Raw genomic sequence first — 57671 nt, 5'->3', positions numbered from 1 at the left:
CCGCCTGCTCAACGCGGGGCAGGGTCAGCTTACCGTCCGGCCAGAGGAGCGCCAGACGCTCCAGCGCCTGCGCCAGCGCCAGCAGATTGCCTTCGTAACAGTAGCACAGCAGCTGGCTGGCCGCGTCGTCGAGCTGCAGCTGATGCTGTTTGGCCCGCGCGGCAAGCCAGCGCGGCAGTTGCGCGTATTCCGGCGTCTGGCAGCTGACCTGGACGGCGCGCTGAGCCAGCGCGGTGAGCCACGCGGCATTCTCCTGGGCTTTGGTCAACTTACTGCCGCGAACGATCAGCAGCAGGTCGTCGTGCAGCAGACCGACCAGCGTCGCCAGCTGTTCGTTGATCGCCGCGTTGGGGCCGTTTTCCGGTAGGATCAACAGCAGGGTTTGCCGGCTGGCAAACAGGCTCATCGCCTGGCTTAAGGCGAAAAGCGCCTGCCAGTCGGTGCTGTTATCGATAGTGAAGGTGTGGTGTTCGGTAAAGCCCTGCGCGGCAGCGGCTTCGCGAATAGCGTCCTGGCTTTCCTGCAACAGCAGAGGATCGTTGCCAAGCAGCAGATAGGCCGCGCGCAGCCCTTCAGTGAGCTGCGCGCGGAGCTGTTCCGGGTACAACCGAATCATCATTGACCCAGCGTGGTGGAGACGCGGTTACCCGAGGACGCCGGCGCGGTGCTGCCCGCGACCGGTTTTTCTTCCTGCTGGGTGGCTTCAACATCCGCTACCTGAACGCTTGGCAGTTTACGAATCAGCTGTTCCGCCGCTTTATCGTACATTTCCTGGATAATCATATCCTGCTCGGCGTCTTTGGCTAGCGCCGCCTGCGGGTTATCAAAGAACGAACGATAGACCTTGGTGGTTATCGGATAGATATCGTGACCCGGGATCAGGACGCTGGCATGAACGGTCATGACCATCTGATATTCAGCCGTACGACCGTCCTGGAACACCGATGCCGTATCTTTCTGAATCGACGATCCATCGAGGCGCAGAGAAGGGACATCTTTACGCTGCGTGCTGGCGTCGATCAGTTCCACGCCGTTAAGACGCAGCTGATTACGCACCGCGCGGCTTAACGGCCCGTTCGGATCGCTCGACTGGAAGATCATGGTTTTCATGGTGGTGGGCACCTTGGTAGTGCTACGCAGATGCCAGCCACAGCCGGCGGTGGCAAGCACCGCCAGAGATAACAACATTGTTACCAGATATCGCACGCTTCCTCCCGCGCTTAGCCAACGACCAGATTGAGCAGTTTACCCGGAACGTAAATCACTTTACGCACGGTTTTGCCGTCGAGATACTTCGCCACCAGATGCTCCTGGCCGGCGCGCTCGCGGACCTGCTCTTCAGTTGCGTCTACCGCAACGGTAATTTTACCACGAACTTTGCCGTTGACCTGGACGACGACGAGGGTGCTGTCTTCCACCATCGCGCTTTCATCTGCCACCGGCCACGGCGCGTTGTCGATATCGCCTTCACCGTTCAGCTCACGCCACAGGATGAAGCTGGCGTGCGGGGTGAACGGGTTGAGCATACGCACGACCGCCAGCAGGGCTTCCTGCATCAGAGCGCGATCCTGCTCATCTTCCTGCGGCGCTTTCGCCAGCTTGTTCATCAGCTCCATGATCGCCGCGATGGCGGTGTTGAAGGTCTGACGACGACCGATGTCATCGGTCACTTTGGCGATGGTTTTGTGGATATCGCGACGCAGCGCTTTCTGATCTTCACTCAGCGCCGCCACGTTCAGGGCCGCAACGTCCCCTTTGGTGGTGTGTTCGTAGACCAGCTTCCACACGCGTTTCAGGAAGCGGTTCGCCCCTTCGACGCCAGATTCCTGCCACTCGAGGGTCATATCCGCCGGGGAGGCGAACATCATGAACAGACGCACGGTATCCGCGCCGTAGCGCTCAACCATGACCTGCGGGTCGATGCCGTTGTTTTTCGACTTGGACATCTTGCTCATGCCGGTGTACACCAGCTCGTGGCCCGCCGCGTCTTTCGCTTTCACGATGCGGCCTTTTTCGTCACGTTCGACGATGGCGTCAACCGGGGAGACCCAGTTACGTTCGCCGTTTTCGCCTACGTAGTAGAAAGCGTCAGCCAGCACCATGCCCTGGCACAGCAGCTGTTTCGCCGGCTCATCAGAGTTGACCATGCCCGCGTCGCGCATCAGCTTGTGGAAGAAGCGGAAGTAGAGCAGATGCATGATCGCGTGTTCGATACCGCCGATGTAGATATCGACCGGCAGCCAGTAGTTGGCCGCTTGCGAATCCAGCATCCCTTCCTGATACTGCGGGCAGGTGTAGCGCGCATAGTACCAGGAGGACTCCATAAAGGTGTCAAAGGTGTCGGTTTCGCGCAGCGCCGGCTGGCCGTTAACCGTGGTCTTGGCCCATTCAGGATCGGCTTTTATCGGGCTGGTGATGCCGTCCATGACCACGTCTTCCGGCAGGATCACCGGCAGCTGATCTTCCGGGGTCGGCAGCACGGTGCCGTCTTCCAGGGTGACCATCGGGATCGGCGCGCCCCAGTAGCGCTGACGGGACACGCCCCAGTCGCGCAGGCGGTAGTTAATTTTACGCTCGCCGACGCCCATGGCTGCCAGTTTGTCGGCAATGGCGTTGAAGCCCGCTTCATAATCGAGGCCGCTGAACTCGCCGGAGTTAAACAGGACGCCTTTCTCGGTCAGCGCCTGCTCCGAGAGATCTGGCTCAGAACCGTCGGCGGCGAGGATCACCGGCTTGATGTTCAGCCCGTATTTGCTGGCGAACTCGTAGTCGCGCTGGTCGTGACCCGGAACGGCCATCACCGCGCCGGTGCCGTACTCCATCAGCACGAAGTTAGCCGCCCACACCGGAATTTCTTCGCCGGTCAGCGGGTGGATAGCTTTAAAGCCGGTATCGACGCCTTTTTTCTCCATCGTCGCCATGTCGGCTTCCGCCACTTTGGTGTTGCGGCATTCGTCGATAAAGGTGGCCAGCGCCGGATTGTTGGCCGCAGCCTGCTGCGCCAGCGGGTGACCCGCAGCGACCGCCAGGTAGGTACAGCCCATAAAGGTGTCCGGGCGAGTGGTGTAGACGGTCAGCTTGTCGGCGTAATGGTTAACGTCAAAGGAGATTTCCACCCCTTCAGAACGGCCGATCCAGTTGCGCTGCATAGTTTTCACGGTGTCCGGCCAGTGGTCCAGCTTATCCAGATCGTTCAACAGCTCATCGGCGTAGGCGGTGATTTTAATAAACCACTGCGGGATCTCTTTACGCTCGACTTTGGTGTCGCAGCGCCAGCAGCAGCCGTCGATAACCTGCTCGTTGGCCAGTACGGTCTGGTCGTTCGGGCACCAGTTCACCGCGGAGGTTTTTTTGTACACCAGGCCTTTTTTGTACAGCTCGGTGAAGAACTTCTGCTCCCAGCGGTAGTATTCCGGGGTGCAGGTCGCCAGCTCACGGCTCCAGTCATAGCCGAAGCCCAGCATTTTGAGCTGGTTTTTCATGTAGGCGATGTTGTCGTAGGTCCACGGCGCTGGCGCGGTGTTGTTTTTTACCGCCGCGCCTTCCGCAGGCAGACCGAACGCATCCCAGCCAATCGGCTGCAGGACGTTTTTACCCAGCATGCGCTGATAGCGGGCAATCACGTCGCCGATGGTGTAGTTACGCACGTGACCCATGTGTAGTCGACCAGAAGGATAAGGAAGCATCGACAGGCAGTAATACTTCTCTTTGCTCTCGTCTTCAGTTACTTCAAATGTACGATTTTCGTCCCAGTGAAGCTGGACTTTCGATTCTATCTCTTCCGGGCGGTATTGCTCTTGCATGGCAGCCAGTGGTCCTGTTTTCAATACAGCTACAAAATGTAGCCAATGGATGTGTTATTTCAGATCGGCATAGCATAGCCCAAACGCCAACGTCAAAACAGCTTTTCGCACATCAACATCGGCAAAAGCTGGGCAGATTATTTCGCGAGTCTGTGGCTTGTCAGACACAGCGGGAGAGGAATAAGGTCTATTATCAGAAGACGTTAACCACACCGGAGGCGAAATGATGAACAAGGTTGCTCAATATTACCGTGAACTGGTCTCCTCGCTCAGCGAACGGCTCCGCCATGGAGAACGCGATATTGACGCGCTGGTGACGCAGGCACGCGATAAAATTGTCCGCGCCGGCGATCTGACGCAGAGCGAGATTGAGTCGGTGATAGCCGCGGTCAAGCGCGATCTTGAGGAGTTTGCCCGCAGCTATGAAGAGAGTCATGAAGACGAGAGCGACAGCGTGTTTATGCGGGTGATCAAAGAGAGCCTGTGGCAGGAGCTGGCCGATATCACTGACAAAACCCAGCTTGAGTGGCGGGAGGTTTTTCAGGATCTGAATCACCACGGCGTATACCACAGCGGCGAAGTGGTCGGTTTAGGCAACCTGGTGTGTGAGAAGTGTCACTATCACCTGGCGGTGTATACCCCGGATGTGCTACCGCGCTGTCCGAAGTGCGGCCACGATCAGTTCCAGCGTCGCCCGTTTGAGCCCTGATCGATCGGGCCCGGTGCTGAATGATTGCGCCGGGCCGGTGAAAAAATAATTAATGATAAATCTAATGGGGCAATATAAACCTTATAGATTTATTGGTGTTATGCTCATATTTTTTACACCGCCACGGATTATCGTGGAGCATAACGCGCAGCGTATCGCAGCCAGCTCAGCGTATGATATTGACCAAATTAATTTGGAATAAGATGCGCGGTGCGCTTGCTAATGGGGCGTGGGCGCTGTCTGATAGCAAGGCTATGTCATTTGCGGAGACTCATCGGCGATGCGCTGTCGCCAGCGCATCGCTTATTGTCAACGAATAGTATTTATTTCTGCCTGTTTATACTGCTGGCGACCACCCATGTCAGAGGCGTAGTTATGGTAAGAATTGACCACTAACTTATCAGCAGAAAGAGAACCTGCATTACAAATTGAAAGGTTCAGGAAACCGCAGCGGTAGCCACCATTTTTAACATACCGGGTGGTCATCGTCAGGGAACCATTCGCCTTAATCGTTTTATAGTTGGTGATGTCAGCGGTTTGTTGCGTATACAGAGTCATGTCCCCGCTACTCATCATTTGACCCTCATTAAGTATGCCGTTATTCGCGGTGATGTTGACAGCATTCCCGTCGATCGTTGCCCTGTTCCGCAGGTAGTTACTCTCGATGCTCAGCGTGTCGCCGTAAATATAATAAGTATTATCGATCACATCGCCTTTAATCGACAGGGAATGTTGACCAACAATATTCCCCTCCTGATCCAGATTACCGTTAGTCACTATGGATACATCGTTACCTTCAATGCGACCTTTGTTATATATCTTCCCCGAAGTGATGTTGTCATCCTTTTTAGCTTGCACGGTCAGGCTGGAGTTAGCCCGGATGTTGCCGGTGACGTTAAGCGTATTGCCGCTGAAAGCAATGTTTGTGACATCGCCCAGGATTGAACCGCCGTTATCGATATTGACGGCGGACACGGCTAACTGGCCATCAGAGTCGATATAGGACCCATAGCGAGTAGTGAGATTGCCCCCGCTGGCTACGGATAGCATCTGAGTTCCCCTCAAAGTACCCGCGTTAACGAGATCGCCGGTAGCATTTACGCCAAGTGTTTTGCTGCTGGCAATAGTGCCTTCATTGTTTAATGTCCCCAAACTGGACAACGCCGTAGCGTAAGCGGTGCTATTAATGGTACCTTTATTTTTCATATCCCCTGCAGACACCATATTAGCGACAAGGCCGTCCGCGTTGATGGCGCCCTCATTAATCAGAGAACCATAGCTCGTCATCATAAGCATAGAGTTTGCGCTAATAACGCCTTTATTACGCACGCCGAGGCCTAAGGTATTCCCCACCATACTGATGCTATTGGCCTTGATACCGCCTAGATTGCTGATATCAATACTATATTCCGGTATGAGCATCTGCATGACCGTAGCCGTTTTCCCATGGTTTGCTATCTCTCCGGTAGCGTTATTATATGTGAAGTTACCCGCGCTGAGGGCGGTGCTGGCGGCGTTCAGGGTACCGTTAATCGCAATGGCATCCGCAAGCAAGATCGCATAGTTTGAGGAGGCGTTCATGCCTTTATCACCGATGGTGATTTTACCTTGCGTGACCGTATAGCTATCAATCGCACCGGTGTCGCTCAGATTGACCTGGCCTGTCGTCAGCACTGCTTTGTTAGTATTAATAAAACTGCATCCGGAGCAGGAGATGCCGTTAGGGTTGGCGATAACGACATCGGCTTTTTGTCCGTTAACCTCGATAAAACCCTGCAGGTTACTCATTTTATTGGAGGTCACTTCATTTAAAATGACGGAAGCGCTGCCGTTGGTCAGATTGTTATTCTTTGCGATATTACCGTGAGTGTCGTGATTAACGTCACTGGCACTATTGTTTAATATGGTGCCGTTAGGGCCGACGTTAAATTCGCGATATAAGTTATGCGAGACGCCAGCGGCATTTGGGGCTTCGATATCAATAACATTTGCCCCTGATTTATGCGTATAGCTTGAGGGATCGGCATAAACAACGGATGAACTTAGCGCTGCAGCCAGCGCAACATATGAAACCTTGAATCTAAACATGTAATTTATTCCTTTAAATATGAAAAAATGGATCAGTAAATTGCAGTAATGTGCTGATGAAAACTAATACCTCCACTGTAATGAAAAGCCCATATTCATGGCATCGCTATGAAAGTCGTCAGGTTTACTGATGGGCGTGCCGATAAAAAAGTCATATTGCGTAGACGCTATTTCTCCGCGGACGCCGCCGACTGCGCCAGAAAGACTTTTTCCTTGCCTGGCGCGCTCGCTACCAATGATCCGGCCGAAGTCAAGACCAAGATATACCTGCCGGTCGGAGGTGGGAATATTCCAGCTAAAATCATTGCGCCAGTACCAGCCTTGATTGGCCGAAAGCGTATTTTCACCATCAAAGCCGCGAACCGTCCAGCGATTGCCGATATTAAACTGGTTGTCCGAAGATAATCTATCCGGGCTGAACTGGGCATGGAAACGCGGCATCCAGCTAAACTTATCGCCGGTTGCGGCAAACTGCATTAAGGCCTGTATATCGGCGTGAACGATGCGCGAATGGCGACTATATAAACCGGCTTTTTCCTCCGGCGTAGGCACGGAGCTGAGCCACGGCAGGCTGCGCTGAATACCTACGCTGGCGTCGACAATTTTATTGTTAAAATAGCGCTGGTGGCGCAGGGTAAATTCCCAGACAGGATTTTGTTTACGCATCACATGCAGCTCATCGCCGCCAAAAAAGTAGTGCGAACTGCTCTTTGCTATGCGCAGATCGGCGGTCGTTTTTTGTTGTCGGGTATGCGAAAGCAGGCGGCTAAGGGTCGCGCTGTAATAACGGTTTTTACTTTTATAGTCGATGCTTGACCATCTTCCTTTAAACAGCTGGCGGTACTGGCTGTAGGAGCCGTACAGGCTCAATGACCAGTAACCAAAAGGCACGGAGTAGTAAAGGTTGCCGTTATGGTTGCCGTCGTTGTGCTGGTTGAATTCAACATCGCCGCCTGCCGAGATGGAAAGAATATCGTTCAATGAAGATAAATCGTAAAGGTATAGCGCGCCGCCGCCCTGATAGCGACCACTGGCGCGGCTGCCTGCGTCATCAAGCCAGGCGCCAACCTGCCACTGTTTATCCATTACCCGGGCGATTTCAATATCACTTTCGCCAATGTGTTCCCCGGGGCGCAGCTTCATATGGGCGCTGGTGCCAGGCAGCCGCTGCAGGTTAGCCATCCCTTGTTCAAGATCGCTGAGGCGCAGGATTTTACCGGTATGCGTGGGCATGGAGGTCCACAGGTTCGTCGTGGCGCTCTTCGGCGCAAAATCAATATGCCCCGTTTTGCCATAAGTCAGCGTTATTTTGAGAATGCCCCCTACTAGTGACTGAGAAGGGATATCGATCAGGGAAGTAATATACCCTTGCGTTATCAGTTCATTTTGTAAGGCGTTCGTCAGCAGGCGAATCCCATCTATTCCGAGGCAATGGCCGGGCGCCTGGGCTGCGATCTTCCCGAGGAGGGCGGTGGTTTTTGCGTTGTCCTCGGAGGTAATATCAACTTTCGTGATATACCGACAGGTCGCTTCTTCGGGAAATATCAAGGTTTGCTTTTTCGTATGGGTACGAGAAGATTGGTATTGCTGCTGATGGGGCATTAATGCGCTTTCACGGGCTTTATCCTGTTCAACCTGGTTTACCGTTGCGGCCTCAATACCCGCCCAGGCGGTAAAGCAGGTGAGCAAATTTAAACACAAAATAATGGCCAGTCTGTTAGTGTTAGTCCGCATGAAGCAATATCCGTTTGTTTCATTGAGTAAGATTATAATTAATGGTTGTGCGCGGCATGAAATAGCCTGCGCGACGTATAGCAAGTCAATTGAAATATTATTTTCAAGAAATTTAAACTCACGGGGATTATTACAAGATGCCGTATGCTAACGATGACGTGGCGGTTAATCTATTCTACGGCCCCTGAATTCTTTGTGAAATTTTTACTTCACGTTGTGAAGCTGTCGCTTTGAGATGAAGCGACTGAAAAGGGGAGGGGCTGACAGGCGCGCACGGTGATATCGTGCGCGCCGCAGAAGTTAGTGCAGAATTTTGGCGAGGAAGTCTTTGGCGCGATCGGATTGTGGGTTAGCGAAGAACGCTTCTTTATCGGCGTCTTCGACAATCTTTCCTTCATCCATAAAGATCACCCGGTTGGCCACCTTGCGGGCGAAGCCCATTTCGTGGGTAACCACCATCATGGTCATCCCTTCGTTGGCCAGTTCCACCATGACGTCCAGTACCTCGTTGATCATCTCCGGGTCGAGCGCGGAGGTAGGTTCATCAAACAGCATGGCGATCGGGTCCATGCACAGCGCACGGGCGATGGCCACGCGCTGCTGCTGGCCGCCGGAGAGCTGCGCCGGATATTTTTCCGCATGCGCCGCCAGGCCCACGCGCTCCAGCAGCTTGAGGCCCTTCTTGCGCGATGACGCTTTGTCACGATTGAGCACCTTAACCTGCGCCAGCGTCAGGTTGTCGATAATCGACAGGTGTGGGAATAGTTCAAAATGCTGAAACACCATTCCGACATGCGAGCGCAGTTTGGCAAGATTGGTCTTTTTATCGTTAACCACGGTGCCATCGACGATAATCTGCCCCTGCTGCACCGGCTCAAGGCCGTTCACGGTTTTAATCAGTGTGGATTTACCGGAGCCTGATGGCCCGCAGACCACCACGACTTCGCCTTTTTTCACTTCCGTGGAGCAATCGGTCAGCACCTGAAAGTGACCATACCATTTTGAAACATTTTTCAGGGTAATCATTACACAGTCCTTTTCTTCAACCAGCTGACCAACAGCGAGGCGCTGAGGCTAATCACAAAATAGACGCCGCCCGCGAACAGGATCATTTCGACCTGGGTCCCGTCACGCTCGCCAATCGTCGAGGCGGTACGGAAGAAGTCGGCGAGGCTCAATACATACACCAGCGAGGTATCCTGGAAGAGGACGATCCCCTGGGTTAACAGCAGCGGCACCATGGCGCGGAAGGCCTGCGGCAGGATCACCAGCCGCATCGACTGCCAGTGGGTCATTCCCAGCGCCAGCGCGGCGCTCGACTGGCCGCGGGAGATGCTCTGGATGCCGGCGCGGATAATCTCCGAGTAGTAGGCGGCTTCGAACATCGAAAACGCCACCATCGCCGAGATCAGGCGAATATCCGTTTTCGGCGACAGTCCCAGCACGTTCTGCAGGAAGCCCGGGACAATCAGGTAGAACCACAGCAGAACCATCACCAGCGGGATAGAACGGAACACGTTAACGTAGGATTTAGCAAACCAGGCCAGCGGCAGAAAGCTGGACAGGCGCATTACCGCCAGCAGGGTGCCCCAGACGATACCGACCACGATGGCGATCACTGTGATCTTCAGGGTGATCACCAGCCCCGCCAGCAGGTAGGGCATGGAGGGAACGATCGAACTCCAGTCAAAATCGTACATTATTTGCCTCCCATATTGCCAGGCAGGCGAACCTTACGCTCGACCACATACATAATCAGCATAATCACCGCGTTGATGAAAACATAGGCCAGGGTGATGGCGGTAAAAGACTCCCAGGCATGAGCGGAGTAGTCCAGCAGTTTGCCCGCCTGCGCGGCCATATCGGCCAGACCGATGGTGGAGGCGATGGCCGAGTTTTTCACCAGGTTCATCATCTCCGAGGTCATCGGCGGCACGATAACGCGATAGGCGTTCGGCAGCAGCACGTAGCGGTAGGTTTGCGGCAGGGTCAACCCCATCGCCAGACCGGCGTTCTTTTGCCCGCGCGGCAGCGACTGGATAGCGGCGCGTACCTGCTCGCAGACGCGAGCGGCGGTAAACAGCCCCAGGCACAGCATGGAGGAGACAAAGAACTGAATGTTTGGGTCCAGCTCCGATTTAAACCACATGCCGATATTTTCCGGCAGGAATTCCGGCACCACCAGGTACCAGGTAAAGAACTGCACGATCAGCGGCACGTTGCGAAACAGTTCGACATAGCAGGTGCCAATCCCTGAGAGCAGACGATTGGGCACCGTGCGCAAAATACCGAACAGCGAGCCGACGAGAAAAGCGATGATCCAGGCCGAGATGGAGAGGGCGACGGTGATCTGAAAACCGCTCCACAGCCAGCCCAGGTAGGTAGTGTTGCCGAAGGGGGCCTGTTGCAGGAATATCCCCCAGTTCCAGTCTATTGACATACATGACTCCTGGAAAAAAAAGGGTAGCCATTGCTACCCTCGAAGACGGTTGTCCAGCTTGTTTCGGTATTCGCGGCGGCTGGGGAACGACCAGCCGCCGTATAGTCTGTCCGTGCTGTGACAATCATCGGGAGGGCAGGATATCCCGCCCCTGGTTGTTATAATTAGTTCAGTGCTTTGTCATTAGGTGATTTGAACAGCGCTTTCATGTCGTCCGACAGCTCGAAGTTCAGGTTAAGATTTTTTGGCGGAATCGGGTTTTTGAACCATTTATCGAACCACTTCGCCGCTTCGCCAGAGGTCTGGGCCTGGGCAACAGTTTCATCGACCAGCGCCTTGAAGGCCGGATCGTCCTTACGCAGCATGCAGCCATAGGCTTCTTTCGACTGCGCGGTGCCGACGATTTCCCAGTTATCCGGTTTCTTCGCCTTGGCGCGTTCGCCGGCCAGCAGAGCGTCATCCATCATAAAGGCCACCGCGCGTCCGCTCTCCAGGGTGCGGAAAGAGTCGCCATGATCTTTGGCGCTGATGATGCGCATATTCATTTTTTTCTCATCGTTCAGCTTATGCAGCAGGATCTCTGAGGTGGTCCCGGAGGTGACAACGACCGCTTTATCCTTCAGGTCCGGGAAATCTTTGATCGGGCCGCCTTTCTTCACCAGCAGACGAGTGCCGACGACGAAGATAGTATCGGAGAAGGCCGCCTGTTTCTGGCGCTCGAGGTTGTTGGTGGTTGAGCCGCACTCGAAATCAAAGGTGCCATTCTGCAGCAGCGGGATACGATTCTGCGAGGTAACCGGGATCAGTTTGACCTGCAGATCGGGTTTGTTCAGCTTCTTCTTGATGGCATCGACGATGGCGTTGGAGTAGTCCTGAGAGTAACCCACAACCTTCTGTTGGTTATCGTAGTAAGAGAAAGGGACGGAAGATTCGCGATGGCCGACAACGATAACGCCATTTTTCGCGATCTTATCCAGAGTGCTCTGGCCAGCCGCCGGGGCAGCATCTTCCGCCTGTGCCAGACCAGCGGTCATTCCCATTACCAGCATTGCCGTGGCCAGTTTACGTAATTGCATATCCAACTCCTTATCCGCAGCGTCACCGACGCTATTGATACCCATTGTGATTGTGTGTGTTGTTATTGGGGGCACGCATCCACGTGCCGCATTTGTATGTGTTTGTTAGCATTTAGTTTGGCTTAATGTAAAGATTTTGCTGTTTTATTGTTTATTTTTGCGAAGCGCTCCGCACCAATCGGAGGCAAATATCTTCCATTGCACCAAAATAGCGCGACCGCCGATCGTTTATGGTGCAACCCGGTTGCACTGGGCCAGAGGACGGCGCTACCCGATTAAATAAAGCAATGACTGTGCCAGGGTGGCAAATGACGGGAAGAAAAAAAGCCGACGACGGGCGTCGCCGGCAGAGCATTTATCGGCGACGCTGACGCAGGCTCATCAGCAGCGCGCCGAAGCCGAGCAGCGCCGTCAGCGCCCACAGCGGCCAGTTGCCAGTGCGGGCGTAAGGGGTCAAGCCGCTGGTGGGCGTCACGGTGGTGGTCAACACCTCGCGGGTAAACTGCGGGATCATCTTCTGAATCTCGCCGCGCGGGCCGATGACGGCGGTAATGCCGTTGTTGGTGCTGCGCAGCAGCGGGCGGGCCAGCTCCAGGGCGCGCATCCGCGCCATCTGGAAGTGTTGCCATGGGCCGATGGACTTGCCGAACCAGGCGTCGTTGGAGATGGTCAGCAGGAAGTCGGTGTCCGGACGGAAGTTATCCCGCACCTGTTCCCCGAGGATGATCTCGTAGCAGATGGCCGCGGTCAGCTTTAGGTTATGCGCCATCAGCTGCGGCTGCACGTAGGGACCGCGGCTGAAGGAGGACATCGGCAGGTCGAAGAATGGCGCCAGCGGACGCAGAATCGACTCCAGCGGTACAAACTCGCCGAACGGCACCAGATGGTTCTTGTTGTAGCGGTTGGTCGAGTCGTAGCGGTACGGGTTATCTTTGCCGAGGGTAATGATGGTGTTGTAGGTGTCGTAGCGGTTCTGCTTATTGAGACGCGCGTCGACGATGCCGGTGATCAGTGAGCTGTCTTTTGCGCGCAGCAGATCGTCCATCATGCTGAGGAACTGCTGCTGGTTGATCTCGAGATCCGGGATCGCCGATTCGGGCCAGATAATCAGCTGCGAGTGGCCGATATGCGGCTGGGTCAGCGTCAGATAGGTTTTCAGAGTGTTAACCAGCTGCTTCTCGTCCCACTTCATGGCCTGCGGGATATCGCCTTGCACCAGCGAGACCTGCGTCGCACGCGCCGGCAGCAGCTGATACCACTGGATATAGCGCAGCGGGAACGGCAGGGCGAACAGCAGCGCGGCAATGACCAGCGGCTTCCCGTTGCGCTGTACGAGGGCCAGGGCCAGCAGGCCGCTTACCATCATCAGCAGGAAGTTGATCGCCTCGACGCCCATTACCGGCGCCAGGCCTTTCAGCGGGCCGTCAATCTGGCTGTAGCCGAATTGCAGCCACGGAAAACCGGTCAGCACCCAGCCGCGCAGGAACTCGGTGATCTGCCAGATGACGGGAGCGGCGATCGCCACCCGCAGCCAGCTGGTTTTGGGCCACAGACGGGCGAGCAGGCCGGCAAACAGGCCGGTGTAGAGCGAGAGATAGGCCGCCAGCAGCACGACGAGGAAGACGTTAACCGGGCCCGGCATACCGCCAAACTGCGCGATACTGACATAGACCCAGTTGATACCCGTGCCGAACAGGCCGAGCCCCCAGAAATAGCCGATGCCGGCGCTTTGCAGCGGGCGGCGGTTGAGGGTTAACGCCTGCAGACCGACCAGCGAAATAATCGCCGCGGGCCAGAAGTCATAAGGTGAAAAAGCCAGCGTTCCGCTGGCTCCGAATAGCAGCGCCAGCAGCAGACGTACGCGCTGACGTTCAAGAAGAGAGGCAAATACCATTTAGGCTAATCGTCCCGTTAATTAACGCCTGTTGCCACAGGCTATGCTGTTTGCCAGCCGGGGGAGGGGACAACCGGGGATCGCCCACGGTCTGTCTCCCGGCTGGCCGTGACCTTCAGCGCCGCCGCTTACTCTTCCAGCTTCGGCTGGGGAGCGTCATCCGGCAGCTTAACATGCACCTGAATGATACGACGACTATCTGCCATTGCTACCTTGAATTGGTAACCATCAATGTCGATAGATTCGCCGCGAGCCGGCAGGTGGCCAAAGGCCTGCATTACCAGTCCGCCAATGGTATCCACTTCTTCATCGCTGAAGTGCGTATCGAAGGCGTCATTGAAGTCTTCGATGGAGGCCAGAGCGCGCACCGTCCAGGTATGGCGGCTCAGCTGGCGGAAATCGATATCTTCTTCTTCGTCGTACTCGTCTTCAATTTCCCCGACGATGAGCTCAAGGATATCCTCGATGGTCACCAGACCGGAGACGCCGCCGAATTCGTCAATAACGATCGCCATATGGTAGCGCTGTGAGCGAAACTCTTTTAGCATGCGGTCGACCCGCTTGCTTTCCGGAACGACAACCGCCGGCCGTAACACTTTTTCCATGCTGAAAGCTTCGGCGTCGCTGCGCATAAACGGCAGCAGATCCTTGGCCATCAGAATCCCTTCGATGTGATCTTTATCTTCACTGATGACCGGGAAGCGCGAGTGGGCGGATTCGATGATGACATCAAGGCACTCGTCCAGCGTCTGATTGCGTTTCAGGGTAATCATTTGTGAACGGGGGATCATAATGTCGCGGACCCGCTGGTCGGCGATATCCATTACCCCTTCGAGCATGTCACGGGTATCTTCATCGATAAGGTCGTTCTGCCCGGAATCACGGATCAGCGCCAGCAGTTCATCGCGGTTTTTCGGTTCCCCGTGAAAGAGCTGGCTGAGTAACAGGGAGAAAAATCCCTTTTTGCTGTTTACTGTGTCACTACTGTGTGAATTGTCGTCGCTCATGGCGTCGTTTGGGTTCTCATGTTGATTTAATGTCGCTCGTCGCGCGTACACTCAGCGCCGGACGGCATGGGTTGCCTGAGGTTCAGGCGGGTAAAATGCATGAACAGCGGCCGGATGAGACGCAAGCGCCGCCATCCGGCAGGGGGCTATTCAGCAATCTTCTCGGAAATGTACGGGTCCTCATAGCCCAGAGCAAGCATTATCTCTGTTTCGAGGGCTTCCATCTCTTCCGCTTCGTCATCTTCGATGTGATCGTAGCCCAGCAGATGCAGGCTGCCGTGAACCACCATATGCGCCCAGTGCGCCTCCAGCGGCTTCCCTTGCTCGCTGGCTTCCTGCTCCACCACCTGACGGCAAATGATCAGATCGCCGAGCAGCGGCATTTCAATCCCCGGCGGCGCTTCAAACGGGAAAGAGAGGACGTTGGTCGGTTTATCCTTGCCGCGATAGGTCAGGTTCAGCTCATGGCTTTCTGCAACGTCGACCAGACGAATCGTTAACTCTGACTCCTCCTGAAACGGCGGAATGACGGCGTCGACCCAGCGTTGAAAAAGGGCTTCGTCCGGCAGGCCGCTGGTCTCTTCGCAGGCCAGCTGTAAATCGAGGATCACCTGACTCATTTTTGCTCCTGTTCCTGGGCTTCGCGTTTGCGCTCGGCGGCCAGTTCTGCTTTACGTTTCTGGTCTGCGGCTTCCCACGCATCATAGGCGTTCACGATGCGGGCAACCACCGGATGGCGGACCACGTCTTCGCTATGGAAGAAGTTGAAGCTGATCTCATCGACTTCCGCCAGCACTTCGATGGCGTGGCGCAGACCGGATTTGGTGCTGCGCGGCAGGTCAATCTGCGTGATGTCGCCGGTGATCACCGCCTTGGAGTTAAAGCCGATGCGGGTCAGGAACATCTTCATCTGCTCGATGGTGGTGTTCTGGCTTTCATCAAGAATGATAAAGGCGTCATTCAGCGTCCGTCCGCGCATATAGGCCAACGGAGCCACTTCGATGACGTTACGCTCAATCAGCTTTTCCACCTTCTCAAAGCCGAGCATCTCGAACAGCGCGTCGTACAGCGGGCGCAGATACGGGTCGACCTTCTGGCTCAGATCGCCGGGCAGGAAGCCGAGCTTTTCGCCCGCCTCGACGGCCGGACGGGTCAGCAGAATGCGGCGGATCTCCTGGCGCTCCAGCGCATCGACCGCCGCCGCCACCGCCAGATAGGTTTTCCCGGTACCTGCCGGACCCACGCCGAAGGTGATGTCGTGATCGAGGATATTGGCGATGTACTGCGCCTGGTTCGGCGTACGCGGTTTGATCACCCCGCGCTTGGTCTTGATATTGACGGCTTTTCCGTACTCCGGCACGCTCTCGGCGCTCTGCTCCAGCACGCGCGCCTCTTTGATCGCCAGATGGATCTGCTCTGGTTCAATATCCTGAATCTGACCGCGCATCGGCGCCGTGTCGACATACAGGCTGCGCAGAATATCGGCGGCGGCGTGCACGCATAGGGCGCGTCCGGTCAGTTTAAAGTGATTGTCACGGCGGTTGATCTCAATGCCTAACCGACGTTCCAGCTGTTTGATGTTGTCGTCAAACGGGCCGCACAGGGCTAACAGGCGTGCGTTATCCGCTGGCTCCAGGGTAATTTCACGAGTGTCTATGTTCAAACTGTTCCTCTTTACGCAGGTGGCCGGACGCGGCGCGTGGCCGGCTAATCAGGAAATTATTTACGTCACAGGAAAATGGCGCAAGCATTGCTGTAGATATAGGGACGGAGAGAGGAATTACAAGGCCTGCCGGAACCGACAGGCCTGAAGGGATCACGGCTGATAGATACCCACGCCAAGATCGTTCTCTTTACGGGTGCGGGCAATCACTGATTCAGGTGATTCAGCGATACGCAGACCCATCTCCGCTTCGGTGCGCACGATTTTGCCGCGCAGCGAGTTGGTGTAAACATCGACAATTTCGACATCCACAAACTTGCCGACGAGGTCCGGGGTGCCTTCAAAGTTGACCACCCGGTTGTTCTCCGTACGTCCGGAAAGCTCCATGATGTTCTTGCGCGACGTGCCTTCCACCAGGATGCGCTGTACCGTGCCGAGCATGCGACGGCTCCAGGCCATCGCCTGTTGGTTGATGCGCTCCTGCAGAATATACAGACGCTGTTTCTTATCAGCATCCGGCACGTCGTCTACCATATCGGCCGCCGGGGTGCCCGGACGGGCGGAGAAGATAAAGCTGTAGCTCATATCGAAATTGACGTCGGCGATAAGCTTCATTGTCTTTTCGAAATCTTCCGTAGTTTCGCCGGGGAAGCCGACGATAAAGTCGGAGCTTATCTGAATATCCGGACGCGCTTCACGCAGCTTGCGAATAATCGCTTTATACTCCAGCGCGGTATGGGTGCGTCCCATCAGGTTCAGCACGCGGTCGGAGCCGCTTTGCACCGGCAGGTGCAGGAAGCTCACCAGCTCCGGCGTATCGCGATAGACGTCGATGATATCGTCGGTAAATTCGATCGGGTGGCTGGTGGTGAAGCGAATGCGGTCGATGCCGTCGATAGCGGCCACCAGGCGCAGCAGATCGGCAAAGCTGCCGGTAGTGCCGTCGTAGTTCTCGCCGCGCCAGGCGTTCACGTTCTGGCCCAGCAGGTTGACTTCACGCACACCCTGCGCCGCCAGTTGGGCGATTTCAAACAGGATATCGTCGCACGGGCGGCTGACTTCTTCTCCGCGGGTGTAGGGCACCACGCAGTAGGTGCAGTATTTATTGCAGCCTTCCATAATCGAGACAAAGGCGGTCGGGCCTTCGGCGCGCGGTTCTGGCAGGCGATCGAATTTTTCAATTTCCGGGAAGCTGATATCAACCACCGGGCTGCGGTTGCCGCGCACGGAGTTAATCATCTCCGGCAGGCGGTGCAGGGTTTGCGGCCCGAAAATAATATCGACATAGTGCGCGCGCTGACGAATATGGTCGCCTTCCTGGGAAGCCACGCAGCCGCCAACGCCAATAATCAGGTCCGGGTTCTTCTCTTTCAGCAGCTTCCAGCGGCCAAGCTGATGGAAAACTTTTTCCTGGGCCTTCTCACGAATTGAGCAGGTATTGAGCAACAGCACATCTGCTTCTTCCGCCACTTCGGTCAGTTGATACCCATGTGTCGCATCCAGCAGATCGGCCATCTTTGATGAATCATACTCGTTCATCTGACAGCCCCAGGTTTTAATATGGAGTTTTTTTGTCATTGACTTGCTCATGCTCAGTAATAGATATCCAAAACGCGGGGATATATACAGGGTGAATTTCGCATTCCAGGGCGCGTATTGTAATGCTTTGGTCGCCCCCTGACCAGTGCGAGCGTTATCACCGCAAGAGGGCGAAAAATCCGGTAAACTTAACGGATTCTGCTTTAAGGATAATAGCCATGACAATTCACGCAACAGATGTCGCCATCGTGGGCGGCGGCATGGTCGGCGGCGCCCTGGCGTTGGGGCTGGCGCAACAGGGATTTACCGTGACGGTGCTTGAGAAAACGGCGCCTCCGGCTTTCGATCCGGCATCCGCCCCGGATGTGCGGATCTCGGCGATCAGCGCGGCCTCGGTCGGCCTGCTGAAAAGCCTTGGCGTCTGGGATGCCGTGCGGGCGATGCGCGTCCACGCTTACCGTCGACTGGAGACCTGGGAGTGGGAGAGCGCCCACGTCGCCTTTGACGCCGCCGAGCTTAAGCTGCCGGAGCTGGGCTATATGGTCGAGAACAAGGTCCTGCAGTGGGGCCTGTGGCAAGCGCTGACGGCGCACGAAGGGGTTACCCTGCGCGTTGGCGGCGAACTGGAGGCGATGCAGCGCGGCGAGGCGGAGACGGCGTTGCGTTTACGCGACGGGGAGACGATCCACGCCCGGCTGGTTATCGGCGCCGACGGCGCCAGCTCTCAGGTGCGGGAGATGGCCGGCATCGGCGTGCATGCCTGGCAATATCAGCAATCCTGTATGCTCATTAGCGTCCAATGCGCCGACGATCCCGGCGACAGCACCTGGCAGCAGTTTACCCCCAGCGGACCGCGCGCTTTCCTGCCGCTGTTCGACAACTGGGCCTCGCTGGTGTGGTATGACGCCCCGGCGCGGATCCGTCAGCTGCAGGGTATGTCCATGCCCCAGCTCCAGCAGGAGATCGCCCGCCATTTCCCGGCGCGTCTCGGGCGGGTGACGCCGCAGGCGGCCGGCGCCTTCCCGCTCACCCGGCGTCATGCGCTGCAGTATGTTCAGCCTGGTCTGGCGCTGGTGGGCGATGCGGCGCACACCATTCATCCGCTGGCGGGGCAGGGGGTTAACCTTGGCTATCGTGATGTCGACGCCCTGCTGGAGGTCCTGACGCAAGCGCGCGGCCGCGGCGAAGAGTGGGCCAGCCTGCCGGTGCTCAAGCGCTACCAGGGGCGGCGGCGGGCGGATAATTTTATTATGCAGTCGGGGATGGATCTGTTTTACGCCGGATTCAGCAATGACCTGGCGCCGGTGCGGATGCTGCGCAATATTGGCCTGATGGCGGCCGAACGCGCCGGGGTGCTGAAGCGTCAGGCGCTGAAGTATGCGTTAGGCTTGTAAACCGGCGTCGCGGGCAGGGGCGTCGTGGAAAGCGCCTGCCCGGCAGTCAGTGATGCGCCAGGATGGCAAAACGCCAATAACAAAAAAGCCCACCGAGGTGGGCTTTTTTGCATTGAAGTGGCTGGGGTACGAGGATTCGAACCTCGGAATGCCGGAATCAGAATCCGGTGCCTTACCGCTTGGCGATACCCCAATTGTCTGTTGCATTTAACCGTCACTATCCCGGTTTTAGCGCAACAGTGCGTTCATTGCTGAACGACTTTTTAATTTGGCTGGGGTACGAGGATTCGAACCTCGGAATGCCGGAATCAGAATCCGGTGCCTTACCGCTTGGCGATACCCCAACAAATTGTTTGCGGATTTATCGATGTGTATCGATACGTCCCGAATATGGTGGCTACGACGGGATTCGAACCTGTGACCCCATCATTATGAGTGATGTGCTCTAACCAGCTGAGCTACGTAGCCAAATTGTCTTACTGTTTCTTCGATGGCTGGGGTACCTGGATTCGAACCAGGGAATGCCGGTATCAAAAACCGGTGCCTTACCGCTTGGCGATACCCCAATACCGTCGCGGTGAACCGCAAATATCGAAGAAATATGGCTGGGGTACCTGGATTCGAACCAGGGAATGCCGGTATCAAAAACCGGTGCCTTACCGCTTGGCGATACCCCATCCGTACAACGCTGACTGGTGAATGGTGCGGGAGGCGAGACTTGAACTCGCACACCTTGCGGCGCCAGAACCTAAATCTGGTGCGTCTACCAATTTCGCCACTCCCGCAAAAAAAGATGGTGGCTACGACGGGATTCGAACCTGTGACCCCATCATTATGAGTGATGTGCTCTAACCAGCTGAGCTACGTAGCCATCTTTTTTTCGCGTAACCTTATCGGCGTTGCGGGGCGCATTATGCGTATTGGGCCTGCGAGCGTCAACCTCTTTTTCAAGGAAAATCGTTGTAATGTGACTGTTTGGTTAGGTTGCGAACAGCTCGCTGCAATAATCGGCAATTATTGGTTATTTATCGTTTTTCAGCGGCATAAATCCCGCAAAAAGAAAACGGACCCCGGAGGGTCCGTTTCGCGTTTCATCGCCTGTCAGGGCTTATTTATAGGCCGACTGGTGGACGCCCACCGCGCGGCCTGACGGATCGTTCATGGTTTTGAACGCTTCATCCCATTCAATGGCTTTGGCAGAAGAGCAGGCCACCGACGGACCGCCAGGGACACACTCCGCCGCGCTTGGCAGCGGGAACAGCTCTTCGAAGATCTCGCGGTACAGATAGCCTTCTTTGGAGGTCGGCGTGTTGTACGGGAAGCGGAAGCTTGCGGTTTCCAGCTGCTGGTCGCTGATCTGTTTCGCGGCCACTTCTTTCAGCGTATCGATCCAGCTATAGCCGACGCCGTCAGAGAATTGCTCCTTCTGACGCCACGCCACGCTGGCCGGCAGATAGGATTCAAAGCATTCGCGCAGCACGTGTTTTTCCATTTTACCGTTGCCGCACATCTTATCCTGCGGGTTGATGCGCATCGCCACGTCGAGGAACTTCTTATCGAGGAACGGCACGCGGGCTTCCACGCCCCAGGCGGACATCGCTTTGTTGGCGCGAGCGCAGTCAAACATATGCAGCGCCTGCAGCTTACGCACCGTCTCTTCGTGCAGTTCTTTGGCGTTCGGCGCCTTATGGAAGTAGAGGTAGCCGCCGAACACTTCGTCTGAGCCTTCGCCGGAAAGCACCATTTTGATGCCCATGGCTTTAATTTTACGTGACATCAGGTACATCGGCGTCGAAGCGCGAATGGTGGTCACATCGTAGGTTTCGATGTGATAGATAACGTCGCGGATCGCATCCAGCCCTTCCTGAACGGTAAAGTGAATTTCATGGTGCACGGTGCCGAGGTGGTTAGCCACTTCCTGCGCCGCTTTCAGGTCGGGAGAGCCTTCCAGACCGACCGCGAAGGAGTGCAGCTGCGGCCACCAGGCTTCGCTACGCTCCTGATCTTCGACGCGACGGGCGGCGAATTTCTTGGTGATGGCGGAGATGACCGAAGAATCAAGGCCGCCGGAGAGCAGCACGCCGTAGGGCACGTCGGACATCAGGTGGCTTTTCACCGACTCTTCCAGCGCCTGGCGCAGCTCGTTCTTATCGGTAACGTTGTCTTTTACCGCGTCGTAATCGAACCAGTCGCGCTGATAGTACTGGCGAATTTCACCGTCTTTGCTCCACAGGTAGCTGCCCGCCGGGAACTCTTTAATGGTGCGGCACACCGGCACCAGGGCTTTCATTTCTGAGGCGACGTAGAAGTTGCCGTGTTCGTCATGGCCCATATACAGCGGAATAATACCGATATGGTCGCGGCCAATTAAGTACGCGTCTTTTTCGCTGTCGTACAGGGCGAAGGCGAACATCCCCTGCAGGTCGTCGAGGAACGCCGGGCCTTTTTCCTGATACAGCGCGAGGATTACTTCGCAGTCGGAGCCGGTCTGGAACTGATAGCGATCGCCATATTCCGCGCGCAGCGCCTGATGGTTGTAGATTTCGCCGTTAACGGCCAGCGCATGGGTTTTTTCGGCGTTGTACAGCGGCTGGGCGCCGGCGTTGACGTCGACAATCGACAGGCGCTCGTGCGCCAGAATCGCTTTGTCGCTGGCATACACGCCAGACCAGTCCGGACCGCGATGGCGCATCAGGCGGGAAAGCTCCAGCGCCTTTTTACGCAGCTCGCCTGCGTCAGTTTTAATATCCAGTACGCCAAAAATAGAACACATAGCCTTCTCCATTACCCTGTCGTGTTTGATGTTGTGCTGGCTTCGTCTCGTGGCGAAGCCTGAGTGCGTGCTTAAGAAAATGCCGTAAAGGGGAAGCCGGCGCAAGGGTTTTACGGCCGGAAAAAGAAAAAACGCAACTGCGATTGTTGAATAGTAAAAAAAGAGTATCTTTTGAACGGCTTTATTGAAGAATACGCAATTATAAGCCGTTTTTATTAGATGGGGGGCTTTTAGCAGGCGTCAGAAATGAACAACCACGTCCTGAGACGTGGCTGGCATTAGAAAATATCGATTTCCGCGACGGAAGGGTAGATCCACGACGGGCGGAACGGCATGCTGTCGATGTCGTCGAGGGTCGAGACGCCGGAGAGCACCAGAATGGTCTCCAGCCCCGCCTGGAAGCCGGCCAGAATGTCGGTGCGCAGATTGTCGCCGACGATCACCGTCTGTTCGGAGTGGGCCTGCATTTTGTTCAGCGCTGAGCGGATGATCCACGGGCTGGGTTTACCGACGTAAAACGGCTTACGGCCGGAGATCTTCTCGATCCCGGCGCACAGGGCGCCGCAGGCCGGGTAGAAGCCGCGACCGTGAGTATCCGGGTTGGTGGCAATGAAGCGGGCGCCATTGGCGACAAAGAAGGCCGCCTTATGCATCATCTCCCAGTTAAAGGAGCGGGTTTCCCCGACGATGACAAAGTCCGGGTTGACATCGGTGATGGTAAAGCCGGCTTTATACAGCTCGTGGATCAGCGCCCCTTCACCCACCACATAGGCTTTCTTGCCTTCCTGGCGGCGCAGAAAATCGGCCGTCGCCATTGCCGAGGTGTAGAAGGCGCTATCCGGCACCTCAATCCCGGCGGTGGCGAAACGGTTCGCCAGATCCTGCCCGGTTTGCGACGGGTAGTTGGTCAGCATCACCAGCGGCATGCCTTTATCGAGGATGCGCTTGATAAACTCGGCAGCGCCGGGAACGGCGACGTTATCGTGCATCAGCACGCCGTCAATATCACAAATTATGTTTTGAATGGTCATGGTGGGTCCAGAATCATTAACAAAGACGAAACTATACGCGTCATCGATGCGGTTTCACACCTCTGACGGGCGATGCCCGCCAGTGACAGAGCGACGCGCTTATCTGTAGAGGGGGGCGATTAGCTCTCAAGCAAGCGCTGCAGCAGCGTGCCATTGAGCATGGCGCGTTTGACCAGCGCGAAGGCGCCAATCGCTGAGCGATGATCGAGGGTGGAGCGCACCACCGGCAGGTTCTTACGAAACGCCTTTAGCGCCTGGGCGTTAATGCAGCCCTCAATGGCCGGGAGCAGCACTTTCTCGGCTTCCACAATTTCGCCGGCGACGACGATTTTTTGCGGATTGAACAGGTTGATGGCGATGGCGATCGTTTTTCCGAGGTGACGCCCTACGTACTCGATCACCTCGCAGGCCAGGGCATCGCCCTTGTTGGCCGCTTTGCAGATGGTTTTGATCGTGCAGTCATCGAGGGTCAGGCGGCTCTGGTAGCCCTGGTCCAGCAGATGGCGAACGCGATGTTCGATGGCGGCGTTCGCCGCGACGGTCTCCAGGCAGCCGAAGTTGCCGCAGTGGCAGCGTTCGCCCAGCGGATCGACCTGAATATGGCCAATTTCGCCCACGTTGCCGTTACGGCCAATAAAAATGCGTCCGTTGGAGATGATCCCCGCCCCGGTGCCGCGGTGCACGCGCACCAGAATGGAGTCTTCGCAGTCCTGGCTTGCGCCAAAATAGTGCTCGGCCAGCGCCAGACTGCGGATATCGTGCCCGACAAAGCAGGTAACGTTGAAGCGTTTTTCCAGCGCCCCGACCAGGCCCCAGTTTTCCACCGCAATGTGCGGCATATAGCGGATCACGCCGCTTTCTGGATCCACCAGCCCCGGCAGGATCACCGAGATGGCGATCAGCTCGCGGATTTTGCGCTGACAGTTTTCGATAAAAGTGGCGATGATATTCAGCAGGGCGTGTTCCAGCGTTTCCTGGGTGCGCTCGGGCAGCGGGAAATGCTCCTCCTCCAGGGTCTTGCTGCTTAAATCATAGAGGGTCAGGGTGGCGTCATAGCGGCCAAGGCGCACGCCAATGGCGTTGAAGTTACGCGTCTCCGCAATGATGGAGATGGCGCGGCGCCCCCCGGTGGAGGCCTGCTGATCGACTTCTTTGATCAGGCCGCGCTCAATAAGCTGACGCGTGATTTTGGTCACGCTGGCAGGGGCAAGCTGGCTTTGTTCCGCGATCTGAATGCGCGAGATAGGCCCATGCTGGTCAATCAGGCGGTACACGGCCGCGCTGTTCAGTTGTTTTACGAGGTCAACGTTACCAATTTGAGCTTGTCCGCCTGCTGTCATACTTTTACTTACTCAGTGACGACCTCGTTACCATTAACGATGGTCTTGGTGATTTTATAATCGCGTGTAAAGGCGGTCAGGTTAGCGACCATACCCGGCGCAATGCTGCCGAGCTGCTTGTCCACACCAATGGCGCGCGCGGGATAGAGCGTCGCCATCCGCAATACTTCGTCCAGCGCCACACCGCAATGCTCAACCAGATTACGCACCCCTTCAATCATGGTCAGGGAAGATCCGCTGAGGGTGCCGTTTTCATCTACGCACAGCCCGTTGCGGTAGTATATTGTTTTCCCGGCAAAAATGAACTGGTCAATATTCGCCCCCGCCGGCGCGGTGGCGTCGGTGACCAGGCACAGTTTGTCGCCTTTCAGGCGCTTGGCGTTGCGCACGTTGGCGTAATCGACGTGCATCCCGTCGACAATAATACCGCAGTAGACATCCGGCTCGTCAAAAATCGCCCCGGCCAGACCCGGTTCGCGGCCGGTAATGTACGGCATTGCATTATACAGGTGGGTGGCGAAGGTAATGCCCGCGCGGAAGCCCACTTTCGCCTCTTTCAGCGTGGCGTTGGAGTGGCCCGCGGAGACGACGATCCCGGCGGCGACCAGTTTGCGGATCACTTCCGGCTCGACGCGCTCAGGGGCGAGGGTCACTTTGGTGATCACATCGGCGTTGTCGCACAGGAAATCGACCAGCGCCGCGTCCGGTTTACGCACGTAGTCGGGATTGTGGGTGCCTTTCTTAACGATATTCAGCCAGGGTCCTTCAAGATGCAGACCCAGCGCCTGGTTCGGGTGCTTTTGCAGGTATTCGCGCATCACGCGGACGCCTTGCTTCATCAGATCGTCGCTGGAGGTAATCAGCGTCGGCAGGAAGCTGGTGCAGCCTGAGCGTTCGTTGGCCTTCTGCATGATCTCCAGCGTTTCGACAGTGACCGCGTCAGGGCTGTCGTTAAACTGCACGCCGCCGCAGCCGTTGAGCTGGACGTCGATAAAACCGGGGGCGAGGATCGCGCCGTTGACTGAGCGCTGCTCGATGTCAGACGGCAAATCTGCCAGCGGACAAAGACGTTCGATAAGGCCATTAGCGATAACAACCGCATGGTCATCGAGAATTTCATGACCGGTATAAACCCGGCCCTGGGTTAATGCATACATTACGACCCCCGGTATATACGTCTCATCAGGCCCGGGAACGTTCGTTTGCCGCCGGCCTGATGATGCATACAAAGAAAAAGATGGTCCCGCGCAAAGTCGCGGGACGCGACTACATTACAGACCTTTAATATTTTCAGCTTCTAATTCGTTGAAATATTTCAGCGTCTTCACTTTCAGCTCCATGGTGGACGGTTCGTCGCAGACGATCACCGCCTTCGGATGCAGCTGCAGACAGGTAATGGTCCACATGTGGTTGACGTTACCTTCAACTGCCGCCTGCAGCGCCAGCGCTTTCTGATGGCCCAGCACCAGAATCATGACTTCTTCTGCATCCAGCAGGGTGCCCACGCCGACGGTCAGCGCATATTTCGGCACCAGATCCACGTCGCCGTCGAAGAAGCGGGAGTTCGCCACACGGGTGTCATGGGTCAGGGTCTTAATACGGGTGCGGGACGCCAGAGAAGAGGCCGGTTCGTTGAACGCGATGTGGCCATCGTTGCCCACGCCGCCCATAAACAGGTGGATTTTACCGTAGGAACGAATTTTTTCTTCATAGCGACGGCATTCCGCATCGATGTCCGGCGCGTTACCATTCAGCAGGTTGATATTTTCTGCCGGAATATCAACGTGGTCAAAGAAATTACGGTGCATGAAGCTATGATAGCTTTCCGGATGCTCTTTCGGCAGGCCAACGTATTCATCCATGTTGAAGGTGACAACGTGTTTGAAGCTAACCTGGCCTGCTTTATGCATTTCAACCAGCGCCTTGTAGGCGGTGAGCGGGGTGCCGCCGGTCGGCAGACCCAGCACGAACGGACGGTCCGCGGTTGGTTTGAATGCATTAATGCGGTTCACGATATGGCGGGCAGCCCATTTACCGACCTGCTCAGCGGTTACCAGGGGGATCAGTCTCATTCTTCACCTCTATAGTTAAAAGTAGAATCTGGCGGATTGGCGCCAGCACTCTGAGGAGAGTATTGCAGCAACTGCGCCGACCGGGGTCAATCCGTGTTGATTTTTTGAATGATAAAATAAGTTTTCGATGTTAGCCAGTCTAAGGGAGGGGTGAATACGATATTTGGTGATAATTATCACAAAAAATACCCGTTTAATTTGCGATACGAATTAATTTTTCACACACTTTGCCGGTAAGTGATAAAACCGACCTTGTTACACAATAAAAAAGTGGCTTTGAAAATGAGCCTCATCGGGGTCTCATAGGGGGAATAAGATGAATATTTTAGGTTTCTTTCAGCGACTGGGTAGGGCGTTACAGCTCCCTATCGCAGTGCTGCCGGTCGCGGCATTGCTGCTGCGTTTCGGGCAACCAGACCTGTTGAATGTACCCTTCATCGCGCAAGCGGGTGGGGCTATCTTCGACAACCTGGCGCTGATCTTTGCTATCGGTGTGGCGTCAAGCTGGTCCAAGGATAACGCCGGTTCTGCGGCGCTGGCCGGTGCAGTAGGTTATTTCGTGATGACCAAAGCGATGGTCACCATCAATCCGGAAATCAACATGGGCGTACTGGCCGGTATCATTACCGGTCTGGTAGCAGGGGCGGTGTACAATCGCTGGGCCGGCATCAAGCTGCCGGACTTCCTGAGCTTCTTCGGCGGCAAACGCTTCGTGCCGATCGCCACCGGCTTCTTCTGTTTGATCCTCGCGGCGCTCTTCGGCTACGTCTGGCCGCCGGTGCAGCACGCTATCCATGCGGGCGGCGAGTGGATCGTTTCCGCAGGGGCGCTGGGTTCCGGTATCTTCGGCTTTATCAACCGTCTGCTGATCCCGACCGGTCTGCATCAGGTGCTGAACACCATCGCCTGGTTCCAGATTGGTGAGTTCACGAACGCCGCAGGCGCCGTGTTCCACGGCGACATCAACCGCTTCTACGCCGGCGACGGCACCGCGGGGATGTTCATGTCCGGCTTCTTCCCGATCATGATGTTTGGTCTGCCGGGCGCGGCGCTGGCGATGTATCTGGCCGCTCCGAAAGCGCGTCGTCCGATGGTGGGCGGTATGCTGCTGTCTGTTGCCATAACCGCGTTCCTGACCGGGGTAACCGAGCCGCTGGAATTCCTGTTCATGTTCCTGGCTCCGCTGCTGTACCTCCTGCACGCGGTACTGACCGGTATCAGCCTGTTCATCGCAACGGCGCTGGGCATTCATGCGGGCTTCTCCTTCTCCGCAGGCGCTATTGACTACGTGCTGATGTACAGCCTGCCGGCCGCCAGCAAAAACGTCTGGATGCTGCTGGTGATGGGCGTGGTGTTCTTCTTCGTCTACTTCCTGCTGTTCAGCGCGGTGATCCGCATGTTCAACCTGAAAACGCCGGGTCGTGAAGACAAAGCCGCTGACGTGGTAACGGAAGAAGCGAACAGCAACACTGAAGAAGGCCTGACCCAGCTGGCGACCAGCTATATCGCCGCGGTGGGCGGAACGGACAACCTGAAAGCGATTGACGCCTGTATCACCCGTCTGCGCCTGACCGTGGGAGATTCGGCGAAAGTCAACGATGCCGCCTGTAAACGTCTCGGCGCGTCCGGGGTGGTGAAACTGAATAAGCAAACCATCCAGGTTATCGTCGGCGCGAAGGCAGAGTCTATCGGCGATGAGATGAAAAAAGTGGTGACCCGCGGCCCGGTAGCGGCAGCGGCAGCCGCGCCGGCTGGCAACGTCGCCACCGCAGCGCCCGCGGCTAAACCGCAGGCGGTAGCGAACGCGAAGACCGTTGAGTCGCTGGTTTCGCCGATTACCGGTGACGTGGTGGCCCTCGAACAGGTGCCGGACGAAGCCTTCGCCAGCAAAGCCGTCGGCGACGGTATCGCGGTGAAACCGACCAGCAACATCGTGGTGGCCCCGGCCGCCGGTACCGTGGTGAAAATTTTCAACACTAACCACGCGTTCTGCCTCGAAACCAACAACGGTGCGGAAATCGTTGTCCACATGGGTATCGACACCGTGGCGCTGGAAGGCAAGGGCTTCAAACGACTGGTTGAAGAGGGCGCGGACGTGAAGGCGGGCGAGCCGATTCTGGAAATGGATCTGGACTTCCTCAACGCCAACGCGCGCTCGATGATTAGCCCGGTGGTCTGCAGCAACAGCGATGACTACAGCGCGCTGGTGATACTGGCGAGCGGTAAGGTTGTTGCCGGCCAGACGCCGCTGTATGAGATTAAAGGCAAGTAAGGCTCCTGAGTTGAGTTTATGCCTCAGCGGCGAAGGGAAACCTTCGCCGCTTTTTTTTGCAGCAATCGGCCCCATAATCCTCTTCTGATACCTATTTTACGTAACTAATAGTTGTCACTACGCCCTGCTTGTAAGATCATGTGCCGTTATACGTTGTTTACGCTTTGAGGAACCCGTGATGAGTGAGGCAGAAGCCCGCCCGACTAACTTTATCCGTCAGATCATTGATGAAGATCTGGCTACCGGTAAGCACACCACCGTTCACACCCGCTTCCCGCCGGAGCCGAACGGTTATCTGCACATTGGCCATGCGAAATCCATCTGCCTGAACTTCGGCATCGCCCAGGATTATCAGGGCCAATGCAACCTGCGTTTCGATGACACCAACCCGGTGAAAGAAGATATCGAATACGTGGAGTCGATTAAAAACGACGTGCAGTGGTTAGGTTTCCACTGGTCCGGGGACGTTTGCTACTCGTCTGATTACTTTGATCAGCTGCATCAGTATGCGGTTGAGCTGATCAACAAAGGCCTGGCCTATGTTGATGAACTCTCTCCTGATGAAATTCGTGAATATCGCGGCACCCTGAAAGCGCCGGGTAAGAACAGCCCGTATCGCGACCGCAGCGTGGAAGAAAACCTGGCGCTGTTCGAAAAAATGCGCAGCGGCGGCTTCGAAGAGGGCAAGGCCTGCCTGCGCGCGAAGATCGATATGGCGTCGCCGTTCATCGTGATGCGCGATCCGGTGCTGTATCGCATTAAGTTCGCTGAGCATCATCAGACCGGCAACAAGTGGTGCATCTACCCGATGTACGACTTCACCCACTGCATCAGCGATGCGCTGGAAGGCATTACCCACTCGCTGTGTACCCTGGAGTTCCAGGACAACCGTCGTCTGTACGACTGGGTGCTGGACAACATCAGCATCCCGGTTCACCCGCGCCAGTACGAATTCTCGCGCCTGAATCTTGAATACACGGTGATGTCCAAGCGTAAGCTGAACCAGCTGGTGACCGAGAAGCACGTGGAAGGTTGGGACGATCCGCGTATGCCGACCATCTCCGGTCTGCGTCGTCGCGGCTACACCGCCGAATCCATCCGCGAATTCTGCAAGCGCATCGGCGTGACCAAGCAGGACAACACCATTGAGATGGCGTCGCTGGAGTCCTGCATTCGCGAAGATCTCAACGAAAACGCGCCGCGCGCGATGGCAGTGATCGATCCGGTGAAACTGGTTATCGAGAACTACCCGCAGGGCGAAAGCGAAATGGTGGCGATGCCGAACCATCCGAACAAGCCGGAGATGGGCAGCCGCGAAGTGCCGTTCAGTGCGGAAATCTGGATCGACCGCGCGGACTTCCGTGAAGAAGCCAACAAGCAGTACAAGCGTCTGGTGCTGGGCAAAGAAGTGCGTCTGCGCAACGCCTACGTCATCAAAGCGGAACGCGTGGAGAAAGATGCCGAAGGCAATATCACCACTATCTTCTGCACCTACGATGCCGACACCCTGAGTAAAGATCCGGCTGATGGCCGCAAGGTCAAAGGCGTGATCCACTGGGTGAGCGCGGCGCATGCGCTGCCGGTAGAGATCCGTCTCTACGATCGCCTGTTCAGCGTACCAAACCCGGGCGCAGCGGAGGATTTCCTCGCGGTGATCAATCCGGAATCGTTGGTGATCAAACAGGGTTACGCGGAGCCGAGCCTGGCGCAGGCGGAAGCGGGTAAAGCTTACCAGTTTGAACGTGAAGGTTACTTCTGCCTCGACAGCCGCTATGCAACCGCAACCAGTCTGGTGTTTAACCGCACCGTCGGTCTGCGCGATACCTGGGCGAAAGCGGGCGAATAACCGTTTCCCTACCGTCAAAGCGCCGCACTCTGCGGCGCTTTTTTTGTTTCAGAATCAGCCAATTACTCTTTTTATTTTCGCGAAGCGAATTAATTCTGTTTCAAACCGGAAATAAATAACGCTTCTGATATTTCCTGTCTCATACAAAAAACCAATGTAATCGCTTTCAGGTTTTGCGTTTTTCCCTGATTTTGCAATGACTTCCATGACAAAATCATCAGAGATAAGACTGTAACAAAACGACATAAATTATGTGCGCTTTGTCATAATCTTAAGCTTTGCCTCACGAAAAACATTGATAATTCGCGTCACGAAAAATAGTCTATCTACAGTGGTTTCGCGGCCTTTTTCACCGCCCCACATTTTGCAGTGTTATTTATTTTTTTTAGCGAATGACCCCTGGTCTTCGCCTTTTAAAACGTCAAAGAGGATATGCACATGCGTACGTTTAGTGGCAAACGTAGTACGCTGGCGCTGGCTATTGCCGCCGTCACCGCGATGTCGGGCTGGGTTGTGATTCCGCAGGCCAGCGCAGCAGGCTTTATCGATGATTCTACTTTAACCGGCGGTATCTATTACTGGCAGCGTGAGCGTGACCGTAAAGATGTGACCGACGGCGACAAATACAAAACCAACCTTTCCCACTCCACCTGGAACGCCAACCTGGACTTCCAGTCCGGCTATGCCGCCGATATGTTTGGCCTTGATATTGCGGCGTTTACCGCGATTGAAATGGCGGAGAACGGCGACAGCGGCCACCCGAACGAAATCGCCTTCTCGTCGCGTAACAAAGCCTATGACGAAGACTACTCCGGCGATAAGAGCGGCATCAGCCTGTATAAAGCCGCTGCGAAATTTAAATACGGTCCGGCATGGGCGCGCGCGGGCTACATCCAGCCAACCGGTCAGACCCTGCTGGCGCCGCACTGGAGCTTTATGCCGGGTACCTATCAGGGGGCGGAAGCCGGGGCCAACTTCGACTATGGCACCGCGGGCGCGTTAAGTTTCTCCTACATGTGGACGAACGAGTATAAAGCGCCATGGCATATCGAGATGGATGATTTCTACCAGAACGATAAGAAGACCAAAGTCGATTATCTCCACTCCGTCGGCGCCAAATATGATTTCAAAAACGACCTGGTGCTGGAGGCGGCATTTGGTCAGGCTCAGGGCTATATCGATCAGTACTTTGCTAAAGCCAGCTACAAGTTTGACGTCGCCGGCGCGCCGTTGAGCACCAGCTACCAGTTCTACGGCACTCGCGATAAGGTCAGCAACGGCGGGGTCAACGACATCTATGACGGCACCGCATGGCTGCAGGCGTTAACCTTTGGCTATAAAGTGGCGGATGTGCTGGATCTGCGTCTGGAAGGGACCTGGGTGAAGGCCGATGGCCAGCAGGGCTACTTCCTGCAGCGTATGACCCCGACCTACGCCTCCTCCAACGGTCGTCTCGATATCTGGTGGGATAACCGTTCCGACTTCAACGCCAACGGCGAAAAAGCGGTCTTCTTCGGCGCGATGTATGACATGAAAAACTGGGATATGCCGGGCTGGGCGTTTGGCGCGTCTTATGTGTACGCCTGGGATGCGAAGCCGGGCAAAATGTCCTCCCCGGACGCCTACTATGACGCTGATTACCGTCTGAAAGAGTCGGCCTACAGCCTGGATGCGCTGTATACCGTGCAGGAAGGCCGGGCGAAGGGCACGCTGTTTAAACTGCACTTTACCCAGTACGACAACCATTCCGATATTCCGAGCTGGAGCGGCGGCTACGGCAACATCTTCCAGGATGAACGCGACGTGAAGTTCATGGTTATCGCCCCGTTCACAATTTTCTGATGCCTGCGCGGCGGGCGTGAGCCTGCCGCACCTCTGGGAGAACGACAATGAAAAAAATGCTGCTTATCGCCATGATGGCATCGGCTCTGGTGGCCTGCACCACGTCGCCGGCACCGAAAGAAGACACCAAACTGAAAGATGCCTATAGCGCCTGTATTAATACGGCGGAAGGCAATCCGGACAAAATTGAAGCCTGCCAGAGCGTACTGAATGTCCTGAAAGAGGATAAACAGCACCAGCAGTTTGCTAACCAGGAGAGCGTCCGGGTGCTGGATTATCAGCAGTGTATCCAGGCTACCCGTACCGGTAACGATCAGGCGGTGAAAGCGCGCTGCGACCAGATCTGGAAAGAGATCCGCAGCAATAACACCACCCATTAAGCCAGATGGCAGCGGCAAACGGGCGGAGTCTATCTCCGCCCGTTTGTTTTTTTAGCGCTGACTCTCCGCCGGCTGATAGCCGCGACTCAGGCGCACGAACAGCAGCGCGGTGGCGATGAACCCGCACAGCGCAGCGCACATCAGCCACCATCCCGGCGCGCTTTTATCGCCGGTAAGCTCGACCAGGGCAGTGGAGATAGCCGGCGTCAGGCCGCCGAAGATGGCGGTGGCGAGGCTGAAGGCCAGCGAAAAGCCCACGGTGCGGACATAAACCGGCATCACTTCAGTGAGCGCCGCCACCATCGCGCCGTTATACATGCCAAAGAAGAAGGAAAACCACAACAGGACCAGCGTCATACGGGTGAAATCCGGCGCGGCGGTGAGCCAGTGCATCACCGGCCAGGTGGTGAGCAGCGCCAGCACGGTAATCCCCATCAGCACCGGGCGACGACCGATCCGATCAGAGATCGCGCCGCCAATCGGTAACCAGATAAAATTGGAGATGCCCACCAGCAGGGTGACCAGCAGGCTGTCGCGGGCGCTGAGGTGCAGCACTGCTCTGCCGTAGGTTGGCGTATAGACAGTAATAAAGTAGAAAGTGGTGGTGGTCATCGCTACCAGCAGCGTCCCCGCGGTAATAATGCGCCAGTTTCTGGCGATGGTGGTCAGGATCTCTTTGGTATCCGGGCGATGTTTACGCTGCAGGAATTCCTCGGTCTCCTGCAGCGAGCGGCGCAGCACGAAAATCAGCGGAATGATCATACAGCCAATAAAAAAGGGGATGCGCCAGCCCCAGGCGGCAATCTCCTCATGTTCCAGCGTGGCGTTCAGCGCATAGCCGATCAGCGCCGCCATGATGATAGCCACCTGCTGGCTGGCGGACTGCCAGCTGGTATAGAAGCCTTTATTGCCCGGCGTAGCGATTTCAGAGAGATAGACCGACACTCCGCCAAGCTCGACACCCGCCGAGAACCCCTGCAGCAGACGGCCCACTAACACGAGGATCGGCGCCAGCACGCCGATAGTCTGATAGCCAGGGACCAGGGCGATGAGTAGCGTCCCGCAGCCCATGATCGCCAGGGTGACCATCAGCCCTTTGCGGCGACCGATTCTGTCGATATAAGCGCCGAGCACCACCGCGCCGATAGGACGCATCAGGAAGCCCGAGCCAAATACCGCAAAGGTGAGCATCAGCGCCGCGAACTCGCTCTCCGCCGGAAAGAAGGTGCGGGCGATATAGGTGGCGTAAAAGCCAAACAGGAAGAAGTCGAACTGTTCGAGAAAATTACCGCTGGTCACGCGGAGGATAGCGCCGACGGTGCCGGCGCGGGTGGGTTGTTGGGTCATAGGGGGTGCTCTCCATTGTCATTATCTTGTTGTTATCGGGTGCAGAGGGGCAGGTCAGTCGCCGGCGACGCCCGCCTGTTTTCCGCGGCGTTTCTCAATCGCCCACTTGAGTAACGCCGCACAGCGATAAAATCCGTGGGCAAATTTTCCATACGGCAGGGTTAAGAACAGGGCCATCACCACCCCGAGGTGGATGGCGAGCAGGACGCCCATCCACGAAGTATCCCGCCCCGCCAGCAGCGCCAGGCCGGTGAAGCTGGTCAGCAGCAGCAGCAGAATAAATCCGCGATCCATCGGTTTCTGCCGCGCGTCGCCGTGCAGCGGCGAGCGGCGCAGGTTCAGCCACAGCAGGCCCGCCGGGCCGACCAGCAGGCCGATGCCGCCGAGGGTGCCGAGCAGCACCGGCAGGCTGAAGAACGGGTAGGGGGCTTCCTGGCCGGCGATATAGTGATAGCCCGTGGCCACCACGGTGGCGGCGAAACAGAGCATAAAGCCGTAGAAGGTGCAGTGGTGGAAACGGCGGCGCAGCAGGGTGAAGGCGTCATCGGCTTCGTTGCAGCCTTTCCCGTGCCCGCCGTCGAGATATTTCAGCGTCAGCGCATCATGGGATGCCTTCGCAATATCAATCGGTTGCGGCTGGCCCGGGGAGATCTCTCGCCAGAAGCGGATCACCCCGCTCATCAGTAAGCCAATCGCCAGCACAAAGACCGAACCAAACATCCACGCCAGCAGGTTATGGGGGAATATCTGGTAGAAGTCGCCCGCCAGCGGCGGATGGCGCAGCGAGCCTTTGAGCCCCATCGCCAGCAGCAGAAAGACAATCAGGCCGCCGACCAGCGCCAGCACGGTGGTCATGCCGGCCCGGCGGTACAGGCTGCCAAAGGCGGCGGGCTGGGCGTAGTGTTGATAGGTCTCGAGCCGGACTTCGGCCATCGCCTTCGGCACGTTAATGGCGAACTCGTGCGGCGGCGCATACTGGCAGGCATGCAGGCAAGCGCCGCAGTTATGGCACAGGTTAGCCAGATAGTTGATATCCGCCTTGCCAAAGGCCAGGCGCTGGGTCATCGCCGGGAACACGGCGCAAAACCCTTCGCAGTAGCGGCAGGCGTTACACACCTGCATCACCCGTTCGACTTCCGCCTCCGGTTCGGTGATGATCTGCGCGTCTATGATCAGCTTTTCAAGCGACTTCATGGTGTTTCTCCTGCTGCGCCGCCCGGGCGGCTTGCTGGCCGGCGATGCGGCCGAAGGTGGTGCCGATCGACATCCCGACGCCGGCGGTGTAGCCCTTGCCCAGCACGTTGCCGGCCATCATTTCCCCGGCGACGAACAGATTACGGCTGGGTTGACCGGCGAAATGGACGGCGGCGGTGTCGTCGACGTAGAGCCCGAGGTAGGTGAAGGTGATCCCCGGCCGCAGGGCGTAGCCGTAGTAAGGCGGCGTATCGATGGGGCGCGCCCAGTGGGTTTTCGCCGGCGTGAGGCCAGAGGTCGCGCAGTTATCCAGGCGGGTGTGATCGAACTGGCCCGGCGCGCAGGCGGCATTATAGTCGGCGATGGTTTGCGCTAAGCGTTCGCCGTCCAGCCCCAGCTGGCGGGCCAGTTCCGCGATGGTATTGGCCTGAGCGCCGGGAAAGACGGGGGGCATAAAGTGGCCGATGGCTTTGCTGTCGATGATCGAGTAGCCGATCTGTCCAGGCTGGTGGGCGACCAGTCGGCCCCAGATGGCGTAGCGTTTAGGCCAGAAATCTTCCCCCTCATCATAAAAGCGCACGGCATCGCGGTTGACCACCACCCCCAGCGAAACGCAGTCGACGCGGGTGCAGATCCCGCCGTCATAGAGCGGCGCCCGGGCGTCAATGGCGACGCAGTGGGACTGGGAAGGATCGCCGATGATATCGGCCCCGGCGTCGATCATAAACTTGAGCAGCACCCCCTGGTTGAAGCGCGTGCCGCGGATGAGAAAGTTATCGGCGGGCCATTCGCCGCGGTCATTTTGCCCCCAGGCCTCGCGCAGCCACTCGCGGTTGGATTCAAATCCGCCGGCGGCGAGGACGCAGCTTCTCGCGACAATCCGTTCCTCGCCCGCCAGCGCGGCGACAAATTCACCGTTGCGCAGTTCCAGAGCCTGCACCGGCGTGTTGTAGCGGATCTGCACCCCCATCCGCTCTGCGCTGCGGTAATAGGCATTGACCAGCGCTTTGCCGCCGCCCATAAAAAAGGCGTTGGTGCGGGCCACGTGCAGGGCGCCGGAGAGCGGCGGCTGAAAGTTAACCCCGTGCTGACGCATCCAGTCCCGGCACTGTGACGAGGTGCGAATCACCAGCCGGGCCAGCGCTTCGTTGGTGTTCCCTTCGGTGACGCGCAGCAGATCCTGCCAGTACTCCTCTTCCGGATAGCTGTCGACCAGCACGTCCTGCGGCGCATCGTGCATACAGCGCAGGTTACGCGTGTGCTGCGAATTGCCGCCTCGCCACTCCCGCGGCGCCGCCTCCAGCAGCAGCACCGAGGCGCCGGCTTCCCGGGCGGTTAAGGCGGCGCATAGCGCGGCATTGCCGCCGCCAATGACCAGTACATCCACCATTATCGGCTCCCTTATAATTTAATTAATTGTTAAATTTGTAATGGGAATGTAGGCGGTAACGGCGGCGGGGCGCTATGGCGTAACGCTAAAGAGGGGTTTAGTTAACGTAAAGGGTGGCGCCTGGCCAGCGATCGGACTCCACCAGCTGGCGCATGACTTTGCTTAGTATGACCCGTGCCGCAAGGCCTGCCGGGGTGAGCTCATCATCCGACAGGCTGACCAGAAAGTTGGGGCGGCTGAGGATCGGATTAGCGATGCCGATCACCCTCAGCGCCTGATGGTCGAGATGGGAAATAGCGGCCCCGGGCTGCAGAGTGGCGCCCAGTCCGCTGCGCACGGCCTGCATCAGAAGGGCCAGACCGTCAATGTCCGCCACCACCTCAACGCTGAGGCTGTGCTGCTGGCAAACCGCCTCCAGCCTGCCGCGCAGGCCGTGGCCCTGGCTTGGCATAATCAGCGGCAGGGTGGTGAGCTGGTCAGGGGAAACAGGGTCATCCGGCAGCGAGGCCAACAGCGCATGGGTGCCGATCAGGAACAGTCGCTCTTCGAGCACCGGTCTGGCGCTCCAGCGCAGGATCTTCTCCTGCTGGAAGACGATGGCTAAATCCAGCTGGCGGGTGTTGATCATCCGCTCCAGATTCCCGGAGAGGCTTTCCACCAGGTGCAGGCGGACGTCGGGGTAGCTCTCGCGCATCGCGTTGATGAACGGTACGCCAAGAACGGAGGCGGTGCTGGGGGCCATGCCGACGCTGACGTGGCCCGACAGCCGCGCCTCGCGGGCGGCGAGGATGGCATCATCGGCATGACGCAGCGCCAGCTGCGCCTGTGAGTAGAAAGCGAGGCCCGCGCTGGTGGGCGTCACGCCGCGAGAGGTTCGCTGCAGGAGGCGAATGGACAGCTCATTTTCCAGACGCGCGATCTGCTGGCTGAGCGCCGAGACGCCGATATTCAGATCGAGCGCGGCGCGGCCCATGCTGCCGGTTTCAACAATGCGCGTAAAATAGCGTAGCTGGCGAAGTTCCATATCAACTCTCCGGACAAAGCGGGGACTCGCGAGGGTCGCCGCCGGGACGTGAGCGGGAAGCGCGGCAGAAGCGCCCATAAAAAAGCCAACCGGCTGGTTGGCTTTTCAGAGCAGGCGAAGCAGGGAATTACTTTTCCACTGCGTCGTGGGCGTGTTCGTCCTCGCGGCAATCACCTTCCGCACAGTGACCGTACAGATACAAACTGTGGTTGGTCAGGCGGATGCCGTGACGGGAAGCGATTTCACGCTGGCGCGCTTCGATAGAGTCATCACTGAATTCGATCACTTTGCCGCAGTCGAGGCAGATCAGGTGATCGTGGTGATGCTGCTGGGTCAGTTCGAAAACGGATTTACCGCCTTCAAAATTATGACGAGTCACGATACCGGCGTCATCAAACTGGTTGAGGACGCGGTAAACGGTCGCCAGACCAATCTCTTCGCCCATGTCGATCAGGCGTTTATATAAGTCTTCCGCACTGACATGATGGTTATCCGGTTCCTGCAGCACTTCAAGGATTTTCAGTCGAGGAAGTGTGACTTTCAGGCCAGCCTTCTTTAATGCGGTATTGTTGTCAGTCATGCGGAATCTGTCCTGTTGCTAAACGATCTACTTCCTTCAACGGAAGTCATACAGAAATTAACCCGACGTAATGCGTCTCATTATAGAACTGCCACTGGTAAATGAAAACTGCAAGCATCGGGCCTGGTTTGCTGTCAAAAACGAGGCACCAGCTACAAACTGCGTCACGTGCCTCGTAGAATCAGAGGACATTGTACAGATATGTGATTAAAAGTTAAAAACTTGTAGCTATTAGTTTGATTGCTTTTGTCTATTAATACGACGCAACTCAATGATTGCGCCGCTTAATGATCAGGCGTTTTTGATTTCTTCGAGGTGCAGCTCTTCAGCTACCTGCTTCACCCACTTCTCAACGCGCTCGTTGGTCAGTTCCGGCTGACGGTCTTCATCAATGGCGAGGCCGACGAAGTGGTCGTCATCCGCCAGGCCTTTGGAGGCCTCGAAGTGATAGCCGGCAGTCGGCCAGTGGCCAACGATGGTCGCGCCGCGCGGCTCAATGATGTCGCGGATGGTGCCCAGCGCATCGCAGAAGTACTCTGCGTAGTCTTCCTGGTCGCCGCAGCCGAACAGCGCCACCAGCTTGCCGTTAAAGTCGATCTCTTCCAGCGTCGGGAAGAAGTCGTCCCAGTCACACTGGGCTTCACCGTAGTACCAGGTCGGGATGCCGAGCAGCAGGATGTCGTGGGCTTCCAGATCTTCTTTGCTGCTTTTGGCAATGTCGTGAACATCAGCAACATCTTTACCAAGCTGCTTTTGAATCATTTTTGCAATATTTTCGGTGTTGCCGGTGTCGCTGCCAAAAAAGATGCCGATGATTGCCATGAGTAAAATAACCTCTTGAAACTTAAATGATGTGGTAGGGACGCGATGCCCACAGATAACGGCAATCATAGCAGAACAGGCAAGGACGCGGAAACAGCAATCACGCCCGACTGCACACTCTGCTACATGAATGCGGATTTTTCGCGGAAAGTTAGACTTTTCCCTGGCTGCGCAGGGCGGTTAATTGCGTCATCAGCATCTCTTCGATGAGATCGCTGCGGCTCATATTACGCGCTTCCGCCAGTTCGTTAAGCGCATCGACCGCGTCGGCGTTGAGCTTTAGCTCCACGCGCTTCAGCCCGCGCACTTTATCGCGTTTCAGCTGATTACGTTTGTTGATGCGCAGTTGTTCATCGCGCGACAGCGGATTGGTTTTTGGTCTTCCCGGGCGACGCTCGTTTGCGAACAAATCTAATGTCGTACGGTCCGTTTGTTCTTTTGCCATGATTCTGAGTGACTTCGGGGAAACAAGCTGCCGGGCTCTAGCCGGCGCAGATAGCGCGCCATCATACATCAGGCGAACGGCTGCGCCAACGACCGCGGGCATTCTGCGGCGCGGTCGGGCATATTTTAGCCAATCAGGCGCCAATGCTCGTGAGATAGCGGCGGATCGCGCGCAACACCGCTTCGGGTTTCTCGGCATGGACCCAGTGTCCGGCGCCGGCGATGACGTGGGCCCGGGCCTGCGGGAACTGGGCCAGCAGCGCGTCGCGGTAGGCGTCGGTCACGTAGGGTGAGTTGCCGCCGGGAATAAACTGCGTCGGGTGAGGCCAGGCCGGGATGGTTTCCCAGCCGACGATATGCGGGTACTGGTCCCACAGCACCGGGACGTTGAAGCGCCAGTCGCCGTCGACGAAAGATTTCAGCAGGAACTGAATCACTCCCTCTTCCTGCAGATGCTCGCGCATCACCTGCGCCGCCTGCTGGCGGGTGCTGGCGGCGGATTCGCTGACGGCGCGGATAGCGGCGAAGATCTCATCATGGCGGCGAACATGATAATCCACTGGGGCGATATCGATCGCCACCAGACCGTTGATGCGCTCCGGCGCCAGGGCGGTCAGCGCCATCACCGCTTTGCCGCCCATCGAATGGCCGATAAAGGTGGCGCGCTCAATCTGGTGCGCGTCGAGCGTATCGAGCAGATCCTGCGCCATCGCGGGGTAGGTCATCTCTGGCGACCGCGGCGACAAACCGTGGTTGCGCATATCGACCTGCAGAATATCGTGGTCGGCGACCAGGTCGCGGGCGAGGATGCCCAGGTTGTCCAGGCTGCCAAACAGACCGTGGACCAGCACGATCGGGGAGTGGTTGTGCGGATTCTGTGCAGATTGCGCTCGGCTATTTAATTTCATGGCAAAGTTCTTTTTTTCGCTCCGTCGGGTTAGGGTATTATGTTGGACATTCTGCCATCCGGCTGCAAGACCCAGAAGTTTTCTGAGTTTTACCGCCATCCTGGTTTGACGCTATCCGCGGTTGGGATTTGTACTTATAATCCCAACGATTTGTATTCAGAAAAGATATCGCACTGGATTAAGATGAAAACAATTGAAGTTGATGATGAACTCTATCGCTATATTGCCAGCCACACTCTGCATATCGGCGAGAGCGCATCCGACATTTTACGGCGCATGCTGAAATTTTCCGCCGTTTCCCAACCGGCTACACAGGTCAGCAAAGCAGCGCCGGCGCTGGCGCCCGCGCCTGCCGTTGAGGTGAAACCCGCTAACCCGGCGAAAGATAAAGTCCGCGCCATGCGCGAGATGCTGTTATCTGATGAATACGCCGAGCAGAAGCGCGCGGTGAACCGTTTTATGCTGGTGTTGACGACCCTCTACTCCCTGGACAGTAAAGCATTTGCCGAGGCGACCGAGTCTCTGCATGGCCGCACGCGCGTCTACTTCGCGGAAGATGCGCGTACGCTGCTGAAAAGCGGTAATCAGACCAAACCGAAACAGGTTCCTGGTACACCGTGGTGGGTGATCACCAATACCAATACCGGCCGTAAATGCAGCATGATTGAGCACATCATGCAGTCGATGCAGTTCCCTGCGGAGCTGATTGAAAAGGTTTGCGGCACGATCTAGCTTTTTAACATTTGCACCAGAAGGATCAGGCAATGGCAATCGATAAACGTGCGGGGCAGCCTGCGCAACAGAGTGATTTGATTAACGTCGCCCAACTGACTGCTCAGTACTACGTGCTGAAGCCTGAAGTCGGTAATGCGGAGCATGCGGTCAAATTCGGCACCTCCGGCCATCGCGGCAGCGCGGCGCGTCACAACTTCAACGAACCGCATATCCTGGCCATCGCCCAGGCGATTGCGGAAGATCGTGCGAAGAACGGGATCACCGGTCCGTGCTATGTCGGTAAAGATACCCACGCCCTGTCCGAGCCGGCGTTTATTTCGGTGCTGGAAGTGTTAACCGCCAATGGTGTTGACGTGATCGTGCAGGAAAACAACGGCTTCACCCCGACGCCGGCGGTCTCCAACGCGATTCTGGTGCATAACAAAAAAGGCGGTCCGCTGGCGGACGGCATTGTGATCACCCCGTCACACAACCCGCCGGAAGATGGCGGTATCAAGTACAACCCGCCAAACGGCGGTCCGGCTGATACCAACGTCACCAAAGTGGTGGAAAACCGCGCCAACGAACTACTGGCCGCTGGCCTGCAGGGCGTGAAACGCCTTCCTCTGGACGCGGCGCTGGCTTCCGGCCACGTCAAAGAGCAGGATCTGGTGCAGCCGTTTATTGAAGGCCTGGCGGATATCGTCGACATGGCGGCGATCCAGAAAGCGGGCCTGACGCTGGGCGTCGATCCGCTGGGCGGTTCCGGTATCGAATACTGGAAGCGCATTGGCGAGCACTACAAGCTCAATCTGACCATTGTGAACGACCAGGTAGACCAGACCTTCCGCTTTATGCACCTCGATAAAGACGGCGCCATCCGCATGGACTGCTCCTCGGAATGTGCGATGGCGGGCCTGCTGGCGCTGCGCGATAAGTTCGATCTGGCGTTTGCCAACGACCCGGATTACGACCGTCACGGGATTGTCACCCCAGCCGGGCTGATGAACCCGAACCACTATCTGGCGGTGGCGATTAACTACCTGTTCCAGCATCGTCCGCAGTGGGGCAAAGAGGTGGCGGTCGGTAAAACCCTCGTCTCCTCGGCGATGATTGACCGCGTGGTGAACGATCTGGGCCGCAAGCTGGTGGAAGTGCCGGTGGGCTTTAAGTGGTTCGTCGACGGCCTGTTCGACGGCAGCTTCGGTTTCGGCGGCGAAGAGAGCGCCGGGGCCTCCTTCCTGCGCTTCGACGGCACGCCGTGGTCCACCGATAAAGACGGCATTATCATGTGCCTGCTGGCGGCGGAAATCACCGCAGTGACCGGCAAAAACCCGCAGGAGCACTATAACGAGCTGGCGGAGCGCTTTGGCGCGCCGAGCTACAACCGTCTGCAGGCTTCCGCGACCTCCGCGCAGAAAGCGGCGCTGTCTAAGCTGTCGCCGGAAATGGTCAGCGCTGACACCCTGGCGGGGGATCCGATCACCGCCCGTCTGACCGCAGCGCCGGGCAACGGGGCGGCGATTGGCGGCCTGAAAGTGATGACCGACAACGGCTGGTTCGCGGCGCGTCCGTCAGGCACCGAAGACGCCTACAAGATCTACTGCGAAAGCTTCCTCGGCGAAGAACATCGCAAACTGATCGAAAAAGAAGCGGTAGAGATTGTCAGTGAAGTGCTGAAGAACGCCTAAAGGCGCACGACCATCAGGCCCCTCGCGGGCCTGATTTTTTTCGCAAGGATAGCGATGAAAATACAACGGAAGTCCCTGTTTTTGTTCTGGGCGTGGATGGATCTCTTTTTCGTCCTGCAATTCTTATGGTGGAATATTGCCCACCGCCGACTCCCTTTTTACGACGACCTGCTGGCTTACCTCCAGCTGCTGCACGACTGGGGCGCTGCGGCGGTCTGGCTCTATCCGCTGAATGTGCTGCTGATTATCAGCATCCCGCTGTCGATGATCCTCTTTTTCCGTCAGAGCCGCTATGGGCTGTGGCTGGCCTGGGGGCAGGCGCCGCTCAGGCTGGTGTTTATGCAGCCCTCGCTTTCTGTGGGTCTGTGGCTGATTCAGGCCGCCGGCGTCCGGCATTTCGCGATCCTGGCAGGCTTCCTGCTGCTCTCTGAAGGGTTGAAAATCGCCAGCCTCTGGTACTGCAGAGGCGGGGCTCAGGGCATAAAGCGATAGCCAATCCCGGTTTCGGTCAGCAGATGCTGCGGGCGCGCCGGATCGGCCTCCAGCTTTTGCCGCAGGTGACCCATATAGATCCGCAGATAATGGCTGTGCTCCACGGCGTTAGGGCCCCACACCTGATTCAGCAGCTGGCGCTGGGTAAGCACTTTGCCGGGATTATTCAATAGCGCCGCCAGCAGGCGAAACTCGATGGGCGTCAGGTGGATCTCTTCGCTGCCGCGCAGGATGCGGCGGGCGGGGATATTGACCTCCAGGTCGGCGAAGCGCACCACCGGCTCGTCGGCCTGCGCCGCGCCGTGACGACGCAACGCGACGCGCAGGCGGGCCTGCAGCTCGCCGATGCCAAAGGGTTTACTTAAGTAGTCATCGGCGCCGGCATCCAGGGCGGCAATTTTGTCGTGCTCTTCGCTACGCGCTGACAGGACGATAATCGGCATCTGACTCCACTGGCGCAGGTCGCGAATAAAATCAATGCCGTCGCCATCCGGCAGGCCGAGATCGAGGATCGCGAGGTCGGGCTTACGGGTGGCGGCTTCGATCAGCCCGCGCTGCAGGGTTTCCGCTTCAAATACGCGCATGCCGTCGGCTTCCAGCGCGGTGCGCAGAAAGCGACGGATAGCGTGTTCGTCTTCGATAATCAGAACGTTAATCACAATTCCTCAGATAGCTCTTCCAGTTCAGGGGGCGTTTCTCCCGGCAGTGTAACACGGAATGAGGCGCCGCCTTCCGGCCGGTTGCTGGCGGAGATGGTCCCGCCGTGGACGTCGACGATGGCCTGACAGATGGCAAGGCCCAGCCCGACGCCGGGGATCGCCGACTCTTTGTTGCCGCGGGCGAATTTATCAAAGATAGCCTGTTCCTGACCCGCCGGGATCCCCGGACCATTATCCCATACCTCCAGCGACAGCTGCCGGGCGTCTGCTTCGGCGCGAATACCGATGTCCGCCCGGGCGCCGGCATACTTATGGGCATTCTCCAGCAGATTGATCAGCACCCGCTCGAACAGCGGCCCGTCGACATGCACCAGCTGCAGCGGGTCGGGTAAATCCAGTTGAACGTGCTGGCCGCCGAGGCTCGGCTCGAGCATACGCAGCGCGCTGCCGACCACTTCCTCCAGCGTCAGCCACTCCTTGTGCAGATTAAAGCCGCCGGACTGGATCCGCGCCATATCCAGCAGGTTGTTCACCAGCCGGGTGGTATTGAGCACATGCTGGCGGATTTCATTGGCCTGCGGGGCATGCTTCGAGCCCTCGCTGGCCAGATCGAGGGTCAGGATTTCCGCCTGGCCAAACAGCACGGTGAGCGGGGTACGCAGATCGTGGGACAGGGCGGCGAGCAGCGAGTTACGCAGGCTTTCGCGCTCGCTGGTCAGCCGGGCCTGCTCTTCGCTGGCGGTCAGGGTGAGACGCTCCAGGGCGCTGGCCACCAGCAGGGTGAAGGTCTCCAGCAGCCGCTGCTGCTCCGGGATCATCAGCTGGCGCAGATTCGCCGGCTCCACCACAAGCAGTCCCCAAGTGCGGGCGGCGCTCTTCAGGGGCAGGATCTGATACGGCACGCCGGGCAGGGTATCGGTGCCGGCGCCGGCGGGTTGCCCCTTATCAAAGCTCCAACGGGCGATGGCGTCATCCCACGGCGTCAGCCCGGGCTGGTGGGTTAAGGGCAGCAGTTTCCCCTGGGCGTCCGGGAGCAGCAGCTGGCTGCGAGCCTGAAAGGTGGAGGCGATAAACCGCTCGCTGGTGGTGGCGATATCCTGCTGGCTACGACCCACCGCCAGCGCTTTGGACATTTCATACAGGTGGCGGGTACGCCGCTCGCGATAGCGCGCCACCCGCGCCTGGTAGCGCACGCCGGCGGTGAGGTTACCGATAAGCAGGCCAACGGTGAGCATCACGCCGAAGGTGAGCAGATACTGGACATCTGACACCGCCAGCGTGCCGCGCGGGGCGACAAAAAAGAGATCGAAGCTGATAACGTTGATCACCGTCGCCAGCACCGACGGCCAGCGGCCATAGAGCAGGGCGATGATCACCACCCCCAGCAGATAGAGCATGACCAGGTTGGCGGCTTCGAAGGCCATCAGCCACTGCATGGCCACCAGAGTAATGATGGCGCACAGGGCCACCGCCAACGCGCAGCCCTGCAGCTGCAGCCGCCATTTCTCCAGCGCCGGACGAGTGTCGCTGGCGCGCGCCGGAAGGGGGAAGGGCTTTTCATCCAGGGCGATGACCACCAGATCGAGGTCCGGCGCGTGACGAGCCAGACGGTCGGCGAAGCCGCTGCGATCCCACCAGCGGCGCTTGCTCTGGCGGCCGATGACAATTTTTCCGAGGTTATGTTCGCGCGCGTAATGGAGGACCGCTTTCTCTTCAGACGGGTCGGAGAGGGTGGCGGTTTCGGCGCCCAGCTCCTGGGCCAGACGCAGCGCGGCGAGGATGGCCCGCCGCCGGGATTCCGGCAGGCGGTGCAGGGAAGGCGTTTCGACATATACCGCATGCCAGACGCTGCCCAGACGGGCAGCGAGGCGGGCGGCGGTACGCACCAGCTTTTCGCTGCCGGTGTTGTGCCCGATACAGAGCAGAATGGCGTCGCGGGTGTGCCAGACTTTCTCCTGGCCCTGGCGGTCGCGCCAGGCGCGCATCTGCTCATCGACGCGATCGGCGGTACGGCGCAGAGCCAGTTCGCGCAGCGCAATCAGGTTCCCTTTGCGGAAAAAGTTCTCGATAGCGCGCTCGGCCTGGCCGCCGATGTAGACTTTGCCCTCATTGAGCCGCTGGCGCAGATCGTCAGGGGGGAGGTCCACCAGCACCACGTCGTCCGCGGCGTCAAAAAAGGGATCGGGGACGGTCTCCCGCACCTGCACGCCGGTGATCCCGCTGACAACGTCGTTCAGGCTTTCCAGATGCTGAACGTTAACCGTGGTGAAGACGTCAATCCCGGCTTCCAGCAGTTCGTCCACATCCTGCCAGCGCTTCGGATGGCGGGAGCCGGGGGCATTACTGTGCGCCAGTTCATCCACCAGAATCAGCGCCGGGCGGCGGGCGAGGGCGGCGTCGAGGTCGAACTCATACACGTAGCGCCCGCGGTGAGCGAGCCGCCGCGGCGGCAGGGTGCTCAGGCCCTGCAGCATCGCGGCGGTCTCTTTCCGGCCGTGGGTCTCCGCCACGCCAATCAGAATATCCAGCCCCTGGGCCCGCAGCCGCTGCGCTTCCGCCAGCATCGCCCAGGTTTTCCCCACCCCGGCGCAGGCGCCGAAGAAGACTTTCAGTTTGCCGCGATGCGGGGCGGCGGTGTGCTGCAGCAGGCGGTCAGGGTCCGGACGCAGCGGCTCGTCACTCATTTACTTATCCTTCAGGGCATCCAGCGCCATATTGAGTTGCAGTATATTGACCACCGGCTGGCCAAGGAAGCTCAGCAGCGGCGTTTGTGTGGCCTGGTTAACCAGCGTGGTCACCTGGTCGACGCTCAGCTGGCGCGCTTTGGCCACCCGGGGCGCCTGCCACAGCGCGGCGGCCGGGGTCAGGTTGTTATCGAGACCGCTCGCCGAGGTGGTGACCAGTTCGACTGGTACCCGCGGGTCGGCATCCGGGTTCGCGGCGCGCAGGGCCTGCACCCGCTCGCTTACCGCCTTATCCAGCGCCGGGTTGCTGGCGGCGAGGTTGCTGCCGCCAGAGGCCATCGGGTTATCCGCTGTTTCCGCGGTGGCTGACGGGCGGCCCTGGAAATAGCCTGCGGCGGTAAAGTTCTGGCCAATCAGCGCCGAGCCGCGCACCTCGCCGTGCAGGCGGATCAGCGAGCCATTGGCCTGTGAGTTAAACCACCACTGTCCCAGGCTGGTGGTCAGCAGAGGATAAACGCCGCCGGTGAGCAGGGTTAACAGAATAAATAGCACAAGTGCTGGACGAATCAATGACATAGTTTGTTCCTCACACCAGACCGCTCAGGGTCAGCAGCAGGTCAATGGCTTTAATACCGATAAAAGGCACCAGCAGACCGCCGAGGCCGTAGATCCACAGGTTGCGGCGCAGCATCGCCGAGGCGGAGAGCGGGCGATAGCTCACCCCTTTCAGGGCCAACGGGATCAGGAAGACGATGATCAGCGCGTTGAAGATAACCGCGCTGAGGATCGCCGACGATGGCGAATGCAGGCCCATCACGTTCAGCATCGCCAGCTGGGGATAGACCGCGGCAAACGCCGCCGGAATAATGGCGAAATATTTCGCCACGTCGTTGGCAATACTGAAGGTGGTCAGCGAGCCGCGCGTCATCAGCATCTGTTTGCCGATATGGACCACCTCAATCAGTTTGGTGGGGTTGGAATCCAGGTCGACCATGTTGCCCGCCTCTTTCGCCGCCTGGGTGCCTGAGTTCATGGCCACCGCCACGTCGGCCTGGGCCAGCGCGGGCGCGTCGTTGGTGCCGTCGCCGGTCATCGCCACCAGCCGACCTTCCGACTGATACTGGCGGATCAGCGCCAGCTTGGCTTCCGGCGTCGCTTCGGCGAGGAAATCGTCGACGCCGGCCTCGGCGGCGATCGCCGCGGCGGTGAGGCGGTTATCGCCGGTGATCATCACCGTTTTAATGCCCATTTTGCGCAGCTGGGCGAAACGCTCTTTGATGCCGCCTTTGACGATATCTTTGAGCGAAATAATCCCCAGCACCTTTTCACCTTCGGCAACCACCAGCGGCGTGGCCCCCTGGCGGGCGACCTCTTCCACCTGCTTCTCGACATCGGCAGGGAAGTGGCCGCCGTTGGCCTCCACGTGACGGCGAATCGCGTCCACCGAGCCTTTACGGATCATGCGCTGATCGATATTGATGCCGCTCATCCGCGTTTGCGCGGTAAAGGGGACAAAGGTGGCGTGCAGCGACTGCAGATCGCGTTCGCGCAGGTTGAAGCGCTGCTTCGCCAGCACCACGATGCTGCGTCCCTCAGGGGTTTCGTCAGCCAGCGAGGAGAGCTGGGCGGCGTCGGCGAGGGTTCGCTCTTCCACACCGCGCGCCGGCAGGAAAGCGGAGGCCTGCCGGTTGCCAAGCGTAATGGTCCCGGTTTTATCCAGCAGCAGGACATCGACATCGCCAGCGGCCTCCACCGCGCGGCCGCTGGTGGCGATCACGTTGGCGCCCAGCATACGGCTCATCCCGGCGACGCCGATCGCCGACAGCAGACCGCCGATGGTGGTCGGGATCAGGCACACCAGCAGAGCGACCAGCACGGTGACGCTCACCGCATTGCCGCTCCAGGCCGAGAATGGCCAGATGGTGGCGGTGGCCAGCAGGAACACCAGCGTCAGGGCGATCAGCAGGATCGTCAGGGCGATTTCGTTCGGCGTTTTACGGCGCTGGGCGCCTTCCACCATGGCGATCATCCGGTCGAGGAAGGTTTCTCCCGGGTTGACGCTGCAGCGGATCACCAGCCAGTCGGAGAGGATGCGCGTCCCGCCGGTCACCGAGGCGAAATCGCCGCCGGATTCGCGGATCACCGGCGCGGACTCGCCGGTAATGGCGCTTTCGTCCACTGAGGCGCCGCCTTCGATGACTTCGCCATCGCAGGGGATAATATCCCCGGCTTCCACCAGCACCACGTCGCCTTTGCGCAGGTCTTCCGCCGGCACATGGTCGACCGTCGCGTCGTGCTGCGGGGCGCGCAGCTTACGGGCGAAGGCCGTTTTTTTCACCCCTTTCAGGCTATTGGCCTGGGCTTTGCTGCGGCCTTCCGCCATCGCTTCGGCAAAGTTGGCGAACAGCACGGTAAACCATAACCAGATACTGATGGCGGCGGTAAACGTGGCGCTGCCGGTCAGAGCGCCGCCAGCCATGGCGATGGCCAGCAGGGTGGTTAACAGGCTGCCCACCCAGACGATAAACATCACCGGATTGCGCCACTGCACCATCGGGCTGAGTTTTTTCACGGCATCCAGCAGCGCCTGGCGCACCAGCGTCGGCTCCAGCAGGGCTAATTGTTTGCGACTCATAACAGGGGGCTCCGCATCGCTCAAAGTAAGGAAAAGTGTTCGGCCAGCGGGCCAAGCGCCAGCGCAGGAATAAAGGTCAGGGCGCCCACCAGCAGCACGGTGCCGATCAGCAGACCGATAAACAGGGCGTCGTGGGTGGCCAGGGTACCGGGGCTGGCCGGTTGAATTTTCTTCGCCACCAGCGAGCCGGCGATAGCCATCACCGGAATGATGACGGCGAAGCGTCCAGCCAGCATGCAGAACGCCAGCAGCAGGTTCCAGAAGGGCGTCGCCGCGCCCAGGCCGGCGAAGGCGCTGCCGTTGTTATTGGCCGCCGAGGTGACGGCGTACAGCACCTCGCTAAAGCCGTGTGGTCCGGGGTTGAACATCCCGGCGCGGCCGGCCTCGGTCATCATCGCCAGCGCCGTGCCAAGCAGCACCAGCGTCGGGGTGACCAGAATGGCCAGGGCGATCATTTTCATTTCCCGGACATCGATTTTCTTCCCGAGGTACTCCGGGGTGCGGCCGACCATCAGCCCGGCGATAAACACTGCCAGCATAACGAACAGCAGCATGCCATAGAGACCCGAGCCGACGCCGCCGAACACCACTTCGCCAATCTGCATCAGCCACATCGGCACCATCCCGCCCAGCGCGGTGAAGGAGTCATGCATGGCGTTGACCGCGCCGCAGGAGGCGGCGGTGGTGATCACCGCGAACAGACTGCTGGCGAGAATACCGAAGCGGCTCTCTTTACCTTCCATATTCAGGCTGCTGTCGGCGCCCAGCGTCAACAGGTGCGGGTTGCCGCGGGTTTCCGCCCACATCACCACGGCGACGCAGAGGATAAAGATCAGCGTCATCGCCCACAGAATAGCGCGCCCCTGGCGGCGATCGCTCACCACCTCGCCGAAGGCGAAGCACAGCGCCGCCGGGATCAGGAAGATGGCCAGCATCTGCACGAGATTGGTCAGCGCCGTCGGGTTTTCAAACGGATGGGCGGAGTTAGCGTTAAAGAAACCGCCGCCGTTGGTGCCCAGCAGCTTAATCGCTTCCTGTGAGGCGACAGGCCCCATCGGCAGCAGCTGGTGCGCCCCTTCGAGGGTGGTAAAGGGCTGGTAAGCCTGCAGGTTCTGCGGCACGCCTTGCTGAATAAAGAACAGGGCCACCAGCAGAGAGAGCGGCAGCAGCAGCCACAGGGTAATGCGCGTCAGGTCCACCCAGGCATTGCCGAGGGTGGACATTTTCTGTCGGGCGAAGGCGCGGGTCAGGGCGAAGACCACGGCGATGCCGGTGGCGGCGGAGAGGAAATTCTGCACCGTCAGCCCCACCATCTGGCTGAGATAGCTCATGGTGCTTTCGCCGGCGTAAGCCTGCCAGTTGGTATTACTGACAAAGCTGACCGCGGTGTTGAGCGCCAGATCCCACGGCAGCCCCGGCAGGTGCTGCGGGTTAAAGGGCAGCACGCCCTGGAGCATCAGCAGGGCAAACAGCGCCAGGCCGCCGAGGGCGTTAAACAGCAGGATCGCCAGCAAATACTGCAGCCAGCCCATCTCATCGGCGCGGATCCCGGCCACGCGCCACAGGACGCGCTCGACGCCGGCCAGGCCGGGAAGCGGGATGTTGTTCACCATTCTCGCCAGACACATCCCCAGCGGGCGCGCCAGCGCCAGCAATACCAGCAGGTAGCTGGCTAATAATAAAAATCCCTGGGCAGCCATCAGAATGCCTCCGCATGTATCAAGGCATAAACCAGATAAGCCAGTAACAGGAACACCAGCCCAACGCCAGTGAGTACGCCTGCAGTCACAATCCACCTCCGGGTGTGTTTTTGATTTACCAGGAGAATAGAAATTACGGCGCAAAGATTTCGCAAAAATCCGCAGGCGCGGTGTAAAAAAAGTATAAAAATGGCAAAGGCACAATTTAACTGATGGTTAGTATTAATTTAACTTTTTCGTAACTAATTTACGGGATGAATGTAAATTAAGTATAAATACGTGCTTTTTAGTGGTCGGATGAGTAGTAAAATTACAACCAACGCGGTACTATTTTGCTCAAACAAACATGGTAATTTTTTACCGGCGCGACTTGCCGGCCTGACAAAGGGGAGAGAAATGATGGCGTTGTACAAAGCTTATCCTGCTCATATTATTTTGCTGCGTCGGGCTTTCGCCGTCGTGGCTGGCGTCGCGGCGCTGCCGGTGATGCTGTTCTGGAAAGATCGCGCCCGCTATTACAGCTGGCTGCACCGGGTGTGGTCGAAAACCAGCGAGCAGCCGGTGTGGATGGCGCAGGCGGAAAAAGCCGCTCACGACTTCTACTGATTCGCCCTGCTGCAATGAAAGCCAATAACCGCCGGTTGCCCCCGGCGGTTTTTTTTCGTCGCTTGTCTACACTCGTTGCAAGCGCCGCAGCGGAATTGGCAGGTGCTTATTTTGCCGGAGCGCGCTATTTTTTCCGGCTTAGATCATGAGATGAGTTTTGCTGACGGATAATGAGGAGTGATATGGCCACCCATCTGGTCTGGTTACGCACGGATTTACGCATTCACGATAACCTGGCGCTGGCCGCCGCCTGCCGCGATTCGCAGGCGCAGGTGCTGGCGCTCTATATTGCCACCCCGGGGCAGTGGCGCGAGCATCATATGGCGCCGCGGCAGGCCGCTTTTATCGCCAGCCATTTGCACAGTCTGCACGCCGCGCTGGCGGAGCGTGGCATACCGTTGTGGGTAGAAGAGGCGGACGATTTTAGCGCCAGCGTCGAGCGGCTGGCCCAGTTTTGCCAGCAGCACCAGGTCAGTCACCTGTTCTACAACTATCAGTACGAATTCAATGAACGCCAGCGCGATGCCGCCGTTGAGAACACCTTGAGCGAAGTGATTTGCCAGGGATTTGACGACAGCGTCCTGTTGCCGCCCGGCAGCGTACTGACCGGCGGCGGCGAAATGTATAAAGTCTTCACTCCGTTTAAGAATGCGTTTATTCGCCGGCTGCGGGAAGGGCTGCCGGCGTGCGTGGCCGCGCCAAAGCCGCGCGAGGCTCTCGCCCGCCAGGCGCCGCCGCCGCCGGAGCTCAACTATCCGCAAACGCCGTTCGATGGGCTGCTGTTTGCCGCGGATGAAAAAACGGCGCTGGCGCGGCTGCGCACGTTTTGTCAGCAACCGGCGGCGGATTATGAGGGGCAGCGCGACTTCCCGGCCGTGGAAGGGACCAGTCGCCTGTCGCCCTGCCTGGCCACCGGGGTGCTGTCGCCGCGCCAGTGCCTGCATCGGCTGCTGACGGAACACCCCGCCGCGCTGGACGGCGGGGCAGGCGCCACCTGGCTTAATGAGCTGATTTGGCGCGAGTTTTACCGCCATCTGATGGTCTACTATCCGAAACTCTGTAAAGGACGGCCGTTTGTCGCCTGGACCGATCAGGTCGCCTGGCGCGAAGAGGATGGCGCCCTGCAGGCCTGGCAGCGCGGGGAGACCGGCTATCCGATTGTCGATGCCGCCATGCGCCAGCTTAACGCCACCGGCTGGATGCATAACCGGTTGCGCATGATCGTCGCCAGCTTCCTGACTAAAGATCTGCGCCTCGACTGGCGGGCAGGGGAGCGCTATTTCATGAGCCAGCTGATTGATGGCGACCTGGCGGCGAACAACGGCGGCTGGCAGTGGGCGGCTTCGACGGGCACCGACGCCGCGCCCTATTTCCGCATATTTAATCCCACCACCCAGGGCGAGAAGTTTGATAAGCAGGGGGGGTTTATGCGTCGCTGGCTGCCGGAGCTGGCAAAGGTGCCGGAGAAGGCGCTGCATCAGCCGTGGGCGTGGGCGGATAAACAGGGGATTACGCTGGATTATCCGCGCCCGATAGTCGATCACAAGCAGGCGCGGCAGGAGACGCTGGCGGCCTGGGAGGCCGCCAGAAAGGGGATTACTCCACCGCCAGACGGCGGGTCCTGACCTTCAGCGAGTGATACAGCCAGATGACCAGCACCACGCCGACGCAGGCCAGCGCGCCCCAGGTGATCTGGCTGAAGACGTTGATGTAGGCGTCAATGGAGTAGTTCACCGCCCCGGCGGCGTCGAATGACGCCTGCGAGGTCTGGTCGGCGATAACGCCGGCCAGATAGTTGGCGATAGCCCCGGAGAGCAGCATATAGATGCCGGTCAACACCCCGGTGACCCCCGGGATCTCAATGCGGGTGATTTGCGACATCGCGACCGGGTCGATAAACAGTTCGGCAAAACCCATCACCGCCAGCCCCAGCACCATCAGCGGCATAGACGACTGACCATAGGCCGCCGACCAGCGGGCGCTGAGGGTTAGGATGCAGAACCCGGCGCTCATCAGGCCCAGACCGAGGGCAAATTTACCCCAGATGCGCACGGTGCGATTACCGCCGACGCTCTCTTTCACCAGCCACGCCAGCACCATGCCGCAGAGCATCACCGCGAAGGCGTTGATCGACTGGAACATAGCGGTAGGAACTTCGTAGCTCATGATATGGCGGTTAACGAAGCGGTCAATATACAGGCTGATGGAGCTGCCGCCCTGTTGGGCGAAGGCCCAGAACAGCAGGCTGAAAGCGGTCAGGACGACGATCAGGCGCAGATCCTTGCGCTGTTTATCGGTCTCGGCGCGCAGGTAGATCCGCGCCAGCACCGCGAGGCCAATGGCCGTGGCCACGATCAGGGCATATACCGACCACTCCTGCCAGAACAGCACGGCAATCAGCAGCGGAGCAGTGACCAGCAGCACCAGCAGCCAGCCCCAGTTCGGCAGCAGGAAGCGACGGGCGCACAGCGCCTGGCGGTTCACGCCGGCGGTATGCTGGAAGTGACGGTTGCCGCAGAGGAAAATCACCAGTCCCGCCACCATGCCGATGGCCGCCAGGGCAAAGCCCATCGCCCAGCTATACTCCTCCTGGACGTAGCCGCAGGCGATCGGCGCGATGATCGAGCCGATATTGCCCGCGGCATACATCAGCGAGAAACCGCCATCGCGACGCGGATCGGCGGGTTCGTACAGCTCGCCCAGCAGACAGCTGACGTTGGATTTAAACAACCCGTAGCCGCAGACGATGATCGCCAGCGACAGGTAGAGGAAGACCGGGGCGGTTTCGCTGGCCCCGAGCACCAGATGGCCAATGGCCATCAGCAGCGCGCCGAGCATGACCGCCATCCGGTTGCCTAACAGCTTATCGGCCAGATAGCCGCCGAGGATCGGCGTCACATAGACCAGCGAACAGTAGGCGCTGAACAGGGCGTAAGCGTGGTTATCGTCATATTTAAGCTGATTGGTGAGATAGAGGATCAGCAGGGCGCGCATGCCGTAGAAGCTAAAGTATTCCCAGATTTGCAGCGCCACGACGTAGTAAATCGCCCGCGGTTGCGATGATGTTGTCTTCATGAGAAGTGTGTTTCCTGGCGTAAAGCGAAAGTCGATCGTTCTGCATGAATAGCGTTTAATTAGTCATATTCATGGCTTGAGGGGCTTTCTGATTATTTAATATGCTTTATTAGTGCATAAATATACACGAATGCGCGGCGGGATGAATAGACAAATTGCGCTATTCGGTAAAAAGTCATCGTCAGTGTCGGAGGCGGACTATCGACGACCCGAATGGATCTGGTTATGTTATGCCTTTGTATACCCTGATTATCTGCTGGAGTGGCGATGAAAAATAGCGAACTGGAACAACTGATAAACGACAAGCTCAATAGCGCAGCCATCAGTGACTTCGCCCCTAACGGTCTGCAGGTGGAAGGGCGCGACACGGTGCACAAGATCGTCACCGGAGTCACGGCCAGCCAGGCGCTGCTGGATGAGGCCGTCCGCCTGCAGGCGGATGCGGTAATCGTCCATCACGGCTATTTCTGGAAAAACGAATCGCCAGTGATCCGCGGCATGAAGCGCCGGCGCCTGAAAACCCTGCTGGCCAACGATATCAATCTCTACGGCTGGCACCTGCCGCTGGATGCCCATCCCGAGCTGGGCAATAACGCGCAGCTGGCGCATCTGCTGGGGATTAACGTGCTGGGCGAAATCGAACCGCTGGTGCCCTGGGGCGAACTGTCGATGCCGGTGTCCGGCCTCGAGCTGGCCTCGTGGATTGAAGCGCGGCTGGGACGCAAGCCGCTGTGGTGCGGCGATACCGGGCCGGACACCGTCAGCCGCGTCGCCTGGTGTACCGGGGGCGGCCAGAGCTTTATCGACGCCGCGGCGCGCTTTGGCGTGGACGCGTTTATCACCGGCGAGGTGTCGGAACAAACCATCCACTCTGCCCGCGAGCAGGGCCTGCATTTTTATGCCGCCGGCCACCACGCCACCGAGCGGGGCGGCATTCGCGCCCTCAGCGAATGGCTGACGGAAACCACCGACCTGGATGTCACCTTTATTGATATTCCTAACCCTGCCTGACGGGAGAGAGAAAAGTGCAGCGAGCGCGTTGTTATCTGTTAGGAGAAACGGCTGTCGTGCTGGAGCTGGAGCCGCCGGTTACCCTTGAAAGCCAGCAACGGATCTGGGGATTAGCCCAGCGTCTGGCGAACCATGAAGAGGTGATTGACGCCATTCCCGGCATGAACAATATCACTGTGGTGCTCCGCCGCCCGCAGGAGGTGGCGTGGGAGGCGATAGACCGTCTGCAGCGCTGGTGGGAGGAGAGCCTCGCGATCGAGCCTGAGTCGCGCTCGCTGTCTGTTCCGGTCGTCTACGGCGGCGAGGCCGGACCGGACCTCGGGGTGGTGGCGCAGCACAGCGGCCTGAGTGAAAAACAGGTCGTGGAGCTGCACGCCTCGGTGGAATATCTGGTCTGGTTTATTGGTTTTCAGCCGGGATTTCCCTACCTGGGCGGGCTGCCTGCGGCGCTGGCGACGCCGCGTCGCGCCGAACCGCGCGTGCTCGTCCCGGCCGGGTCGGTGGGTATCGGCGGCGCGCAAACCGGTATCTATCCGCTGGCGACGCCCGGCGGCTGGCAGCTGCTGGGGCGCACCGCGCTGACGCTGTTCGACCCGGCGCGGAAGGAGCCTGCGCTACTGCGCGTGGGCGATAAAATTCGCTTTGTGCCGCAAAAGGAGGGGGTATGTTGACCTTGATCCGCGCCGGCCTGTACACCTCGGTACAGGACGGTGGACGAGAAGGCCTGCGCCAGTCTGGCATCAGCCGCTGCGGCGCCCTGGATTATCCCTCGCTGGTGATTGCCAATCTGCTGGTTGGCAACGAGGCGAATGCCGCCGGGCTGGAGATTACCCTCGGCCAGGTGGAGATCGAATTTGCCCGCAGCGGCTGGTTTGCGCTGACCGGCGCCGCCTGCGAAGCGACGCTGGACGGTAAAGCGGTCTGGGTGGGCTGGCGCACCGCCTACCGGGCCGGGCAGCGGCTGGTGCTGAAAACGCCGCAGCATGGCATCCGTAGCTATCTGGCGGTGGCGGGCGGGATTGCGGTCCCCGAGGTCCTTGGCTCGCGCTGCACGGATCTCAAGGCGGGGATTGGCGGTCTGGAAGGACGCCGCCTGCAGGATGGCGACAAGCTGAAGCTCGGGAAAGCCGCCCGCCGCTTCACCACCCCGCGCGGCGTCAAGCAGCTGCCGCTGGGCAACCGCATTCGTGCGCTGCCCGGGCCGGAGTACCATGAATTTGACGAGGCCTCGCAGGCGTCATTCTGGCGCGCCCCCTGGAAGCTCAGTCCGCAGAGTAACCGCATGGGGTACCGCCTGCAGGGGCAGCCGCTGAAACGCACCACCGATCGTGAAATGCTGTCGCACGGCCTGCTGCCGGGCGTGGTGCAGGTGCCGCACAACGGCCAGCCCATTGTGCTGATGAACGACGCGCAAACCACCGGCGGCTATCCGCGGATCGCCTGCATTATCGATGCCGATATGTACCAGCTGGCGCAGATCCCGCTGGGGCAGCCGATCCATTTCGTGGCCTGCTCGCTGGAGGAGGCGCTGAAGGCGCGGGCCGATCGCCAGCGTTATCTTGAACAACTGGCCTGGAGACTCCACGATGATGATTGATCTTAATGCCGATCTCGGGGAAGGCGGGGCGAACGATAGCGCGCTGCTCCAGCTGGTGTCATCGGCGAATATCGCCTGTGGTTTTCACGCCGGCGACGCCGGGCTGATGGTGCAGAGCGTGCGCGAGGCGCTGAAGTACGGCGTGGCGGTGGGCGCCCATCCGGGATATCCCGACCGGGAAAATTTTGGCCGCAC

General features: G+C 58.3%; 49 protein-coding genes and 7 tRNA genes (2 of these 56 cut by a window edge). 15 read left to right on the top strand and 41 right to left on the bottom strand.

All coding sequences use genetic code 11. From position 1 onward, the window contains the following. The 3 genes in view from holA to leuS are tightly spaced (at most 14 nt apart) and all read right to left on the bottom strand, a layout consistent with a single transcriptional unit that may run on beyond the window. On the bottom strand, window positions 1–616 hold the 5' portion of the coding sequence (gene holA, locus ACOI6Z_RS09990) for a DNA polymerase III subunit delta (RefSeq protein ID WP_048297049.1). Its footprint begins 416 nt before the window's first position; the window shows 616 of its 1032 coding nt (coding positions 1–616); it begins with the start codon at window positions 614–616; its stop codon lies beyond the left edge, outside the window. Next, the gene (gene lptE, locus ACOI6Z_RS09985) at window positions 616–1206 is read right to left on the bottom strand and encodes an LPS assembly lipoprotein LptE (protein ID WP_064158164.1); all 591 of its coding nucleotides are present in this window, start codon (window positions 1204–1206) and stop codon (window positions 616–618) included. The genes holA and lptE overlap by 1 nt, the downstream gene beginning before the upstream one ends. A 14-nt stretch (window positions 1207–1220) precedes the next feature. After that, window positions 1221–3803, bottom strand: a complete 2583-nt coding sequence (gene leuS / locus ACOI6Z_RS09980; protein WP_049015340.1) for a leucine--tRNA ligase — start codon at window positions 3801–3803, stop codon at window positions 1221–1223. 226 nt (window positions 3804–4029) lie between these two features. Between leuS and ACOI6Z_RS09975 the strand changes: the two genes are divergently transcribed. Next, window positions 4030–4512 carry a zinc ribbon-containing protein gene (locus ACOI6Z_RS09975; protein ID WP_025999140.1) on the top strand — a complete coding sequence of 161 codons (483 nt, stop codon included), beginning with the start codon at window positions 4030–4032 and terminating at the stop codon, window positions 4510–4512. Between the two features lie 309 nt (window positions 4513–4821). On the opposite strand, the gene ACOI6Z_RS09970 is transcribed toward ACOI6Z_RS09975, so the two are convergent. From ACOI6Z_RS09970 to miaB, 11 genes are all read right to left on the bottom strand, one after another. Continuing rightward, window positions 4822–6600: a filamentous hemagglutinin N-terminal domain-containing protein gene (locus ACOI6Z_RS09970; RefSeq protein ID WP_065812199.1), complete on the bottom strand. Its 1779-nt coding sequence runs from the start codon at window positions 6598–6600 to the stop codon at window positions 4822–4824. Between the two features lie 63 nt (window positions 6601–6663). After that, on the bottom strand, window positions 6664–8334 hold the full coding sequence (locus ACOI6Z_RS09965) for a ShlB/FhaC/HecB family hemolysin secretion/activation protein (protein ID WP_077269249.1): 1671 nt from the start codon (window positions 8332–8334) through the stop codon (window positions 6664–6666). Window positions 8335–8634: 300 nt separating this feature from the next. After that, window positions 8635–9360 carry an amino acid ABC transporter ATP-binding protein gene (locus ACOI6Z_RS09960; protein ID WP_004885898.1) on the bottom strand — a complete coding sequence of 242 codons (726 nt, stop codon included), beginning with the start codon at window positions 9358–9360 and terminating at the stop codon, window positions 8635–8637. Further along, window positions 9360–10034 carry a glutamate/aspartate ABC transporter permease GltK gene (gltK, locus tag ACOI6Z_RS09955; RefSeq protein WP_002894707.1) on the bottom strand — a complete coding sequence of 225 codons (675 nt, stop codon included), beginning with the start codon at window positions 10032–10034 and terminating at the stop codon, window positions 9360–9362. The genes ACOI6Z_RS09960 and gltK overlap by 1 nt, the downstream gene beginning before the upstream one ends. Next, window positions 10034–10774 carry an amino acid ABC transporter permease gene (locus tag ACOI6Z_RS09950; RefSeq protein ID WP_032455129.1) on the bottom strand — a complete coding sequence of 247 codons (741 nt, stop codon included), beginning with the start codon at window positions 10772–10774 and terminating at the stop codon, window positions 10034–10036. Before ACOI6Z_RS09950 ends, gltK begins: the two co-directional genes overlap by 1 nt. 164 nt (window positions 10775–10938) lie before the next feature. Continuing rightward, window positions 10939–11850, bottom strand: a complete 912-nt coding sequence (locus tag ACOI6Z_RS09945; protein WP_023288842.1) for an amino acid ABC transporter substrate-binding protein — start codon at window positions 11848–11850, stop codon at window positions 10939–10941. Between the two features lie 355 nt (window positions 11851–12205). Further along, window positions 12206–13744 (bottom strand): apolipoprotein N-acyltransferase, encoded by a 1539-nt coding sequence (lnt, locus tag ACOI6Z_RS09940; RefSeq protein WP_050532983.1) that lies wholly within the window; start codon window positions 13742–13744, stop codon window positions 12206–12208. Window positions 13745–13872: 128 nt separating this feature from the next. After that, a complete protein-coding gene (corC, locus tag ACOI6Z_RS09935; RefSeq protein WP_004197606.1) occupies window positions 13873–14751 on the bottom strand; it encodes a CNNM family magnesium/cobalt transport protein CorC in 879 nt (292 codons plus the stop codon). Between the two features lie 146 nt (window positions 14752–14897). After that, window positions 14898–15371, bottom strand: a complete 474-nt coding sequence (ybeY, locus tag ACOI6Z_RS09930; protein ID WP_023288844.1) for an rRNA maturation RNase YbeY — start codon at window positions 15369–15371, stop codon at window positions 14898–14900. Continuing rightward, complete coding sequence (locus ACOI6Z_RS09925; RefSeq protein ID WP_064081379.1) at window positions 15368–16414, bottom strand: PhoH family protein; 1047 nt, start codon at window positions 16412–16414, stop codon at window positions 15368–15370. Before ACOI6Z_RS09925 ends, ybeY begins: the two co-directional genes overlap by 4 nt. A 153-nt stretch (window positions 16415–16567) precedes the next feature. Further along, window positions 16568–17992: a tRNA (N6-isopentenyl adenosine(37)-C2)-methylthiotransferase MiaB gene (gene miaB / locus ACOI6Z_RS09920; protein ID WP_004885906.1), complete on the bottom strand. Its 1425-nt coding sequence runs from the start codon at window positions 17990–17992 to the stop codon at window positions 16568–16570. Window positions 17993–18171: 179 nt separating this feature from the next. On the opposite strand from miaB, the gene ubiF reads away from it, so the two are divergent. After that, window positions 18172–19347: a 3-demethoxyubiquinol 3-hydroxylase gene (gene ubiF, locus ACOI6Z_RS09915; protein ID WP_064158161.1), complete on the top strand. Its 1176-nt coding sequence runs from the start codon at window positions 18172–18174 to the stop codon at window positions 19345–19347. Between the two features lie 118 nt (window positions 19348–19465). Here ubiF and ACOI6Z_RS09910 read toward each other — a convergent pair. The 12 genes from ACOI6Z_RS09910 to nagB all read right to left on the bottom strand — a co-directional run bounded on the left by ACOI6Z_RS09910 (window position 19466) and on the right by nagB (window position 26563). After that, a tRNA-Gln gene (locus ACOI6Z_RS09910) sits at window positions 19466–19540 on the bottom strand. A 76-nt stretch (window positions 19541–19616) separates the two neighbouring features. Next, window positions 19617–19691, bottom strand: a tRNA-Gln gene (locus tag ACOI6Z_RS09905). A 47-nt stretch (window positions 19692–19738) separates the two neighbouring features. Continuing rightward, window positions 19739–19815 (bottom strand) — tRNA-Met (locus ACOI6Z_RS09900). A gap of 23 nt (window positions 19816–19838) precedes the next feature. Beyond that, window positions 19839–19913 (bottom strand) — tRNA-Gln (locus ACOI6Z_RS09895). A gap of 36 nt (window positions 19914–19949) precedes the next feature. Beyond that, window positions 19950–20024: transfer RNA gene (locus ACOI6Z_RS09890), tRNA-Gln, on the bottom strand. A 23-nt stretch (window positions 20025–20047) separates the two neighbouring features. Next, a tRNA-Leu gene (locus tag ACOI6Z_RS09885) sits at window positions 20048–20132 on the bottom strand. Window positions 20133–20141: 9 nt separating this feature from the next. Further along, window positions 20142–20218, bottom strand: a tRNA-Met gene (locus tag ACOI6Z_RS09880). Window positions 20219–20455: 237 nt separating this feature from the next. Further along, the gene (gene asnB / locus ACOI6Z_RS09875) at window positions 20456–22120 is read right to left on the bottom strand and encodes an asparagine synthase B (RefSeq protein ID WP_004885914.1); all 1665 of its coding nucleotides are present in this window, start codon (window positions 22118–22120) and stop codon (window positions 20456–20458) included. 278 nt (window positions 22121–22398) lie between these two features. Beyond that, window positions 22399–23151 (bottom strand): HAD-IIA family hydrolase, encoded by a 753-nt coding sequence (locus ACOI6Z_RS09870; RefSeq protein WP_023288846.1) that lies wholly within the window; start codon window positions 23149–23151, stop codon window positions 22399–22401. Between the two features lie 119 nt (window positions 23152–23270). Continuing rightward, entirely contained in the window at window positions 23271–24491 is a 1221-nt protein-coding gene (gene nagC, locus ACOI6Z_RS09865; protein WP_032455136.1) for a DNA-binding transcriptional regulator NagC, read from the bottom strand. Window positions 24492–24499: 8 nt separating this feature from the next. Beyond that, window positions 24500–25648: an N-acetylglucosamine-6-phosphate deacetylase gene (gene nagA, locus ACOI6Z_RS09860; RefSeq protein WP_032455137.1), complete on the bottom strand. Its 1149-nt coding sequence runs from the start codon at window positions 25646–25648 to the stop codon at window positions 24500–24502. A gap of 114 nt (window positions 25649–25762) precedes the next feature. After that, window positions 25763–26563 (bottom strand): glucosamine-6-phosphate deaminase, encoded by an 801-nt coding sequence (nagB, locus tag ACOI6Z_RS09855; protein WP_012542446.1) that lies wholly within the window; start codon window positions 26561–26563, stop codon window positions 25763–25765. 316 nt (window positions 26564–26879) lie between these two features. On the opposite strand from nagB, the gene nagE reads away from it, so the two are divergent. From nagE to chiQ, 4 genes are all read left to right on the top strand, one after another. Further along, the gene (gene nagE, locus ACOI6Z_RS09850) at window positions 26880–28835 is read left to right on the top strand and encodes a PTS N-acetyl glucosamine transporter subunit IIABC (RefSeq protein ID WP_023288849.1); all 1956 of its coding nucleotides are present in this window, start codon (window positions 26880–26882) and stop codon (window positions 28833–28835) included. A gap of 178 nt (window positions 28836–29013) precedes the next feature. Then, on the top strand, window positions 29014–30681 hold the full coding sequence (gene glnS / locus ACOI6Z_RS09845) for a glutamine--tRNA ligase (protein ID WP_004885933.1): 1668 nt from the start codon (window positions 29014–29016) through the stop codon (window positions 30679–30681). Window positions 30682–31119: 438 nt separating this feature from the next. Then, entirely contained in the window at window positions 31120–32523 is a 1404-nt protein-coding gene (gene chiP / locus ACOI6Z_RS09840) for a chitoporin ChiP (RefSeq protein WP_023288850.1), read from the top strand. 47 nt (window positions 32524–32570) lie between these two features. Beyond that, complete coding sequence (gene chiQ / locus ACOI6Z_RS09835) at window positions 32571–32903, top strand: ChiQ/YbfN family lipoprotein (protein WP_023288851.1); 333 nt, start codon at window positions 32571–32573, stop codon at window positions 32901–32903. Window positions 32904–32954: 51 nt separating this feature from the next. Here the strand turns inward: chiQ and ACOI6Z_RS09830 are convergent, their stop codons facing one another. From ACOI6Z_RS09830 to ybfF, 8 genes are all read right to left on the bottom strand, one after another. After that, window positions 32955–34250: an MFS transporter gene (locus tag ACOI6Z_RS09830; protein ID WP_065812198.1), complete on the bottom strand. Its 1296-nt coding sequence runs from the start codon at window positions 34248–34250 to the stop codon at window positions 32955–32957. A 54-nt stretch (window positions 34251–34304) separates the two neighbouring features. Then, the gene (tcuB, locus tag ACOI6Z_RS09825; protein WP_023288853.1) at window positions 34305–35444 is read right to left on the bottom strand and encodes a tricarballylate utilization 4Fe-4S protein TcuB; all 1140 of its coding nucleotides are present in this window, start codon (window positions 35442–35444) and stop codon (window positions 34305–34307) included. Next, window positions 35431–36834 carry an FAD-dependent tricarballylate dehydrogenase TcuA gene (gene tcuA, locus ACOI6Z_RS09820; RefSeq protein ID WP_023288854.1) on the bottom strand — a complete coding sequence of 468 codons (1404 nt, stop codon included), beginning with the start codon at window positions 36832–36834 and terminating at the stop codon, window positions 35431–35433. The genes tcuB and tcuA overlap by 14 nt, the downstream gene beginning before the upstream one ends. A gap of 97 nt (window positions 36835–36931) precedes the next feature. Continuing rightward, complete coding sequence (gene tcuR / locus ACOI6Z_RS09815; RefSeq protein ID WP_065812197.1) at window positions 36932–37858, bottom strand: tricarballylate utilization LysR family transcriptional regulator TcuR; 927 nt, start codon at window positions 37856–37858, stop codon at window positions 36932–36934. Between the two features lie 127 nt (window positions 37859–37985). Further along, window positions 37986–38438 carry a ferric iron uptake transcriptional regulator gene (fur, locus tag ACOI6Z_RS09810; RefSeq protein WP_004885952.1) on the bottom strand — a complete coding sequence of 151 codons (453 nt, stop codon included), beginning with the start codon at window positions 38436–38438 and terminating at the stop codon, window positions 37986–37988. Window positions 38439–38729: 291 nt separating this feature from the next. Further along, a complete protein-coding gene (gene fldA, locus ACOI6Z_RS09805; protein ID WP_002894765.1) occupies window positions 38730–39260 on the bottom strand; it encodes a flavodoxin FldA in 531 nt (176 codons plus the stop codon). Window positions 39261–39411: 151 nt separating this feature from the next. Next, complete coding sequence (gene ybfE / locus ACOI6Z_RS09800; protein ID WP_002894767.1) at window positions 39412–39705, bottom strand: LexA regulated protein; 294 nt, start codon at window positions 39703–39705, stop codon at window positions 39412–39414. A gap of 133 nt (window positions 39706–39838) precedes the next feature. Beyond that, window positions 39839–40612, bottom strand: coding sequence for an esterase (gene ybfF, locus ACOI6Z_RS09795; protein WP_023288857.1), 774 nt, complete (start codon window positions 40610–40612; stop codon window positions 39839–39841). 183 nt (window positions 40613–40795) lie between these two features. Between ybfF and seqA the strand changes: the two genes are divergently transcribed. The 3 genes from seqA to ACOI6Z_RS09780 are packed head-to-tail and all read left to right on the top strand — an operon-like array spanning window position 40796 to window position 43509. Next, a complete protein-coding gene (seqA, locus tag ACOI6Z_RS09790; RefSeq protein WP_032428668.1) occupies window positions 40796–41344 on the top strand; it encodes a replication initiation negative regulator SeqA in 549 nt (182 codons plus the stop codon). A gap of 32 nt (window positions 41345–41376) precedes the next feature. Further along, complete coding sequence (pgm, locus tag ACOI6Z_RS09785) at window positions 41377–43017, top strand: phosphoglucomutase (alpha-D-glucose-1,6-bisphosphate-dependent) (RefSeq protein WP_023288859.1); 1641 nt, start codon at window positions 41377–41379, stop codon at window positions 43015–43017. A gap of 54 nt (window positions 43018–43071) precedes the next feature. Continuing rightward, window positions 43072–43509, top strand: coding sequence for a hypothetical protein (locus ACOI6Z_RS09780; RefSeq protein WP_049014755.1), 438 nt, complete (start codon window positions 43072–43074; stop codon window positions 43507–43509). Here the strand turns inward: ACOI6Z_RS09780 and kdpE are convergent. The 6 genes from kdpE to kdpF are packed head-to-tail and all read right to left on the bottom strand — an operon-like array spanning window position 43491 to window position 51276. Next, complete coding sequence (gene kdpE, locus ACOI6Z_RS09775; protein ID WP_002894776.1) at window positions 43491–44168, bottom strand: two-component system response regulator KdpE; 678 nt, start codon at window positions 44166–44168, stop codon at window positions 43491–43493. The two genes, ACOI6Z_RS09780 and kdpE, sit on opposite strands and share 19 nt — an antisense overlap. Further along, a complete protein-coding gene (kdpD, locus tag ACOI6Z_RS09770; RefSeq protein WP_032455149.1) occupies window positions 44165–46852 on the bottom strand; it encodes a two-component system sensor histidine kinase KdpD in 2688 nt (895 codons plus the stop codon). The genes kdpE and kdpD overlap by 4 nt, the downstream gene beginning before the upstream one ends. Then, on the bottom strand, window positions 46853–47428 hold the full coding sequence (gene kdpC / locus ACOI6Z_RS09765; protein WP_049014758.1) for a potassium-transporting ATPase subunit KdpC: 576 nt from the start codon (window positions 47426–47428) through the stop codon (window positions 46853–46855). A gap of 10 nt (window positions 47429–47438) precedes the next feature. Next, window positions 47439–49487, bottom strand: coding sequence for a potassium-transporting ATPase subunit KdpB (gene kdpB, locus ACOI6Z_RS09760; protein WP_004885966.1), 2049 nt, complete (start codon window positions 49485–49487; stop codon window positions 47439–47441). 20 nt (window positions 49488–49507) lie between these two features. After that, complete coding sequence (gene kdpA, locus ACOI6Z_RS09755; protein WP_060589633.1) at window positions 49508–51187, bottom strand: potassium-transporting ATPase subunit KdpA; 1680 nt, start codon at window positions 51185–51187, stop codon at window positions 49508–49510. Next, window positions 51187–51276, bottom strand: a complete 90-nt coding sequence (kdpF, locus tag ACOI6Z_RS09750; RefSeq protein WP_020323459.1) for a K(+)-transporting ATPase subunit F — start codon at window positions 51274–51276, stop codon at window positions 51187–51189. Before kdpF ends, kdpA begins: the two co-directional genes overlap by 1 nt. Before the next feature lie 307 nt (window positions 51277–51583). On the opposite strand from kdpF, the gene ACOI6Z_RS09745 reads away from it, so the two are divergent. After that, complete coding sequence (locus ACOI6Z_RS09745) at window positions 51584–51793, top strand: DUF2517 family protein (RefSeq protein ID WP_004142243.1); 210 nt, start codon at window positions 51584–51586, stop codon at window positions 51791–51793. 182 nt (window positions 51794–51975) lie between these two features. After that, complete coding sequence (gene phrB / locus ACOI6Z_RS09740) at window positions 51976–53418, top strand: deoxyribodipyrimidine photo-lyase (protein WP_064158156.1); 1443 nt, start codon at window positions 51976–51978, stop codon at window positions 53416–53418. On the opposite strand, the gene ACOI6Z_RS09735 is transcribed toward phrB, so the two are convergent. Continuing rightward, on the bottom strand, window positions 53390–54868 hold the full coding sequence (locus ACOI6Z_RS09735; RefSeq protein ID WP_032455154.1) for an MFS transporter: 1479 nt from the start codon (window positions 54866–54868) through the stop codon (window positions 53390–53392). The genes phrB and ACOI6Z_RS09735 overlap by 29 nt on opposite strands. Window positions 54869–55135: 267 nt before the next feature. On the opposite strand from ACOI6Z_RS09735, the gene ACOI6Z_RS09730 reads away from it, so the two are divergent. The 4 genes in view from ACOI6Z_RS09730 to pxpA are tightly spaced (at most 14 nt apart) and all read left to right on the top strand, a layout consistent with a single transcriptional unit that may run on beyond the window. Continuing rightward, on the top strand, window positions 55136–55879 hold the full coding sequence (locus ACOI6Z_RS09730) for a type 2 GTP cyclohydrolase I (RefSeq protein ID WP_004885970.1): 744 nt from the start codon (window positions 55136–55138) through the stop codon (window positions 55877–55879). Window positions 55880–55893: 14 nt separating this feature from the next. After that, window positions 55894–56550, top strand: coding sequence for a 5-oxoprolinase subunit PxpB (gene pxpB / locus ACOI6Z_RS09725; RefSeq protein ID WP_044521671.1), 657 nt, complete (start codon window positions 55894–55896; stop codon window positions 56548–56550). Next, window positions 56544–57476: a 5-oxoprolinase subunit PxpC gene (gene pxpC / locus ACOI6Z_RS09720; protein ID WP_023288869.1), complete on the top strand. Its 933-nt coding sequence runs from the start codon at window positions 56544–56546 to the stop codon at window positions 57474–57476. Before pxpB ends, pxpC begins: the two co-directional genes overlap by 7 nt. Continuing rightward, window positions 57466–57671 carry the 5' end (the start) of a 5-oxoprolinase subunit PxpA gene (gene pxpA / locus ACOI6Z_RS09715; RefSeq protein WP_065812195.1) on the top strand. 547 nt of this gene lie beyond the right edge of the window, so 206 of the gene's 753 nt are visible here — the first part of the coding sequence; the start codon lies at window positions 57466–57468; its stop codon lies beyond the right edge, outside the window. Before pxpC ends, pxpA begins: the two co-directional genes overlap by 11 nt.

The sequence above is a fragment of the Klebsiella sp. C239 genome (genome assembly GCF_048822715.1).
Taxonomy (GTDB): domain Bacteria; phylum Pseudomonadota; class Gammaproteobacteria; order Enterobacterales; family Enterobacteriaceae; genus Klebsiella; species Klebsiella quasipneumoniae.
This window is presented reverse-complemented; position numbering and strand designations above follow the sequence as displayed.

Coding starts and splice junctions, on each gene's coding strand:
- tcuB (WP_023288853.1), bottom strand. CDS start 35,444: ATGAAGTCGCTTGAAAAGCTGATCATAGACGCGCAGATCATCACCGAA.
- corC (WP_004197606.1), bottom strand. CDS start 14,751: ATGAGCGACGACAATTCACACAGTAGTGACACAGTAAACAGCAAAAAG.
- leuS (WP_049015340.1), bottom strand. CDS start 3,803: ATGCAAGAGCAATACCGCCCGGAAGAGATAGAATCGAAAGTCCAGCTT.
- fur (WP_004885952.1), bottom strand. CDS start 38,438: ATGACTGACAACAATACCGCATTAAAGAAGGCTGGCCTGAAAGTCACA.
- ybfE (WP_002894767.1), bottom strand. CDS start 39,705: ATGGCAAAAGAACAAACGGACCGTACGACATTAGATTTGTTCGCAAAC.
- ACOI6Z_RS09965 (WP_077269249.1), bottom strand. CDS start 8,334: ATGCGGACTAACACTAACAGACTGGCCATTATTTTGTGTTTAAATTTG.
- ubiF (WP_064158161.1), top strand. CDS start 18,172: ATGACAATTCACGCAACAGATGTCGCCATCGTGGGCGGCGGCATGGTC.
- lnt (WP_050532983.1), bottom strand. CDS start 13,744: ATGGTATTTGCCTCTCTTCTTGAACGTCAGCGCGTACGTCTGCTGCTG.
- ACOI6Z_RS09745 (WP_004142243.1), top strand. CDS start 51,584: ATGATGGCGTTGTACAAAGCTTATCCTGCTCATATTATTTTGCTGCGT.
- tcuR (WP_065812197.1), bottom strand. CDS start 37,858: ATGGAACTTCGCCAGCTACGCTATTTTACGCGCATTGTTGAAACCGGC.
- pxpC (WP_023288869.1), top strand. CDS start 56,544: ATGTTGACCTTGATCCGCGCCGGCCTGTACACCTCGGTACAGGACGGT.
- miaB (WP_004885906.1), bottom strand. CDS start 17,992: ATGACAAAAAAACTCCATATTAAAACCTGGGGCTGTCAGATGAACGAG.
- nagA (WP_032455137.1), bottom strand. CDS start 25,648: ATGTATGCATTAACCCAGGGCCGGGTTTATACCGGTCATGAAATTCTC.
- phrB (WP_064158156.1), top strand. CDS start 51,976: ATGGCCACCCATCTGGTCTGGTTACGCACGGATTTACGCATTCACGAT.
- kdpD (WP_032455149.1), bottom strand. CDS start 46,852: ATGAGTGACGAGCCGCTGCGTCCGGACCCTGACCGCCTGCTGCAGCAC.
- ACOI6Z_RS09870 (WP_023288846.1), bottom strand. CDS start 23,151: ATGACCATTCAAAACATAATTTGTGATATTGACGGCGTGCTGATGCAC.
- ACOI6Z_RS09830 (WP_065812198.1), bottom strand. CDS start 34,250: ATGACCCAACAACCCACCCGCGCCGGCACCGTCGGCGCTATCCTCCGC.
- ACOI6Z_RS09975 (WP_025999140.1), top strand. CDS start 4,030: ATGAACAAGGTTGCTCAATATTACCGTGAACTGGTCTCCTCGCTCAGC.
- ybeY (WP_023288844.1), bottom strand. CDS start 15,371: ATGAGTCAGGTGATCCTCGATTTACAGCTGGCCTGCGAAGAGACCAGC.
- kdpA (WP_060589633.1), bottom strand. CDS start 51,187: ATGGCTGCCCAGGGATTTTTATTATTAGCCAGCTACCTGCTGGTATTG.
- glnS (WP_004885933.1), top strand. CDS start 29,014: ATGAGTGAGGCAGAAGCCCGCCCGACTAACTTTATCCGTCAGATCATT.
- ACOI6Z_RS09735 (WP_032455154.1), bottom strand. CDS start 54,868: ATGAAGACAACATCATCGCAACCGCGGGCGATTTACTACGTCGTGGCG.
- tcuA (WP_023288854.1), bottom strand. CDS start 36,834: ATGGTGGATGTACTGGTCATTGGCGGCGGCAATGCCGCGCTATGCGCC.
- kdpC (WP_049014758.1), bottom strand. CDS start 47,428: ATGTCATTGATTCGTCCAGCACTTGTGCTATTTATTCTGTTAACCCTG.
- ACOI6Z_RS09970 (WP_065812199.1), bottom strand. CDS start 6,600: ATGTTTAGATTCAAGGTTTCATATGTTGCGCTGGCTGCAGCGCTAAGT.
- nagE (WP_023288849.1), top strand. CDS start 26,880: ATGAATATTTTAGGTTTCTTTCAGCGACTGGGTAGGGCGTTACAGCTC.
- ACOI6Z_RS09950 (WP_032455129.1), bottom strand. CDS start 10,774: ATGTCAATAGACTGGAACTGGGGGATATTCCTGCAACAGGCCCCCTTC.
- ybfF (WP_023288857.1), bottom strand. CDS start 40,612: ATGAAATTAAATAGCCGAGCGCAATCTGCACAGAATCCGCACAACCAC.
- chiQ (WP_023288851.1), top strand. CDS start 32,571: ATGAAAAAAATGCTGCTTATCGCCATGATGGCATCGGCTCTGGTGGCC.
- asnB (WP_004885914.1), bottom strand. CDS start 22,120: ATGTGTTCTATTTTTGGCGTACTGGATATTAAAACTGACGCAGGCGAG.
- gltK (WP_002894707.1), bottom strand. CDS start 10,034: ATGTACGATTTTGACTGGAGTTCGATCGTTCCCTCCATGCCCTACCTG.
- ACOI6Z_RS09780 (WP_049014755.1), top strand. CDS start 43,072: ATGAAAATACAACGGAAGTCCCTGTTTTTGTTCTGGGCGTGGATGGAT.
- kdpB (WP_004885966.1), bottom strand. CDS start 49,487: ATGAGTCGCAAACAATTAGCCCTGCTGGAGCCGACGCTGGTGCGCCAG.
- ACOI6Z_RS09945 (WP_023288842.1), bottom strand. CDS start 11,850: ATGCAATTACGTAAACTGGCCACGGCAATGCTGGTAATGGGAATGACC.
- chiP (WP_023288850.1), top strand. CDS start 31,120: ATGCGTACGTTTAGTGGCAAACGTAGTACGCTGGCGCTGGCTATTGCC.
- nagC (WP_032455136.1), bottom strand. CDS start 24,491: ATGACAGCAGGCGGACAAGCTCAAATTGGTAACGTTGACCTCGTAAAA.
- fldA (WP_002894765.1), bottom strand. CDS start 39,260: ATGGCAATCATCGGCATCTTTTTTGGCAGCGACACCGGCAACACCGAA.
- pgm (WP_023288859.1), top strand. CDS start 41,377: ATGGCAATCGATAAACGTGCGGGGCAGCCTGCGCAACAGAGTGATTTG.
- ACOI6Z_RS09730 (WP_004885970.1), top strand. CDS start 55,136: ATGAAAAATAGCGAACTGGAACAACTGATAAACGACAAGCTCAATAGC.
- ACOI6Z_RS09960 (WP_004885898.1), bottom strand. CDS start 9,360: ATGATTACCCTGAAAAATGTTTCAAAATGGTATGGTCACTTTCAGGTG.
- nagB (WP_012542446.1), bottom strand. CDS start 26,563: ATGAGACTGATCCCCCTGGTAACCGCTGAGCAGGTCGGTAAATGGGCT.
- seqA (WP_032428668.1), top strand. CDS start 40,796: ATGAAAACAATTGAAGTTGATGATGAACTCTATCGCTATATTGCCAGC.